52 protein-coding genes (1 of these 52 running past the window's edge) are annotated in these 57671 nt (G+C 70.5%); 39 read left to right on the top strand and 13 right to left on the bottom strand.

Annotated features, from left to right (window positions below):
• Positions 1-488: the 5' portion of an SAM-dependent methyltransferase gene (locus tag ACZ69M_RS49340; RefSeq protein ID WP_355486384.1), read on the bottom strand. 13 nt of this gene lie to the left of the window's left edge; 488 of the gene's 501 nt are visible here — the first part of the coding sequence; its start codon is at positions 486-488; its stop codon lies beyond the left edge, outside the window.
• Between the two features lie 72 nt (positions 489-560).
• Positions 561-1949, bottom strand: coding sequence for a tetratricopeptide repeat protein (locus ACZ69M_RS49335; RefSeq protein ID WP_470060253.1), 1389 nt, complete (start codon positions 1947-1949; stop codon positions 561-563).
• 189 nt (positions 1950-2138) lie between these two features.
• On the opposite strand from ACZ69M_RS49335, the gene ACZ69M_RS49330 reads away from it, so the two are divergent.
• From ACZ69M_RS49330 to ACZ69M_RS49175, 32 genes are all read left to right on the top strand, one after another.
• Complete coding sequence (locus ACZ69M_RS49330) at positions 2139-2633, top strand: DUF6415 family natural product biosynthesis protein (RefSeq protein WP_327137744.1); 495 nt, start codon at positions 2139-2141, stop codon at positions 2631-2633.
• A gap of 235 nt (positions 2634-2868) precedes the next feature.
• Positions 2869-4767, top strand: coding sequence for a glycoside hydrolase family 15 protein (locus ACZ69M_RS49325; protein ID WP_470060252.1), 1899 nt, complete (start codon positions 2869-2871; stop codon positions 4765-4767).
• A 26-nt stretch (positions 4768-4793) separates the two neighbouring features.
• Positions 4794-6311 (top strand): sensor histidine kinase, encoded by a 1518-nt coding sequence (locus ACZ69M_RS49320; protein ID WP_470060251.1) that lies wholly within the window; start codon positions 4794-4796, stop codon positions 6309-6311.
• 73 nt (positions 6312-6384) lie between these two features.
• Positions 6385-6900, top strand: a complete 516-nt coding sequence (locus ACZ69M_RS49315; protein WP_376223327.1) for a roadblock/LC7 domain-containing protein — start codon at positions 6385-6387, stop codon at positions 6898-6900.
• On the top strand, positions 6897-7310 hold the full coding sequence (locus ACZ69M_RS49310; RefSeq protein WP_470060250.1) for a DUF742 domain-containing protein: 414 nt from the start codon (positions 6897-6899) through the stop codon (positions 7308-7310). Before ACZ69M_RS49315 ends, ACZ69M_RS49310 begins: the two co-directional genes overlap by 4 nt.
• A 52-nt stretch (positions 7311-7362) precedes the next feature.
• Positions 7363-7950, top strand: coding sequence for a GTP-binding protein (locus ACZ69M_RS49305; RefSeq protein ID WP_470060249.1), 588 nt, complete (start codon positions 7363-7365; stop codon positions 7948-7950).
• The gene (locus ACZ69M_RS49300; RefSeq protein ID WP_470060248.1) at positions 7950-8585 is read left to right on the top strand and encodes a GAF domain-containing protein; all 636 of its coding nucleotides are present in this window, start codon (positions 7950-7952) and stop codon (positions 8583-8585) included. Before ACZ69M_RS49305 ends, ACZ69M_RS49300 begins: the two co-directional genes overlap by 1 nt.
• A gap of 83 nt (positions 8586-8668) precedes the next feature.
• Entirely contained in the window at positions 8669-9922 is a 1254-nt protein-coding gene (locus tag ACZ69M_RS49295) for an acyl-CoA dehydrogenase family protein (RefSeq protein WP_143609763.1), read from the top strand.
• Between the two features lie 128 nt (positions 9923-10050).
• The gene (locus tag ACZ69M_RS49290) at positions 10051-10545 is read left to right on the top strand and encodes a LuxR C-terminal-related transcriptional regulator (RefSeq protein ID WP_470060247.1); all 495 of its coding nucleotides are present in this window, start codon (positions 10051-10053) and stop codon (positions 10543-10545) included.
• Between the two features lie 74 nt (positions 10546-10619).
• Positions 10620-11192, top strand: a complete 573-nt coding sequence (locus ACZ69M_RS49285) for a hypothetical protein (RefSeq protein ID WP_470060258.1) — start codon at positions 10620-10622, stop codon at positions 11190-11192.
• Positions 11189-11764, top strand: a complete 576-nt coding sequence (locus ACZ69M_RS49280) for a DUF6624 domain-containing protein (protein WP_470060246.1) — start codon at positions 11189-11191, stop codon at positions 11762-11764. Before ACZ69M_RS49285 ends, ACZ69M_RS49280 begins: the two co-directional genes overlap by 4 nt.
• Positions 11765-11838: 74 nt before the next feature.
• The gene (locus tag ACZ69M_RS49275) at positions 11839-12306 is read left to right on the top strand and encodes a DUF6082 family protein (RefSeq protein WP_470060245.1); all 468 of its coding nucleotides are present in this window, start codon (positions 11839-11841) and stop codon (positions 12304-12306) included.
• A gap of 132 nt (positions 12307-12438) precedes the next feature.
• Positions 12439-12627, top strand: coding sequence for an FxLD family lanthipeptide (locus ACZ69M_RS49270; protein ID WP_057608338.1), 189 nt, complete (start codon positions 12439-12441; stop codon positions 12625-12627).
• Between the two features lie 87 nt (positions 12628-12714).
• On the top strand, positions 12715-14754 hold the full coding sequence (locus ACZ69M_RS49265; protein WP_470060244.1) for a lantibiotic dehydratase family protein: 2040 nt from the start codon (positions 12715-12717) through the stop codon (positions 14752-14754).
• Entirely contained in the window at positions 14751-15821 is a 1071-nt protein-coding gene (locus ACZ69M_RS49260) for a lanthionine synthetase LanC family protein (RefSeq protein ID WP_470060243.1), read from the top strand. Before ACZ69M_RS49265 ends, ACZ69M_RS49260 begins: the two co-directional genes overlap by 4 nt.
• 39 nt (positions 15822-15860) lie before the next feature.
• Complete coding sequence (gene fxlM / locus ACZ69M_RS49255) at positions 15861-17906, top strand: methyltransferase, FxLD system (protein WP_470060242.1); 2046 nt, start codon at positions 15861-15863, stop codon at positions 17904-17906.
• A gap of 4 nt (positions 17907-17910) precedes the next feature.
• The gene (locus ACZ69M_RS49250) at positions 17911-19023 is read left to right on the top strand and encodes a hypothetical protein (RefSeq protein WP_470060241.1); all 1113 of its coding nucleotides are present in this window, start codon (positions 17911-17913) and stop codon (positions 19021-19023) included.
• Between the two features lie 234 nt (positions 19024-19257).
• Positions 19258-21198: an ATP-binding cassette domain-containing protein gene (locus tag ACZ69M_RS49245; RefSeq protein ID WP_470060240.1), complete on the top strand. Its 1941-nt coding sequence runs from the start codon at positions 19258-19260 to the stop codon at positions 21196-21198.
• Between the two features lie 61 nt (positions 21199-21259).
• Positions 21260-22396: an NUDIX hydrolase gene (locus tag ACZ69M_RS49240; protein ID WP_470060239.1), complete on the top strand. Its 1137-nt coding sequence runs from the start codon at positions 21260-21262 to the stop codon at positions 22394-22396.
• A gap of 57 nt (positions 22397-22453) precedes the next feature.
• Positions 22454-23938, top strand: a complete 1485-nt coding sequence (locus ACZ69M_RS49235; RefSeq protein WP_470060238.1) for an NUDIX domain-containing protein — start codon at positions 22454-22456, stop codon at positions 23936-23938.
• Positions 23935-25203 carry a M15 family metallopeptidase gene (locus ACZ69M_RS49230; RefSeq protein ID WP_470060237.1) on the top strand — a complete coding sequence of 423 codons (1269 nt, stop codon included), beginning with the start codon at positions 23935-23937 and terminating at the stop codon, positions 25201-25203. The genes ACZ69M_RS49235 and ACZ69M_RS49230 overlap by 4 nt, the downstream gene beginning before the upstream one ends.
• A gap of 130 nt (positions 25204-25333) precedes the next feature.
• A complete protein-coding gene (locus ACZ69M_RS49225) occupies positions 25334-26236 on the top strand; it encodes an NUDIX domain-containing protein (RefSeq protein WP_470060236.1) in 903 nt (300 codons plus the stop codon).
• A gap of 29 nt (positions 26237-26265) precedes the next feature.
• Entirely contained in the window at positions 26266-27438 is a 1173-nt protein-coding gene (locus ACZ69M_RS49220) for a bifunctional class I SAM-dependent methyltransferase/NUDIX hydrolase (protein ID WP_470060235.1), read from the top strand.
• 421 nt (positions 27439-27859) lie between these two features.
• Complete coding sequence (locus tag ACZ69M_RS49215; RefSeq protein ID WP_470060234.1) at positions 27860-28666, top strand: hypothetical protein; 807 nt, start codon at positions 27860-27862, stop codon at positions 28664-28666.
• Complete coding sequence (locus ACZ69M_RS49210) at positions 28653-29702, top strand: enolase C-terminal domain-like protein (protein WP_470060233.1); 1050 nt, start codon at positions 28653-28655, stop codon at positions 29700-29702. The genes ACZ69M_RS49215 and ACZ69M_RS49210 overlap by 14 nt, the downstream gene beginning before the upstream one ends.
• Positions 29702-30151 (top strand): hypothetical protein, encoded by a 450-nt coding sequence (locus tag ACZ69M_RS49205; protein WP_470060232.1) that lies wholly within the window; start codon positions 29702-29704, stop codon positions 30149-30151. Before ACZ69M_RS49210 ends, ACZ69M_RS49205 begins: the two co-directional genes overlap by 1 nt.
• Positions 30148-30846, top strand: coding sequence for an HAD family hydrolase (locus tag ACZ69M_RS49200; protein ID WP_470060231.1), 699 nt, complete (start codon positions 30148-30150; stop codon positions 30844-30846). The genes ACZ69M_RS49205 and ACZ69M_RS49200 overlap by 4 nt, the downstream gene beginning before the upstream one ends.
• Positions 30843-31622, top strand: coding sequence for a class I SAM-dependent methyltransferase (locus ACZ69M_RS49195; RefSeq protein WP_470060230.1), 780 nt, complete (start codon positions 30843-30845; stop codon positions 31620-31622). Before ACZ69M_RS49200 ends, ACZ69M_RS49195 begins: the two co-directional genes overlap by 4 nt.
• An 80-nt stretch (positions 31623-31702) precedes the next feature.
• Positions 31703-32473, top strand: coding sequence for a phytanoyl-CoA dioxygenase family protein (locus tag ACZ69M_RS49190; protein WP_470060229.1), 771 nt, complete (start codon positions 31703-31705; stop codon positions 32471-32473).
• Positions 32474-32487: 14 nt separating this feature from the next.
• A complete protein-coding gene (locus tag ACZ69M_RS49185) occupies positions 32488-33141 on the top strand; it encodes an L-threonylcarbamoyladenylate synthase (RefSeq protein WP_470060228.1) in 654 nt (217 codons plus the stop codon).
• Entirely contained in the window at positions 33131-35248 is a 2118-nt protein-coding gene (locus ACZ69M_RS49180) for a phosphoketolase family protein (protein WP_470060227.1), read from the top strand. The genes ACZ69M_RS49185 and ACZ69M_RS49180 overlap by 11 nt, the downstream gene beginning before the upstream one ends.
• On the top strand, positions 35245-36105 hold the full coding sequence (locus tag ACZ69M_RS49175) for a phytanoyl-CoA dioxygenase family protein (RefSeq protein WP_470060226.1): 861 nt from the start codon (positions 35245-35247) through the stop codon (positions 36103-36105). The genes ACZ69M_RS49180 and ACZ69M_RS49175 overlap by 4 nt, the downstream gene beginning before the upstream one ends.
• On the opposite strand, the gene ACZ69M_RS49170 is transcribed toward ACZ69M_RS49175, so the two are convergent.
• On the bottom strand, positions 36102-36254 hold the full coding sequence (locus ACZ69M_RS49170; RefSeq protein ID WP_470060225.1) for a hypothetical protein: 153 nt from the start codon (positions 36252-36254) through the stop codon (positions 36102-36104). The two genes, ACZ69M_RS49175 and ACZ69M_RS49170, sit on opposite strands and share 4 nt — an antisense overlap.
• A 100-nt stretch (positions 36255-36354) precedes the next feature.
• Here ACZ69M_RS49170 and ACZ69M_RS49165 point away from each other — a divergent pair, with 100 nt between their 5' ends.
• The 3 genes from ACZ69M_RS49165 to ACZ69M_RS49155 all read left to right on the top strand — a co-directional run bounded on the left by ACZ69M_RS49165 (position 36355) and on the right by ACZ69M_RS49155 (position 38848).
• Entirely contained in the window at positions 36355-36792 is a 438-nt protein-coding gene (locus ACZ69M_RS49165) for a P-loop nucleotide/nucleoside kinase family protein (protein ID WP_470060224.1), read from the top strand.
• A gap of 80 nt (positions 36793-36872) precedes the next feature.
• A complete protein-coding gene (locus tag ACZ69M_RS49160; RefSeq protein ID WP_470060223.1) occupies positions 36873-38468 on the top strand; it encodes an ISL3 family transposase in 1596 nt (531 codons plus the stop codon).
• Positions 38465-38848, top strand: a complete 384-nt coding sequence (locus tag ACZ69M_RS49155) for a hypothetical protein (RefSeq protein WP_470060222.1) — start codon at positions 38465-38467, stop codon at positions 38846-38848. The genes ACZ69M_RS49160 and ACZ69M_RS49155 overlap by 4 nt, the downstream gene beginning before the upstream one ends.
• Positions 38849-39072: 224 nt before the next feature.
• On the opposite strand, the gene ACZ69M_RS49150 is transcribed toward ACZ69M_RS49155, so the two are convergent.
• Positions 39073-39915: a MerR family transcriptional regulator gene (locus ACZ69M_RS49150; RefSeq protein ID WP_470060221.1), complete on the bottom strand. Its 843-nt coding sequence runs from the start codon at positions 39913-39915 to the stop codon at positions 39073-39075.
• Positions 39916-40343: 428 nt separating this feature from the next.
• Between ACZ69M_RS49150 and ACZ69M_RS49145 the strand changes: the two genes are divergently transcribed.
• On the top strand, positions 40344-40601 hold the full coding sequence (locus ACZ69M_RS49145) for a hypothetical protein (RefSeq protein WP_388222738.1): 258 nt from the start codon (positions 40344-40346) through the stop codon (positions 40599-40601).
• A gap of 8 nt (positions 40602-40609) precedes the next feature.
• Here the strand turns inward: ACZ69M_RS49145 and ACZ69M_RS49140 are convergent, their stop codons facing one another.
• Both ACZ69M_RS49140 and ACZ69M_RS49135 read right to left on the bottom strand, forming a co-directional pair.
• The gene (locus tag ACZ69M_RS49140) at positions 40610-42223 is read right to left on the bottom strand and encodes an ISL3 family transposase (RefSeq protein ID WP_470060257.1); all 1614 of its coding nucleotides are present in this window, start codon (positions 42221-42223) and stop codon (positions 40610-40612) included.
• A 155-nt stretch (positions 42224-42378) separates the two neighbouring features.
• Positions 42379-43902, bottom strand: a complete 1524-nt coding sequence (locus tag ACZ69M_RS49135) for an ISL3 family transposase (RefSeq protein ID WP_470060220.1) — start codon at positions 43900-43902, stop codon at positions 42379-42381.
• A gap of 316 nt (positions 43903-44218) precedes the next feature.
• On the opposite strand from ACZ69M_RS49135, the gene ACZ69M_RS49130 reads away from it, so the two are divergent.
• Positions 44219-44650, top strand: coding sequence for an alpha/beta hydrolase (locus ACZ69M_RS49130; protein WP_470060219.1), 432 nt, complete (start codon positions 44219-44221; stop codon positions 44648-44650).
• Here ACZ69M_RS49130 and trxB read toward each other — a convergent pair.
• From trxB to ACZ69M_RS49095, 7 genes are read right to left on the bottom strand one after another with little or no spacing between them, the layout of a single operon-like run.
• Positions 44630-45592 (bottom strand): thioredoxin-disulfide reductase, encoded by a 963-nt coding sequence (trxB, locus tag ACZ69M_RS49125; RefSeq protein ID WP_470060218.1) that lies wholly within the window; start codon positions 45590-45592, stop codon positions 44630-44632. The genes ACZ69M_RS49130 and trxB overlap by 21 nt on opposite strands.
• Positions 45593-45596: 4 nt before the next feature.
• A complete protein-coding gene (locus tag ACZ69M_RS49120; protein WP_470060217.1) occupies positions 45597-45944 on the bottom strand; it encodes a hypothetical protein in 348 nt (115 codons plus the stop codon).
• Entirely contained in the window at positions 45941-47293 is a 1353-nt protein-coding gene (locus ACZ69M_RS49115) for a M16 family metallopeptidase (protein WP_470060216.1), read from the bottom strand. The genes ACZ69M_RS49120 and ACZ69M_RS49115 overlap by 4 nt, the downstream gene beginning before the upstream one ends.
• Positions 47290-48585 carry a M16 family metallopeptidase gene (locus ACZ69M_RS49110; RefSeq protein ID WP_470060215.1) on the bottom strand — a complete coding sequence of 432 codons (1296 nt, stop codon included), beginning with the start codon at positions 48583-48585 and terminating at the stop codon, positions 47290-47292. The genes ACZ69M_RS49115 and ACZ69M_RS49110 overlap by 4 nt, the downstream gene beginning before the upstream one ends.
• A gap of 14 nt (positions 48586-48599) precedes the next feature.
• Entirely contained in the window at positions 48600-51599 is a 3000-nt protein-coding gene (locus ACZ69M_RS49105) for an ABC transporter permease subunit (protein WP_470060214.1), read from the bottom strand.
• Positions 51596-53803, bottom strand: a complete 2208-nt coding sequence (locus ACZ69M_RS49100; protein WP_470060213.1) for an MFS transporter — start codon at positions 53801-53803, stop codon at positions 51596-51598. Before ACZ69M_RS49100 ends, ACZ69M_RS49105 begins: the two co-directional genes overlap by 4 nt.
• 20 nt (positions 53804-53823) lie before the next feature.
• A complete protein-coding gene (locus ACZ69M_RS49095; protein ID WP_470060212.1) occupies positions 53824-54333 on the bottom strand; it encodes a hypothetical protein in 510 nt (169 codons plus the stop codon).
• Positions 54334-54503: 170 nt separating this feature from the next.
• On the opposite strand from ACZ69M_RS49095, the gene ACZ69M_RS49090 reads away from it, so the two are divergent.
• A complete protein-coding gene (locus tag ACZ69M_RS49090) occupies positions 54504-55889 on the top strand; it encodes an ABC transporter substrate-binding protein (RefSeq protein WP_470060211.1) in 1386 nt (461 codons plus the stop codon).
• Positions 55890-55928: 39 nt separating this feature from the next.
• The gene (locus tag ACZ69M_RS49085) at positions 55929-57548 is read left to right on the top strand and encodes a thioredoxin family protein (RefSeq protein WP_470060210.1); all 1620 of its coding nucleotides are present in this window, start codon (positions 55929-55931) and stop codon (positions 57546-57548) included.
• Positions 57549-57671 lie beyond the last annotated feature (123 nt).

The raw sequence follows: 57671 nt of genomic DNA, 5'->3' as shown, positions 1-57671 counted from the left end.
TCCGAGGGCCGTTCGCTTGCCTTCGCCCAGTAGTTCGGTTCAAGCATCTCGCCAGGCCATGCGGGCTGACGAATCGGGCCCCGAGGCCCCATCTGTTCGAAGTACGGCGCCAGGTCGATAACGGGCGTCCCGTTGACGGCGTCGAGATCGGTGACCAAGAGATCCCGGCCTTCGACCTTGAGCAACCGCGGGTAGCTGACCGCCAGTTGGTTGGGCCGCCGGTGGTTGCGGTGGACAAACGTACCTGTCGCCGGCCAGTTCGGGTTTCCCCGAGGACTGCGTGCATGGAGCTGGACGTCTTCGGGTCCCGCCAGGTGGAAGCGCCAGGTCACGGCCAGGTGGGAGAACTCCTCAATTCCTTGCAGCGTTTCGAGCGGGTACGCGTCGTCGAGCCTGATGATCGATTCGACCCCGCCTTGGTAGTCATCCTGAACGCGGGTGTGGCCCCCGACGACCGTTGCGATCGATTCGACCTCGTACGTCACCATCGGCGCTCGTTCCTCTCCCTGGGCGTAGCGCGTGCGGCGGCCTCCGGTCGGCGCCGCGGATCTGCTCGTCGGTCAGCCTATGGCGCGCAGCATGTCTCGCGCGCGCCGGTCCAGTTCGGCGACGTGGCGACTGCCGCGTTGCCGGACGGGCGAGAGGTCGCTCTGCATCCGGACGATGACGTCGCGGGCGCGGCCGGACTGGACGCCGGCCATGGCGTCGAGTGCTTGGTTCCAGGTGGCGCATGCCTCGTCGAGGCGGCCTTGCTGGACCTGGACGGCGCCGAGGTAGCCGAGTGTGACGCTGTGGGTGCGGGCGTATTGCTGCCGACGTCGGGTGGCGACGCTGCGCTGGAAGTGGATCTCCGCGTCGAGCGGCTTGCCCATGTCGCGCAGGGCGCAGGCGGTCTCGTGGGCGAGGGAGGCTTCCTGGAAGAAGCCCACGCGACCCGGCGCATCGTTGTTGTCGGCGCGGGCGAGATCCCGCTCTGCGCGGTTAATGGCCGCGAGAGTTCCGGCGCAGTCTCCATCTGCGGCGAGGGCTCGAGCGTGGACGATCGCAAGCAGGGCTTTCTCGCGGTGGCTGGCCTGGCCATAGCGGTCGCGGGACATGGAGGCGTCGGCCAGGGCGAGCGCCCTGCGAGGGTGCCCGAGGTCCACTGCCTGGTGTGCGAGGGCGCGCAGGATGTGGCCGCCGAGCGGTCCGTCGCCGGCTTCGGCCGCGATGCGGGCGGCAAGGGTGAGGTAGCGCTGGGCGGTGCGGTGCTCGGAGGCGTCGAAGGCCATCCAGCCTGCGAGGTAGGTCATCTCTGCCACGGCCGAGTACGTGTCGCGGCGGAACTGTTCCGTGCGGAATCTACTGCCGAGCAGGGGCACTGCTTCGTCGCGAAGGTGACCGGCCAGGGCCGAGCGCCCAGAGGCTCCGCCGCGCTGCTGGTCGCGCGCGGAGTAGAAGGTCGTCAGGTCGCGGACGTCGTCGATGTCGGCCTGGGCCACCAGCCGGGGGGAGACCGCTGGGCGCTTCGCCGCTGCGGCAGGGGCAACTGTCCACCACGAGGCGGTGGGCAAGGCGAGGCCGGCGGCCGAGTACGCGGCGGTCGCCAGCAGCTTGCGTCGGTGCATATCGAGGTCGTCGCTTCCCAGCTCGGCCAGCACGGTCAGAGGGTCGACGCTCCAGTCGGAACCGCTGTCGGTCGTGCCTGTCGGCTCTTCCTCCAGCCCGAGGTCGGCCAGGGTGAGGCGGCGGCCGAGTCTGCGGGACAGCGTCTCGCGCAGGATATGGGGCGCTCTTCCGCTCGGCCGCGTGCCCTGGACCCACATGGCGATGTGGGAGCGGGAGATGGCCTCCAGCTCGCGCGCGCCGCTCTCTGCGGCTACTCGGGCAACTGCGGCGGCTGCTTGAGGCTGGGACCAGCTTGCTTCGCGCAGGAGTGCGGCGAGGGCGACGTTTCGCGCGCGGGCCATGGGCTGCCCCTCGGTTCCGAAATGATCTTTGACGCCTTTGACGGTCTTGGTGGCCGCGCAGGCATACCCCTCGGCGGGGATTCACGGTTCGCTCAACGTAGCGGCCAGATCACTCACTTTGCACGTCAACCGTCGGCGCTGCACGGCGTTTTTCCCTCAACTTGGCTTGATTCAAACAGGAGTTGTGTCATGCGTCTCTCGCTGGTCCCTCGCCGGGAAGCCTGTCAGCGCGTCGGCCGGGGCGGGCGGGACCGCGTCGCCGTGGAGTCGGGCTTGCGGCGGAATCAAGCGGTGGCCGCAGCAGAGACGGTGGCGCTCGTGCTGGACGAGGACTCGCCGCTGCCGGAGAGTGCCGCCTGTGTGGAGGACCTCGTGCGGCGTCTGCGCGGCCACGTGAGCCAGCTCGGGGTCCTGGCATCGGCGGGAGAGCCGGCCTTGCGGCGCGCGCAGCAACTCGGCTCGGACAGCGTCCCCGAGGGCTACATGCCCAGCAGGGTGTACTTGGTCAGGCTCGCCGAAGCGACCCAGGAACTCGTTGCGACCGTGCGGTCGCACGGTGTTGGACCGGCGCAGCCGACGCGGAGACGGCGTTGGTGGCAGCCGCGGATCAACGTGCTGCGCGGCGCGGTCTTCGTGGTTGCCTTCGCCTGCTTGATTCTGGCCGCTTCGGTGCCCCGGACATGACCGTCACCGGGGCAGTTGTGATCGTGCTGATTCTCGGCTCCATGCCGTGGCTGGTTCTCCGCGGCGGTCGCGCGACCGGTCCTGATGCTCCAGCAGACAAGGACTCCACGCCAACCCAGATCGAGCCTCCCTCACTCCGGTGACCCCCGGAGTCTCTTCTCACCGACAGTTCCCGGCCGTTTCGGCGGCCCTGACGCCACCCCCGGATCCGCGGGACCTAACGGAGACCCACACGATGAAACGCCTTCCGCGTATCGAGCAGTACGGCCTGATCGGCGATATGCAGACCAGTGCCCACGTTTGCGACGACGGCTCGATCGACTGGCTGTGCCTGCCCCGCTTCGACTCGTCGGCCCCCTTCGCTGCGCTGCTCGGCACGGAGAAGCACGGAGCGTGGCGCATAGCCCCGGCCACCTCATACGAGGGGAGCGCCGGTGCGACTGCCGAGCGGCGCTACGTTGGCGAGTCCCTCGTGCTGGAGACGGTGTGGACGACGTCCTCCGGCAGTGCGAAGGTCACCGATTTCATGCCGCCGCGCGACGGGGCACCGCAGGTGATCCGGATCGTCGAGGGCCTGACCGGTGAGGTCTCCATGGTCTCGGCCATGCGTCCGCGGCCGGGGTACGGCGGCGTCAGCCCGTGGATTCACGAGGTCGGTGGGCGCATGGTCGCGGAGGCCGGCGCGGACGCTCTGTGGCTCGACACCTGCGTCCAGCAGGTGGAGAAGGACGGCGTCATCGTCAGTGCCTTCTCCGTCGCCGCCGGGCAGAGCGTGGCATTCATCCTCAGTTGGTGCCCGTCCCACGCGACGGCGCCCGACGTTCCCGACCCGGAGGCCGCGCTCAGCGAGACGCTCACCTTCTGGCGGGACTGGACACGGGAGTGCACCTACGAGGGGCCCTATCGCGAACCCGTGGTCCGTTCATCGATCGCGCTGAAGGCGATGACGTACGGGCCGAGCGGTGGGATCGTCGCGGCGCCGACCACGTCGCTGCCCGAGGAGATCGGCGGAAACCGGAACTGGGACTATCGCTTCACCTGGTTACGGGACGCCTCCACGACGCTGGCCGCGCTGCTGGGAACCGGATACCGGCAGGAGGCGCAGGCATGGCGGCGATGGCTCCTGCGAGCCGTGGCCGGCGACCCGGAGAACCTGCAGATCATGTACGGGATCACCGGGGAGCGTGACCTGCGGGAGCGGGTGTTGCCCTGGCTGCCCGGGTACGAGGGATCAGCGCCGGTGCGGGTCGGCAATGGGGCAGCGGACCAGCTGCAGCTCGACGTGTACGGCGAGGTGATCGAGACCCTGTACCTCGCGCACGAGAGCGGTGTGGCCCACTGCGCCGACACCGCCGTGCTGCACCAGCGACTCGTCGAGCACCTGGCACAGCGCTGGCAGGATCCCGACGAGGGGATCTGGGAGATTCGCGGGGCACGCCGGCACTTCGTGCACTCGAAGGTGATGGCCTGGGTGGCGATCGACCGCACCATCCGCTTGGTGGAGGCCAGCTCCCTCCACATGGACCTCGACTACTTGGTCGAACTGCGGGCGAAGATCCACCACGAGGTCTGCACCAAGGGCTTTGACCCGGTGCGCAACACCTTCACCCAGTCCTACGGCTCGCAGGAGCTGGATGCCGCCACGCTGCTGATCCCCCGCGTCGGCTTCCTGCCGCCGGACGATCCGCGCGTCGTCGGCACCGTGGACGCGGTACGTCGTGAACTCTCCACCCCGGACGGGCTCGTACGCCGGTACCCGACCATCGGCGACCACGCCGGGGTGGACGGCCTGACCGGAGACGAGGGCACATTCGTCCTCTGCTCCTTCTGGCTCGTCGACGCCTTGGCCCTGACCGGCCGACTGGACGAGGCCCACGCCCTGTTCGAACACCTCCTCGCGCTGCGCAACGACCTCGGGCTCCTGGCCGAGGAGTACGACCCCGTCCAGCAGCGCCAGCTCGGCAACTTCCCGCAGGCGTTCAGCCACATGGGCCTGATTCAGAGCGCCCGGCTCCTTCAGCTCCTGGCGACGCAGCCCTCCCACCACCGCGGCGCGGTCGCGGTTCCGACGCCCCGCTCGACCTCACGCAGCACACGCCAGACCTGCGCAGACCTGACGCCGCAGCACGCTTAGCCACCCCCACACTGACGAGGATTCCCATGCCTGACAGCGCCTTCCCGGCACGGCCGGCCGCTACCGGCCACCGCAGACGGCGGCCTCCGATCGACGCGTTCACGCTGCACCGTGTCCGCCGCGCCGTGGCACTGCCCCTGGTGCTCCTTGCCGCGCTGCTCGGTGCCGCCTTCCCCCTCTGGTCGGTGTCCGCGGTAGGCCCCGGCTGGCTCCTGGCCGGTCTGGTCTGCGGACTGGCTGGGGTCGCCACGGTGGCGGCTCGCGGAGCGCGAACGGCCGCAGGGGCCGTGCAGACAGCCGCGGAGGAGGCCCGGGCAGCGGCACTGACCGCGATCACGGGGGCAGCGGCAGCCGTCGAGAAGTCGGTGCAGTGGTCGGCGGACGAGCTGTGCCGCGGGGGACGCCCGCCGCTGCCGGACCTTCAGGCGCCACCATCGGCCAGTCCGAACGCCGAAATCAACAAGGCGTTGAGTGCAGTCCAGGCGCAGGCCATCGCGTCGCTGATACGTGTGCACGACGAGTCGCAGTCCGTCGTCCTCCTGGAAGTGCTGCGCCGTCTGGCCATGCGCGAGCACGCCCTGGTCGGCAAGGCGCTTCAGGCACTGAGCCAGCTGGAGATGCTGACCGACGACCCGGAGCTGCTGGCCAAGATCTTCGAGATCGATCACCTCGTGACGCGGATGCGTCGCCAGGTCGAGAGCACGGCGGTGCTGGGTGGGCAGTCCCTGCGCAGCGTGCGCCGGCCTGTTCCCGTCGCGACGGCGCTGCGCGGCGCGGTCTCCGAGGTCGTGCAGTATCCGCGTGTGGCCGTCGCGGCCGGGTCTGTGGGCGCCGAGCTGGGTCTTCCTGGACATGTGGGTCCGGACCTGACGCACCTGCTGGCCGAGCTGATCGAGAACGCCTGCGAGTGCTCCGATCCGGCGACGAAGGTGATGGTGCGTGCGCAGCGGGTGGCGAACGGGCTGGCGGTCGAGGTCGAGGACCGGGCCATCCCCATGCATCCGCGGACGCGCGAGCAGATGAACCGTCTGCTCAAGGCGCCTGACGAGGTCGACGTCAGCGGTCAGGTGCGAGCTGGCCAGCTCGGCTTGCTGGTCGCCGCGAAGATCGCCCAGTCGCACGGGTTGTCCGTTCTCTTGCAGGAGAACGTGACAGGAGGCACCACCGCGCTGGTCGTTATTCCGGCACGGCTCCTCGTAGCGATTCCCTCCGTCGACGATGCGAGCGCGCTGCCAGAGGAAGCCCGCCCCTCCGCGCCGCATCCGCGGCAGGTTGCCACGGCTCCAGCCATCCCGACGGCAGGCCAGGTCACACGCCCCAGCACCGCAGGGGCACCGGGAGCCGCAGAGGCAGGTCAGTCTGCTGATGCGCCCGCTCTTCCCACGCGTAGACGTCAGGTCGGCTCGTTCCATCCACCACGCGAGCGGGAGCAATCCCCCGTGACCGCGGCGACGCCAGGGCTCGCAGCCGCCTTCCGCAACGGCATCCAGGCTGGCGGGGCCGCCGGTTCTCCCACCGCTTCGACAGAGCAGCCCAGGCCCTGAGCCTCGCCCTTCCTTCCACGTTCCCGGCGGCCCGTTACATCCGCTGGCCCTTCCCCCTTCTGGAGCGATCCCTATGAGCACCCACCCCGCGATGAACAACGTGACCGGCGACGCGCCCGCATCCGAGACAACGGCAAGCGGACAGCGGGACAACATGGCCTGGCTGCTGCGGCAGTTCGCCGCCGAGGTTCCGGGCGTCACCCACGCCGTGCTGCTGTCGCGAGACGGGCTGCGGCTGCTGGACAGCGACGTCGACAAGGACTGGGCGGACGAACTGTCGGCCGCGCTCAGCGGAGTGGCCTCACTCGCGGCGAACATCACCGGCCCCAGCCACAAGAAGCGGCCGGCCAGGCAGGTCGTCATCGAGCGAGACGACTGCCTGTTCTTCGTCCAGAGCGCCGGTCGCAGCGCGGCCTTCGAAAACCACCCCGGCAACGAACGCGGTGTGGTGGACACGGTCCTCGCCGTCATCGCCACCACGGACGCCGACGCGGGCACCGTCGGGTACGAGACGGGGCGCCTCGTGCAGAGGTTCGCCCCCTACATGCAGATCCCCGTCCGCGTCGGCACGGGTGCTGAGGTCCGGTGACCACACACGGCCGCGCGGCCGAGGAATCGACGTTCGTGCGGACCTACACCCTGACGCGCGGGCGTACCATGCCGCGGCACCTGCTCGGCCTGGAAACCGTGCTGGACGCCGGGCCGGGGCGCCCCGGCCCGGGCCAGGCCGAGGAATGCGACGACATCCTCACCCTGTGCCGAGAGCGCCGACGTTCAGTGACCGAGCTGGCGGGCCGACTCGGCCGCCCTGTCACTGCCGTCAAGATCCTCGTCTCGGACCTCCTAGACGCCGACGCCCTGGTCGTCCCCGTCACCTCCCCCTATGCCGCAGCCGACGCGGACGCGGATGCAGGTCCCTCCCCACAACTGCTGGCGGCCCTCTCAGCGGGCCTGAAAAGGAAGTGGCCCGATGCCATCACCTACCCCCAGGCCGGATGACCCGGCCGTGGTGCTGCGGACTCCGGCGCGCCTGGATGCCGGTGCACCTACCGTGCTGAAGATCGTGATCGCCGGGGGCTTCGGCGCGGGCAAGACCACCGCCGTGGGCGCGGTCAGCGAGATCACGCCGCTGAGCACGGAGGAGTACCTGACCGAAGCGAGCGCGGACGTGGACAGCCTGGAAGGCGTCGAGGCCAAGCAGACCACCACGGTCGCCTTCGACTTCGGTCGCCTCAGCCTGCCCGACGCGCCCGTACCCCTGGAACTGTTCCTGTTCGGCACGCCCGGCCAGGACCGGTTCGTCGACCTCTGGTACGACCTCTCCCGCGGAGCCGTCGGCGCGGTCGTCCTGGTCGATACCCGCCGCCTGGAAAGCAGCTTCACCCCCGTCAGCTTCTTCGAAGACATCGGCCTGCCCTTCGTCGTCGCCGTGAACCAGTTCGACGGAGCACACCGCTACCACCCCGAACAGGTCCGTACCGCCCTCGAACTACCCGCCTCTGTACCGGTAGTCACCTGCGACGCCCGCGACCCGAACCACGTCGCCGGCGTCTTGCTGACCCTCGTCGGCCACGCCGTGAGAAACGCAGCGGCAGGCCCCGTCCGCCCCACACCCACTACCACCCTCCAGGACGCCTGATGACATACCAGCCCACCAACCCCTACCTCGGACCGCAGACCCCGCCCACGCAGGCACTACCGCGCCGCAACATGCGGGACCTCGCCCCTGGGCCGTCCGTCCCTGCCGCCGCCGTCACCGGTCCGCAGGCCCAGCGGACGACCGAACTCGCGCGGCGGTACGAGCTGATCGAGCGCCTGGGCATGCCTACCGCTGCCAGCAACGACTTCGACGAGATGGCCCGCGACATGGCCACGCAGGCCGGGTTCCTGTACGGGTTCGTCAATCTGTTCCTGGAGGAGCAGACCTTCGTCGGACTGCACCAGCCGCCCGCGGACAGCGGGTACGTCATCGTCGGCCGAACCATGAGCCGCGACCACGGCTGGTGCCCGGAGGTCATGGCCCGCAAGAAGGCCCTCCCGCTGCACGACGTGCACGCCAGCCCGCGCTTCAGCGGCAACCACGTGGTCGACGCGGTCGGGATCCATTCCTACTTCGGCGCCCCGCTCATCCACGACAGCGGCACCGTGCTGGGCACGGTGTGCGTCATCGACCCCGAGAAGAGGCCCCTGAGCGAGGCGCGACGCCTCAGAGACATCGTCATCAACGCCGGCACCCAGGTGATGGACCACATCGCCCGCGCCCCCGTCCGCTAGGCCGTTCCACACCCCCCACCCGGGAGCCGTAGGCGATCCCCGGCCGCTCCACGTCGCGACCTTCACCCAGGGAGAGGGAGACCATGTCCGCCACACCCACCACACCGCCACCGGCGCTGCGCCCCTACCTCACCGCCCGCCACGAACTGCTGTGGGACGAGGCCGACGCCTTCGCGGCCGAGCACGTCGCGCCGCGCGCCGCGCGTATGGAGGCCGCTCCGGGCAGGGTAGAGCGCAAGGTCGCCGACCTGATGGCCGCACGGGGCTGGTTCGCCGTCACCGTCCCGTCCGCCTTCGGCGGGCTGAGTGCCGGACACGTGGCCAAGACCATCCTGGTCCACCGCATCGCCTGCGTCTCGGCAGCTGCCGCGGCCATCCTGCAGGCCACCTTGATCCCCGTCGGCGCCCTGTTGCACTTCGCCACCTACGAACAGAAGGGACGCTGGCTGCCCCGCGTCGCGGACGGTTCCCTGCTGTTGTCGATCGCCGTGACCGAACCGCAGGCCGGCGGACACATCGGCGGCATCGAAACCACCGCCGAACGCGCCGGCAGCGAGTGGGTGATCACCGGCAGCAAGATCCATATCGGCAACAGCCACCTCGCGGGAGCCCACCTCGTCGTAGCCCGAACCGCCGAGGCAGGCGTGAGCGCCTCCCAGGCACTGACCGCGTTCATGGTCGAAGCCAACCGCCCCGGGCTCGCCGTCTCCGACCACCGCCCGGGCCTCGGTCTGCACGGCTTCTCCGCCGGCCGCCTCGATCTCGACCACGTCCGCGTCCCCGAAGACCACGTGGTCGGAGAGATCGGCCGAGGGCTGAGCGTGGCCCAGAGCAGCAGCATCCTGTACGGCCGTCCCAATCTGGCCGCCGTCAGCCTCGGCATTCACGAAGCGATCGTGGCCACCACCGCTGCTCGTCTCAAGACCCGTCCCCGCTACCGGGGCACCCTGTCCGACCTGCCCGTACTGCGGGACCGCATCGGCGGCATGGAGGCCCGCCTGCGCGCCGGCCGGATACTCGCCTACCAGTCCGTGCATCTCCTCGACCAGGGCCTGCCCTGCGACGCCGACCTGATCAACGCCAAGTACCTCGGCCACCAGTGGGCCGTGCAGTCCGCCCAGGACGCCATGGAACTGCACGGCGCCCACGCCCTCGACCGCGACTACGTCCTCCAACGCCTGTGGCGCGACATCCAGCACACCTACCCGCCCGCCGGAACCGGCGAGGTCCAGCGCATACGCCTGGCCGACGCCGCCTTCGATGAGGACCACATCCAGTGGTCCGAGCGCCTCGCCGCCGAAGCTGCCTGGGCACGCCCCGGCCCGACCGCCGCATGAGCCCCCGTGCGCGGCACCCCGTGAAACCAGACCGCCGCGCACGGGCCCGTGCCGCCGGGCCCCGTCCCCCGCGGGGACCGGTGGCACCCATCCCGGTGACCGTCCATTCCAGCCGAGAAAGAGACATCGTGACCCCGCCCGTGACGACCAGCGCACCGATCACCCCCCTGACACCGACCCTGCAGCGCGTCGCCCAACACCTCGCGAACGGCCTTACACCCCAAGAGATCGCCACGGAGACAGGACTGTCGGCGGTCACCGTCCGCCAGTACATCCGCGACATCCGCGAGAGCCTCCACTGCCCGCCCCGCTGCAAGCCCCCGGTGATCGTGCACCGACTGTTCACCGCCCAGCGGGTGGCCCCTCCCACGACCGACAGGCCGACGCCGGAGCTCAGCTCGAAGCAGCTGCTGCTGCTTCGAGCCGTCGCTGAGCACAGCGATACCCGCGACATCGCCGTCGCCGCCAAGATCGCCCCGGCCGACCTGCGCGCCGCGCTCGACCAGCTCCTCGCCGACACGGGCGCACAGGACACCACCGAACTGGTGGTCCTGGCGCACAGCTGGCAGCTACTGCCGGCCGAGCAAGCCGCCCACGCGACGCGAAGCGGGGCAACCCAGTGACCCGCCCCACGACCCCCACGGCCAGCGAGGACCGCTCCGCCCCCGTCCCGTTCACGCAGGCGCCGCCGGCCGCCATCTACGAGATGCGCATGCTGAGCACCGCGGCCGAGCGCGAGGAAGCCGCCGCCCTCGTCCAGGACCGCCAGCGCTGGCTCACCCTGCACGGCCTGCCCGTACCAGCCCGAGCCGACATCCCCGCGCAGTTCCGCGAGGCGCAGACCATGCCCGCCGAGCTGTTCGAGTACGGGAGGCTGCTGGCCTGCGTGATCCCCGAGCACGACCCCGACCTCGGATGGGGCCAGGGTCCGTGCCTCTTCCTCCAAAGCGTCCACACCCTGCCCGGCCAGTCCGACGACATCACCCGCCTGATCACCCTGTGGGCGTCCGACTTCGCCGCCCGAGTCGACCTCCATGTCGTACGGGCCGAGACCCTGGCCCGCCACGCCCTCGAAGCCGAACCCCTCGCTGCCCTTCTGCGTCGGCTCACGGACACTGGCTGGGACGTGTGCGGATCCGGCCCCGGACGCGACGGCGATCGAGTCGCCCGCCTCGAACTCCCCGCCGAGCACCGCCCCGGGCTCCGCGCGCTGATCAGCTGCCAGGTCCACACGCCTCAGCCGGCCCCGGATGATCGGAGCAACGCGTGACAACCGACGAACCGCAGCGGCCCGACCTCGCCCGCGAGCTGATCGCCCGCGCCACGGAATCGGCCGCGCATTGGGCCAAGCGCGTGCGCGACCAGCTCGACGCCGTCCAACTCGGACAGGGCCGGCACACCGACCACGCCAACACCAAGGTGCTGCGCCGCATCCTGGCCGACCACGACTGGCCCGGGCACCGCCTCGTCGGCCCCGACGCGGCCCGTGCCGCGTGGAGCATCGCCCTGCACAGCGACGACGAACCCGACTTCCAGCGCGCCGCCACCACCCTGCTGGGACGTGCGGTCCAGGCCGGCGACGCGCTGGTCCAGCACTGGGCGCACCTTCACGACCGCGCGCTCATCACCAGCGGGCGCGACCAGGAGTACGGCACCCAGCTCCTGCTGCGCGCCGACGGCATCGAACTGTGCCCGCTGCGCGCGCCGGAGTCAGTCGACGCACGCAGGGCCACCGTGGGTCTGCCGCCGATCGCTGTCGCTCTGAAGGCGGTGCGCCGCCGGTACACCACGCATGGCTCTGCCGATGAAGCCCCGACCGTCGTCCTCGCGGGGGCCGCGTGAAGCAGCGGAACCCCAGGTTCTCCACCAGTCGGCCTCTCGGCCGCAACTCCGCTCCGCGAAAGGGTCGTTGACAGATGAAGCTCACCACCGCCGTCCTCGCTGCCGGTACTGCCGTCTCCCTCACCACCGCCGTGGTCGGAGCCGTCCGGCTCAGGCAGGACGCGCGGCACCAGGCCGAGCGCAACGAGGCGGTCGTCGCCCGCAACCAGCTCGACTGGCTGGCGCAGATGTCCACCAACGCCGACCTCGCCAAGCTCTGGGCGCCCGAGGACATGGACGTCGAGGAGTACATGCAGCTGCTCCATGCCAACCAGCAGATCTGCACCCTCAGCCTGCGCGACCGCCTGGGCTTCGTCCGCGACGGACAACTGCCCTTCTACGCCTCGATGCTCATGAACAGCGACGTCTGCCGACGCTACTGGGCCCGTTTCGGAGACCTCCGCGCCCAGGAGGCCGAGGGCGACGAACGCGCCGAGCACTTCACCAAGGTCCTGAACCAGGCCGCGAAGGCCCACCAGGAAGCGCAGCCCGTAGCAGCCTGACGGCACGGGTCCCATCGACTCCCAGACGTCCTGGACCAGGCGACGCCTTCGCCCGCCAGCGTCTGGCACCAAGCTCCGGGCCCCGACCGGGTCCCGGGATCCCGCACCACCCATCGCCACAAGGAGGCAAGCATGACCGCCGTGCAGACGGAGAGGCCGACCGCCCCCGTGCAGTCGGACCTGGCAACCACCGACGAGACCGACCCGTTCGGGCTCGACATCACCTTCATCGAGGGCACGCCGGCGACCGAGACGGTCCTGATGTGCAGCACGGGCGACACCTGCGGCAGCTCCTGCCCCAGTGCCTGCACCACCTCGTAAGCCGGGCCACCCCGGCAACGCGGGCCGGACGGGGCTCTCCCCGTCCGGCCCGCCCCGCCCGCCACGCAGAAGATGAGGAGAGCCCTGATGACACGGCACCGGCCCAGCCTGTACGAGGCCGCGGGGCAGGCCATGCTGCGCGCCGCGGTGTACACGACCGAGCCCGCCATGCCGCCCTGGCCGGTGGCCATAGTGCCCGTGGACGAGTGGCGCGCGTGGCTGAGCACGGTGTGGTCCGACACCGGCTTCCGCCGGACCGTGTCGCAGGCGAGCCCTCACCTGGCGGACCAGGTGCAGGCCATCATCGACGGCCGCACACCGAAGGTGCGCCGGATGCGCCGGGCGGCGCTGGCCACCGCCCGCTACGCGATCCGCTACGCCCGCCGCTCCACCCCCTACGGCCTGTTCGCCGGCGTCGCCCCGCTCGGCTTCGCCCAGGTCACGTCCGTCCGCATCGGCGACGAGCACCAGGCCGTGGCCCGCCCCGAGCCGGTCGGACTCGAGGAGATGCTCAGCACCTGGGAGAGCGACCCTGCGCGCATGGCCGACGCCGAGGTCTGCGTCAACACCCTGATCTGTCAGCGCGGCCAGCACATCCACGTGCCCTCCGAGGGCGACGCCGAGTTCCGCCTCGCCCTCAGCCCCGCGCTGCGTCTCGTACTCGACGTGGCCCGATCGCCGATCGGGTACCGCCAGTTGTCCGACAAGCTGGCCGCGGAGTTCCCCGCCGTGAGCGGCACCGCGCGCGACCGGCTGCTCGGTGATCTGCTGCGGGTGCGGCTGCTGCGCTCCTCGCTGCGCGCGCCCGCCACCGTCGCCGACCCCACCGACGTCTTACCGCCCGCGGCGCGCGCTCAGGCAGCCGGCCTGCGGACCGCGTGCGACCTGCGGTTGGACTCCGACGTGCGGCTGCCCGAGCAGGTGCTGACCGAAGTGGAGACCGCCGCGACCGTCCTGGCCCGCCTGGTCACCCATCCGACCGGGACACCGACCTGGCGGCGGTGGATCGAGCAGTTCTCCGAGCGCTACGGCGAGAACACCGCGGTGCCGGTGGAAGCGGTGACGGACCCTGACCGGGGCGTGGGCTTCCCTGCAGGCTTCGTCACGGCGAGCGAACCGCCCCGGCAGATGTCCCGGCGTGACCGCCTGCTGCTGGAGCTGGCCGGCACCGCCGCCGCCGAAGGCAGCCGCACCGTCGCGGTGACCGGGGCGATGATCGAGCACCTGGAAGCAGCGACCGGCGACAAGCCCCACGGCCTGGCGCCTCACTTCGAACTGGCCGCGCAGGTCCACGCCACCTCTGTTCCGGCCCTGGACCGGGGCGACTTCCGGCTGCGCGTGCTCACTGTCTCCCGCTCGGCCGGCTCGATGACCGGTCGGTTCTGGCACCTGTTCCCCGGCGCCGAGGAGGCGTACGCGAACCTGCCCACCGTCGATCCGGAGGCGGAACTCGCGCAGCTCTCCTTCCACGCCGGACGCGTGCCGGCCGACCTGCTCACCCGCGCGCCCCAGGCCCTGCCCCGGATCGTCAGCGTCGGCGAATTCCGCCGCCCCGAACCGCACGTCCTCTTCCCCCGCGACCTGTCGGTCACCGTCGCCGATGGCCGCCCCCAGCTGGTGGAGTCCGCGACGGGCAAGCAGCTGGAGCTGCTGGCCCCCACCGCCATCAACTTCCTGTGGAACAACTACACCCCGCCGATGGCCCGCTTCCTCGGCGAGATCAGCCGGGCCACCACACCGCAGGTGACCTGGTTCGACTGGGGCGCCGCCTGGACCCTGCCCTTCACCCCGGCCCTCACCTACCGGCGCACCATCCTCACCGCCGCCCGGTGGAAGATCCGCGGCCGCACGCTGCCCGCGCGCACCGCCCCACTCCAGCAGTGGGCGGACCAACTCCACGCCTGGCGTGCCCGGTTCCGGGTGCCGGAGCGGGTCCTGCTCGCCGAGGACGACCAGCAGCTGCCCCTCGACCTCACCCGCGACGTCGACCTGGACCTCCTGCGCGCGCACCTGGACGCCAGCCCCTTCAGCATCGCCACCCTGCACGACGCGCCCCCGCCGGACGCCGACGGGTGGATCGGCGGCCGGGCCCACAGCATCGTCGTCCCCCTGGCCAGGCGCTCATGACCACGACGACCGTGCCCCGTACGCAGGACCTGTCCGAGGGCGCCCTGGGGATGGCCCTGCTCGACATCGAGCGCCGGGACCTGTCCACCGCCCGCCGCCACCTCGCCCAGGCCACCATCCGAGGGGTGAGCACCGGAAGCAACGCCAGCCTCTTCCACGGCGCACCCGCCCTGGAGCTCGTCCTGGCCCGCGCCCACGGGGCCGGCGACGACGTCCGCGCGGCCGTCGACCGCGTCGTGGACGCCCGGCTCGCCGCCGCCCGCCGCCGTCAGGCGGCCGGCGCGCTGCCCCACCTCGCCGAATGGGACCTCATCCGCGGCCTGACCGGACTCGCCGCCCTGCTGCTGTCCCGCCGCCCGATCGCGCCCCGGCTGCCCTACGTGCTCGCCTGCCTCGTCGCGCTCGCCCACCCCGCCCGTGGTGAAGGCCGGATGCTGCCCGGGTGGTGGTCGGCGGTCGGCCCGGACGGGAAGGAGATGGCCGGCGGGCACAGCAACAACGGCATGGCCCACGGCATCGCGGGGCCCCTGGCCGTGCTCTCCCTCGCCCTGCGCGCCGGAGTCAGCGTCCCCGGCCAGGAGGAAGCCGTCGGCACGTTCGCGACCTGGCTCGACCGGCACGGCGCCCACTACTGGTCCACTGCAGCACACCTGGACGCCGACCAGCCACCCGAGGCGGAACCGGCCCGCCAGTCCTGGTGCTACGGCCAGCCCGGCATCGCCCGCGCCCAGCAGCTCGCCGCGCTCGCCCTCGGCGACCCCGCACAGCGCCGAGCGGCCGAGGACACCGTCGAGACCATCCTGACCGACCCGCTGCGGCTCGCCCGCATCACCGACTCGACTCTCTGCCACGGCTGGGCCGGGCTGCTGACCCTCACCCGCGCGGTCGCCGCCGACAGCCCCGCACCCGCACGCTTCACCCCGATCATCCAGGACCTGCACCGACGGCTGGCCGCCGACTGGGAGCACCTGCCCAAACCCGGGTTCATGGAAGGCCGCGCCGGAGCCCAACTCGCCCTGAACGCCACCGACACCACCGGCTGGACCCGCGTCCTCCTGCTCGCCTGACCTTCTTCTCCCCGCCACCTCGCAAGGAGTTTTCTGCCCATGACCTTCGACGACGAGAACCTGCCGATCCCTCCGGACATGTCCTGGTGGCACGCCTCCGTGGCCTTCCCCGACCCGCACACGGACGCCGCCCGGGCCCTGGCGACCGCGCTGGCCGGGCGCCGCTTCCACTTCCTGCGCAAGGACGCCGGCGTGCGCCTGCGCACCGAACAGCCCGCCACCGGCCTGCTGGACCAGCTCGTCGCCGACCGCGTGATCACCGGCTGGACGGGCGGGATCTACCAGCCGGAGACCCATGCCTTCGGCGGCCCCGAGGGCATGGAGGTCGCGCACGACGTGTTCTGCGCCGACAGCCCGGCCGCGCTCGCCGAGACTGGCACCCCCGGCGCCCGCGAGCGCAGCGTGATGCTGCTGTCCGCCATGATCCGCGAGGCCGGGCTGGACCCGTTCGAAGCCGGAGACGTGTACGCCCGGTGGGCCGCCCTGCGGCCCACCGTCACCCCGCCCCGGGGGACCGCGCTGGAGCAAGCCGTCTCCGCGATGCGGCGGCTGATGAACGCGGACGCCGCCCGGCGCCCCGACGCGGAGGCGGGCTGGGGCGAGCGCGTCGCCGCGTTCGAGGACGCCGGCCGCCGCCTGCGCCGGCTCGTCGCCGACGGCCGACTGATACGCGGAATCCGGAGCGTCATCGCCCATCACGCGATCTTCGCGTTCAACCGCGCGGGCGTGCCTGCCGACGCGCAGGCCGCCACCGCGTGGCTCGGCCGTCACGTCGCCTTCTCCACCGGAGAAGGAGCTGACGTGTCTACCCGCAAGTCCGCATCCGCGGACCCTAGCCTCCCTCGGATGGAGACCACCGTGACACCCGTAACCGACCCCAACCAGCTGCGCGAAGCCCTCGCCCAGCGGCTCGTCGACAGCGGCCACCTGCGCAGCCAGGCGGCCATCGACGCCTTCCGCACCACCGACCGGCACGCCTTCCTGCCCGGCGTCGACCTGGAGAGCGCGTACAAGGAGGACGCGGTCCCGATCAAGCACGACGAGCACGGGGAGATGATCTCCTGCATCTCCGCGCCGTCCATCGTTGCCACCCAGCTCGAACAGCTCGGCGCCCAGCCCGGCCACAAGGTCCTGGAAGCCGGCGCCGCAACCGGCTACAACGCCGCCCTCCTCGGCAAGATCGTCTCCCCCGGCGGGCAGGTGTGGACTCTCGACGTCGACCAGGACCTCGTCGCCGGCGCGAGCCAGCACCTCGCCGGGGCGGGCGTCGACAACGCCACCGCGGTGATGGCCGACGGCGCGGCCGGGCTGCCCGAGCACGCCCCCTACGACCGGATCATTTTCACCGTCGGCGCCGGCGACGTCCCCGGGAAGATCCTCGACCAGCTCGCCCCCGGCGGACGCATGGTCCTGCCGATGCGCATCCGCGGCAGCATCTCCCGGAGCTTCGCCTTCGAACGCGACGGCGACACGTGGAAGACCGTCTCCTGCGAGATGGCCACCTTCATCCCGCTGCGCAAGGGCGTCTGCGACGACCTGTACACCCTCGTGCCGATGGCCGGCGAGGGCAACGTGCGCCTGGAGACGTTCAGCGAGCAGGACGTCGACCGCGACGCGCTGCGTACCGTCCTCGACCAGCAGCAGACCAAGCTCTACACCGGGGTGAAGTTCCGGCAGGGCTCGGCGTGGGAGTGGCTGTACCTGTACCTGGCCTGCGTGCTGCCCAACGGCCTGTCCCGGCTGCCGGGCCAGCGCCCCGAGTTCACTCCGCACTTCGGCTGGGGGTCCATGGCCGCCCTCGACGACGGGTCGCTCGCGTACCTGACCATCCGCGAGGGCGAGGACGAGAAGGGCCGGTACTGGGAGGTCGGCGTGATCGGCCACGGCGAGGGCGGCGCCGACCTCGCCGAGCGCGTCGTGAGCGAGATCCGCGCATGGGACTCGACCGGCGGCAACGACGCCCCCGAACCGGGCTTCCGGATGGCCGTCGCGGACTCGCGTGACCGGCTGACGGCGGACGACCCGCGCTTCGTCGTCGACAAGCCCTACAGCCGTCTCGTCGTCGACTGGGCGCGCAAGGGCTGAGCCGATGATTCCCGCGATAGCCAGCCGCATCCCCCTGGTCCGCCGCACCAAGTCGCCCGCGCTCCCCTTGGAGGAGCGCATCAACCATCTCACCGGGCTGACCGTCGCGCCCGCAGGTGCGGGCCACCATGACCTGGTGGCCCGCACCTGCGGGGTCCTCAACTACGCCGCGCTCATCGCCTCCGACGTCGGCCTGCCCGACCTGGCCGAGGATCTGTGCTGGCGACAGCACCAGGTCTTCGCCAACGCCGGACGCCTCAGCGGACGGGTCGCCGTCATGTCGCTGATGCCGCTCGTCAACCTCTCTCGGTTGCAGACTCGCGCCGGCCACGGCGAACTCGCCTACGGCTTGTTGTACTGCCTCAACGACGCTGCCCGGCACCGGAACAAGACTGACATCGACGGCCGCACCGTCGACCTGTCTGCTCTGACCGGCACGGACGAGGACCACCGCACGGTGTGCCAGGAGCTGTACGTCACCCTGCTCGTGGACGGCGCCCGCGCCCTCGCCCAGATCGGGCGGTGGACCGAGGCCGCCGACGCCATGGCCCAGCACCGCGGCATCGGCAACCGGCTCCTCGACGGCCGCCAGATCAAGATCATGGCCCTGATGGAGCAGGGCCTGGACCAGCAGGCCCGCGACCTGATCGACACCACCCGGCCCGCCGAGCCTTGGGAGAAAGCCATCGCCCTCCTCCTGCACGCCCACTGCCGACCCGCAGACGCCCCCGTCCCTGAACCCGACCTCGACCCCACCCTTGATGCAGCCGTCCAACTCCTTGCCCACCCCGATCCGCCGACCGCCGCCTTCCAGACCCGGACGGGCCTGTCAGCCCTGGAACTGGACCGCACCGGACGCCATGCCGCCCGCGTACTCGACTCCCTCGTCAGCGTCGCCCGACTCGACGCCTACGCCGCACGAGACGCGCTGCACCACCCCGTCGCCGCGTCCGCCCTGGACTACCGGGCGACAGAGGCGCTCAACGCGGTGATCGCCACGGCCGGACTGGGATCCGGCGTCCTGTCCGCCCACCACCAGGAGGCTCTGACGGGCGCGGTCGGTCACGCCGAGACAGAACTGGAAAGGCTGCTGCAGGCCGAACCAGATCCCAGCTAAGAGGGGACGACTCGGGATGCCCCGCCGTACTGCCCACGCTGTTTGGCGGTGTCGGCGTTTCGGCCATTTCCTGCCCGCAGCCGCTCCAAGCCAGACCAGGGATCCCGCGCCCGCGGGGTTCCCTGACGCAGGAAATAGCGGGCTCCCCAGCACGACCGAATGACGTGTGTTCGATATCGCAGCCGTGTCGTTAGACCTCACGACTCTGCCGCAGCGACCGTCCTAGGGGGAACGATGACCTCGGCCATTACACAGGACCAGCCGCCACAACCGCCCAAGGGGACCGCGCCGGACAACGAACCGCAGGAGGCCGGTGTTCGAGAAGAGGAATACCTCTACCGCGACGAGTCACGGCTCCAGGCCGGCTCCCTGCTGACCTCCCGCACCATGGCGCGGCGCCTTCCCTCACTCGTGCGGCGCTCGGTGCAGATGGCCTGGCGCGTGGACCGCGGCGCGACCATCGGCCTGCTGGTGTGCCAGATCGGGACCGGCGTCCTCGCGGCCCTCGGCCTCCTGGCCGTCACGGGCACGATCACCGCGCTGATCTCCTCGGGCGATATCACCGAGCGGCTGTGGGACGCCGCCCCGCAGCTGGCCGTGGTCGCCGCCGCCGCCGGCCTGCGCGCCCTGCTGGGCATCATCGTCGTCTGGCTGACCGGCCGTCTGCGCCCGGTGCTCGGCCGGGCAGCGGAGCTGACGATGATCGAGGCCGCGCTCGGCGCGGAATTGGCCGCCAACAACAAGCCCGGCTACAACGACGCCTACGACATCGCCGACCGCGGCGCCCAGGTCACCCCCGACCTCGTGGAAGAGGCACAGGATGTGCTCGCGGCGACCGCGACGCTCACGGCCGGCGCAGCCGTTCTGACCGTCCTGCACCCGCTGCTCCTTCCCCTTCTCTTCCTCGCGTGCCTGCCGCAGGCCGCCGCCTACGTCCGTTCCGCCCGCGTGCTCTACCTCGCCGGGTTGGAGACCTCCGGGCGGCGCCGGATGCTGGGCAAGTTGCGCTGGCACATGGCCTATCAGGAGTCCAGTGAGGAGATGCGCGCCTGCCTGGCCGGCCCCTTCCTGATCGGCCGGTACCGGCGGCTGGCCGCCTCGGTCAACGCGGCCGAACGAAAAGCCGTGAACACCGGTGCCTGGATGGGACTGGCCGGAGCCGTGGCCGGCGGGATCGCCTCGACCGCGGTGTGGGCGGCGCTGCTGTGGCTCCTGGCCTCCGGGCGGATGAGCCTGGCGGCCGGCGGCGGCGCCGTCTTCGCTCTCCAGACCGCCACCGGCTCGGTGCGCGGCATCATCAACGGCGGGGCCCGCCTGGTGCGCACCGGCTGGTACGTGCAGGACTGGCAGAACTTCCTCGACAACGCCCACGGCCAGGCCATGACCGACTCCCGCGGCACCGCGCCCGTGGCCGTGCCCCCGGAGCGTTTCGAGGTCCGCGACGTCACCTACCGCTACGACGGCGCCCCGAAGGACAGCTTGAGCAACGTCTCCCTGCACGTGCGGCGCGGGGAGATCGTGGCGCTGGTCGGGGAGAACGGCTCCGGCAAGACAACCCTCTCGCGCCTGCTGTGCGGGCTGCTGCTGCCCACCGAGGGCGACGTGGCCTGGGACCACGCCTCCACCGCGGACCTGGACCCGTGGGGGTCGTGGGAGCACGTCGCGCTGGTGCCGCAGAAGTTCACGTACCTGCCGCTGACGATGCGTGACAACATCACGTTCGGGCAGGGCGACACCAGTGACGCGGCTCTGCTCGCCGCATGCGAGGCGTCCGGCACCGCGGAGATGCTGCCGGGCCTCCGCTCCGGCCTGAATACCCTCCTGACCAGTGAGTGGTTCGGCGGACAGCAGCTCTCCGGCGGGCAGTGGCAGCGCCTGGTCCTCACTCGCGCGTTCCACCGGCAGGCGGCGCTGCTGGTGATGGATGAACCCACGGCCGCCCTCGACGCCCGCGCAGAGCACCGGATCTTCGCCGGCCTGCGCGAACTGGCCAAGGACCGCGCCATCCTGCTGATCACGCACCGTCTGACCAATGTGGCTGTCGCCGACCGGATCGTGGTCCTGGATGAAGGGCGGATCGTCCAGGAGGGCACCTACGCCCAACTCACCCAGGAGCCCGGTCTGTTCCGGACCCTGTGGGAGCTGCAGCGCCGGATGAGCGGCGTTGCCTCCTGATCACCGCTCGCCGGTCCGCGCTGCGCACTCGCCCGTCCACCGTCGCGAAAGGCAGAGATACGTGACCTCTCCCGTCTCCCCTTCGGATCACGTCACACCGCGTACGGCTCTGCCCGCAGCGCAGTACGCCGCATCCCGGCATGCGGCGTGGCTCGGCGCCGCCGCGATCATCACCGACGAGGTCGGCCGGGTCCTGCTGGTGCACCCCACCTACCGCATGGACGACTCGTGGCTGCTGCCCGGAGGCGTCGTCGAACCCGGCGAACACCCGCACATCACCTGCCGGCGCGAGATCACCGAGGAACTGGGCCTGGATCTGCCCCTGTCGGCCGTGCTCGCCGTCCACTCCTTCTCCCCGCACCACCCCGACCTCCAACCAGGCACGCCCTGCCCCGGCGAGGTCCGGTTCGTCTTCGACGGGGGGATCCTCACCCCCGACCAGGTGGAGGCGATCCGCCTGCCGCACGAGGAGCTGTCCGAGTACGCCTTCCTGGAGAGCCGGGACGCGGTGCAGCGGCTGCGCCCCGTGGACGGGCAGATCATGCTCGCCGCCTACCGTGCCCGGCTCGGGAGCACCGCCACCGCTCACCTCGCCGACGGCCGGCACATCCTCGACGTCCCGGCGCTGGACCGCCACGACGTGCACGTCCGCTACCGGCCCTTGTGGGACAGCCCTCTCCACCGCGGCCCCGTCCCCGGGCAGCTGCCCGTGCAGCAAGCCTGGGCGTGGTGCTTCGTCCCCGACGGCCGGGTCGTCCTCGTGGCCGACCCCGGCCCGCGGGGCGCGCTGCCCATGCTGCCCGGCGGCACCGTGGAGAGCACCGACGCGACGCCCGAGGACACCCTGCACCGCGAAGCCGCCGAGGAAGCTCAGCTCACCCTGGCCGATCCGGTACGACTGGGCTGGGTGCTGGACGAGACCGGCGAGGTCTACGGCGGCGTGGGGCCCAACGCCCGGCTGCGCCTGGCCGCCCGGGTCACCGCCATCGGGCCGGCGGCCGTCGACCCCGCCACCGGCCACCCCTTCGCCCGCCTGCTCACCACCCCCACCCAGGCAGCCGCCCTGCTGGGCTGGGGCCCGCCCGGCACGCGGCAAGCCCAGCTCGCAGGGGAAACAGCACGGGATCGGTGGGGCCTGCCCACGGCCCGCGCCGCCTCCATCGAGGAGATCCCGGCGGAGGGGATGCGGCTGAGCTGACCCGAACAACCGCCCCGCCTCGACTCGTCCCGCTCCACGTCCCTCTGAGGTAGCCCCATGCCGTTGTCGCACGACCACATCCGCACCACCGTCGAGACCTACCTCGCTCGCCACCCTCACGAGCGCGAGCAGCTCGGCGGCCTCCTGGACGCCCTCGAGCGTCCCACCGACATCGCCAGCCGCTCCACCTTCACCGGACACGTCACCTGCGGCGCGATCGTCGTCGACCCGCTCAGCCGCGTCCTGCACGTGCTGCACCTGGCGAGCGGGAAGGTCCTCGCCCCCGGCGGACACACCGAGCCCGCCGACGAGTCCCTGGCAGCAGCGGCGCTGCGGGAGCTGCACGAGGAGACCGGGATCCCGCCCCAGGCCGTCACGCCGTGGCCCGGCTACGAGGCCGTGCCGTTCGACATCGACATCCACGACATCGACGCCCACCCGGGCAAAGGCGAACCCGGCCACCAGCACTTCGACCTCCGGTTCCTCTTCCGCCTGCACACTGCGACAGATGTGCCGGTGGTGCTGCAGGAAGAAGAGGTCGGCGGCATCGAGTGGCGGCCCGTGGACAGGGTGACCTCCCCATCCCTGCGCGAGAAGCTGCTCAAGCTCCCGCCGAAGACCGAACCGGATACGGCCAACGCCTCCGCCCTGATCTACAACGACCGCGGCGAGTACCTGCTCCACCTGCGCGACTACTTCCCCGGCCGGATCTGGGAGCCGGGCATGTGGTCCCTGCTGGGCGGCGGCCGAGAGCCCCAGGACGCCACCCTGGAACACACCGTGCGGCGCGAACTGGCCGAGGAAGCCGGCCTCGACATCGCTGATCTCACCCCGTTCGGCACCGAGTACGCCACCGACGACGCCGGCGCGACCGTGCCCATCGCCATCTACGCGGGCCGCTGGAACGGCGATCCCCGCGAACTCCACCTGACGGAAGGGGTGATGCTGGCCTGGTTCACCCCCGACGACCTCCACCGCCTCCGTATCGCAGACACCACCAGCGACCTCGTACGGCGCCACGCCGCCAGCCGCCCCGCCGGCACCGCGCCACAGAGCGGGCTCTCATCCCACGAGGAGTGCCGGTCTACCTCCCCGCACGGCACGGTCCTCAACGTCATCGGCGTCCACCTCTACCTGGAACGGCCCGACGGAACGGTACTGCTCGGGCTGCGCCACCCCGACTCCCCATTCGCGCCGTCCACCTGGCACGTCCTGGCCGGCCACTGCGAGCAGGAGAACGCCATCGCCTGCCTGATCAGGGAGGCCCGGGAGGAAGCGGGCCTGCACATCGAGCGCCAGGACGTCGAACTCGTGCACGTCGTCCACCACATCGATAAGGCCGGGGACCGGCCCCGCATGGGCCTGTTCTTCCGCACCCGAACCTGGAGCGGCGAGCCGGAGTTGCGTGAGCCGGACAAGTGCACCCAGTGGAGATTCTGGGACCCGGTCGCGCTCCCCGACAACCTCGTCTCCTACACCCGGGTGGCCATCGGAAAGATCCAGAACGGGGAGCTGTACAGCGAGACGGGCTGGCCCGCATGACCGGCACACCGAGCGGCGCACCCTGTCACGTGTCTGTAGCAACTGCGGCCGGACGTCCGGGCACTCGCCTCGTGGTGATCCGCGGCAACTCGGCGTCAGGCAAGTCAAGCGTGGCCCAGGGCCTGCGAGACCACTACGGCCGCGGTATCGCGATCGTGGGCCAGGACGTGATCCGCCGGAACGTGCTCAGGGAACACGACACCGCGCGCGGCGCCAACATCGCTCTGCTGGGCAGGATCGCGCGTGACGCCCTGGACGCCGGCTTTCACGTCGTACTCGAAGGGATCCTGTACGCCGACCGTTACGGCCACATGATCACGTCCCTGGTACGGGACCACCGCGGCGTCTCCAGCTGCTACTACCTGAACGTGCCGCTGGAAACGACATTTGTCCGACACGCGTCGAAGGCGGATGCCGCGTACCTGGAGCAAGTCACCGACACCCACCTCGCCTCCTGGTACCGCGAGCTGGATCTATTGCCCGGCGGTCTGGAGACCGTGATCCCGGCCGCCAGCACGCTACAGGACACCGTCGCGCGCATCCTGCGCGAAACCGACCTGGCCTCTGCCTCTCACGTCCCGCCATCGCAGTGCCAGCCGTCACAGGGAGACTCGATGAAGCCTCTGGTGTTGATGTCCGATCCGCAGGTCGCCGCGATCCCAGTGCGCGAGTGCGGGGAGCCGCTCGTCGACGTGCGCGATTACAACTTCCGCGTCGATCCCCGCAAGCAGGATCCGCTGGGCGCGTTCACCCACGTCCGCGAGGGCGTCCTGGCCCGGCTGAAGCACGCCCGCTCGCTCCTGCCCGCTGGCACCGACCTGCTGTTCATCGAGGGCTACCGGCCGCTCTCCCTCCAGCATCGTTACTTCACCGAGTACCGGGACGAGCTGGCCGCCGCTCAGCCCGGCTGGACAGCTGAGCAGCTGCACCACGCCGCCAGCCGCTACGTGTCACCGCCAGAGATCGCGCCCCACTCCGCGGGCGCGGCCGTGGACGTCACCCTCGTCGACCAGGACGGCCACGAACTCGACCTCGGTACCCGTGTCAATGCCTCCCCCGAGGAGAGCGACGGGGCCTGCTTCACGCACGCCCCGAACCTCAGCGATCAGGCACGTCACCACCGCAGGCTGCTGCTCAACGCCATGGAGAACGCGGGCTTTACGAACTATGGAACCGAGTTCTGGCACTTCTCAGTGGCGGACCGGTACGACGCGCTGATGCGGCAGAAGTCGCACGCTCGCTACGGACCGATCGAACTGCCTTAGAGGGCAGCCGGACTCGTCCACTTCCTCGCCATCCCTTCTGATTCCGGAGACACGGGAGCGCGGCCATCGCTCCTTGGCCTGACGCAATCCCAAGACCGCGACGAACCGAGCACATCGAACGGAGGCACTTATGCCTGACGACACCCAGCAGGCGATCCCAGCCGTCCCGAGCCCGGCGGACGGAGACGTACCGCCCGAGCACCACATGCACCTGCTCGGGCGGTACTACCGCCAAGTGGAAGCAGGGCGCAAGACGATCGAAGTGAGGGTGGCCACGCCGAACAAGCGCGACATCGGCGTCGGCGACACGGTCGTCTTCCACGACCGGGACACCGGCCAGGAACTCGACGTCATCGTGCAGCGGATCACCACGTACCCCTCCTTCGAGGACCTGCTCAGCTCGGAGGACGCCGCACGCATCGACCCCGACGGGCCGCCCGGAGACCTGCTCGCCAACCTCCGCAGCATCTACCCGCCGGCCAAGGAAGCCCTCGGCGCTCTCGCCCTCGCGTTCGACCACCGCCCTGCACGGCCGGGCCGCCCCGTGCCGATGACGCCCACGCAGTACGCGCAGACCGTCCCCCACCACACGGTGTACGGCTGCCTCTACATCCGCGACGCGAACGACCGGCCGGTCCAGCTCCGCTCGGTCTACGGCTCGAGACTCTGGCAGTTCCCGGGCGGCAACTTGGACACCGCAGGCGAGGACCCGCTGCAGACCGCACGGCGAGAGACAGTCGAGGAAACGAGCCTCGAACTCGGTCTGGAAACGCCGAAGCTGCTCCTGACGCACTTCCTGCACGCCGGGCCGCACCAGCCGCTGAACAAGGTGGGGCTCATCTTCGACGGAGGCCGGCTGACCGCCGGCCAGCTCGGCCGGATCCGCCTCGATCCCGCCGAGCACGACATGTGGGCCGTCCACGACCTCGCGACCTGGCAGGAGCTGATGGCACCGCGCGCCTTCGCCCGCCTCGACGCCATCGAACGAGCCCGGCGCGGCGAGGGCCTCGCCTACCTGATCACGCACACCTGATCCCCAGCACCCCCACCCAGGAGGCAACCGTGCCCGCCGAGGACACCAACACCAGGGCCTGGCAGATCTACGGCCAGCGCCAACTGGCCCGCGCCTACACCCCGCCCATCCCCGACCGGCTCGGCTGGGCGCCCTGGGAAGGGATCGGACCGGGAGCAGAAGTCCTCGGTGACGTGGCCGGCCGCCGGGTTCTGGACATCGGATCCGGAGCCGGCCACCACGCCGTCCACCTCGCCCAGATGTACGGAGCCCGCGTCACCGGCATCGAGCTGTCCCCTACCCAGCACGAACGCGCCGTCTCCGCCCACGCGGACGTTGACGGCGTGGAGTTCGTCCAAGCAGACGTGGCCGAGTACCTGACCGGAGCCGAGCCGTTCGACGCCGCGTACGCGATCGGGACTCTCGCCTTCATCGACCCGCACCGCTCGCTGCCGGCACTGCGCGACGGCCTGCGTCGCGGCGCCCCTCTGATCCTCTCGCTCCTGCACACCGACCTGCACGGCCGCGGCCCATCCACGGAGGTGGCGCCGCGCGAGCAGATGATCCTGCTGCGCGACGACCCGCCCCTGCCGACACAGATGTGGGTCTTGGCACCGCAGCTGTGGGAAGACCTGCTCACCGAGTACGGCTTCCGCATCGAGGCCATCGACCTGCTACCACACCCCGACAAGAGCGCCACGGTCATCCAGCAGCTCATCCGCGCCCGGCGACTGCCCGACCGTCCGGCGCGCGTCTCCAGCCGCCCCCGCAGCACTAGAGCACCAGCCGCACACGCGGCCGTCGGCGTCGGAGCGATCCTGCTGAGCGAGCAGGGCATCCTGTTGGGCCGGCACCGCCGCGGCACCCTCGAACTACCAGGCGGCAGCGTGGAGGCCGGGGAATCCTTCGAGGACGCGGTGATCCGCGAACTCGCCGAGGAGACTGGTCTGGTCGCTCGCGCCGATGACGTGAGGCTCCTGGGCACGCTCATCGACCACGTCGCTGGTGTCCTGCAGATCACCGTCGGCGCGCTCGTCCACGGCTGGCAGGGGCAGCCCGCCACGCAGCCGGACGAGAGCGTCGGCGACTGGGCGTGGTACCCGCTCGATCAGCTCCCCGACGGCCTGTTCGTATGCAGCGCCCAGACCCTCACCGCCTGGCGGCCCGACCTGGCCATCGACCACCCGTCGGCGCACTTCACTGCCTTCGCCCCAGCCAAGTAGGCGGCGCATTGGCACAACAGCCGACACCGATGCCCTCCCGCGACACGGCGTAGGTGCCGCGCCCCCGGTTGCAACACCCCACCGCTCAAACTCAAGTTGGAGTCCTCCATGTCGCATCTCTCCATGCGCCGGTCCATATCCTCGGACGGCGCCGTCGGCACCGAACGCCTGCATGATCTGGAGCGGGCTGCCGTGCGCCACGGAGTACCCGTCGAGGACGTGGTGCTGATCGCCGTCAACCTGTACGGGATCACCTCCGACCAGGACCGTCACCGGGCCCGGGTCAACCTCCGCCTCGCACGCCGTCCCGACGTTCCCTGGCAGATCATCGTCCCGCTGAACCAGCCGGCCAGCCCGTTCCAGCTCCGGGGCGACGAGCTGTCGCTGAACGGCGAGGTAGTCGCGCACGTCGAGCGCATCGATGCCGACGAGGCGGTCGGGGGGGTACTTCCGCAACGACGGCCGCGCCGCGACCCTCAACCCCAACGCCCGCAGCCGGTGCGTCGGGTGCGGCTGGTGCCCGAACACCCTGGAGGCCGCCGCCGATCCGAGGATGCAGGAAGACCAGGGACTCGACACCTTGCTGCGCGCCCTCGGGGAGCAGCACCCCCGCCGCAGCCTGGCCGAGCTGACCGAGGTCACCGTCTCCACCGGCTGTTTCGAGCGCGAGGAGGCGGCCGTCGCGCACCTGACCGCCCTGCGGCCCGCTCTGGAGCGGGCCGGCGTCAAGGCTCGGATCGGCTTCCTCACCTCCGTGCTGCGCAGCGACGAGGCTTTCGAGACCATCGCGTCGCAGGTGTCACCGTTCGTGCTCAGGCTGACGGCCGAGCACTTCACCCGGCGGGAGGCACTGATGAAGGCGACCAAGGCCGACCTTCGGCCAGAGCAGATGCCGGACCTGCTGACGCGGGCGCGGGAGGCGGGGCTGGACACCTCGTACACGTACATCGTCGGGCTGGACCCGATGGAGGACCTCGTGCGCGGGGTGAACGCGGTGGCGGGCGAGGTCACCGCGTTCCCGAACTTCCAGGTCTTCCAGGCACACACGGTGACGATGCAGGGGATGCGGACGCCGGGCGCGGAGAGCCTGGAGTACTACCTGCGGGCGCGTACGGCGATCGAGCGGGCCATGGCGCCGACCGCGCTGCGGCCGGTGGGCTGGGAGTGCTACCGGCCGCTGTGGTACTTCACCTACGCGGGAGAGGACCTCGTCGATGGACCCCGCTGATGCGGTCATCGACCGGGTGCAGGTCGAGCGCCTCGACGAGAGCGTGGCGGGTCCGTGGAAGGCTGGCGACAGTCGGTTCGCGGTAGTGGTCGAGGCCGGCGAGGTGAACGGGGCATTCGCCCCGGTCGACGAGCTGCCCGCCGCGCTCGTCGCCACCCGGCTTGGGCAGAGCGCTCTGCGGCACCCCGTGGCCGACCACACGGGTCTGCTGCGCAGGCTCCTGGCCGAACTCGGTCCGCACGCGGCGGGGCTCGGGCGCTGGGCGGTCGGGGCGTTGGACTGCGCGGTGTGGGACCTGCACGGCCGCCTCGCCGACCTCCCGGTCGCGGCACTGCTCAGCGACCGGCCCGCGCCGCGGGTGCCGGTCTACGCCTCCTGGCTTTCCCTGGACCTGGCCGCCGAGTCGGCCGCCGAGTCCGTCAAGGCCACCGCCGGTGAGGGGTTCGCCTTCACCAAGTGGGCCCTGCGCGGCGCTGAAGCCGCCGAGATGGTGCTGCTGGCCGAACGGGCGGCGAAGTGGGCGGGGGACAGTGTGGCGGTGGACGCCCTGGGCGCATGGGGGCACCTGCGGACCATGGAGGTTGCACCGCTCCTCACTCCGGAGACGGTGCGCTGGGTGGAGGACCCGCTCGCGCGGACCGACCGGACCGCGTACACGCATCTGCACGAGCAGGCGAAGGGGCTGCGGATCGCGTTCGGCGAGCGGCTGTCCCATGTGGAGGATGCCAGGGCCCTGCTGGAGCACTGCCGGCCGGAGGCGTTCACGTTCGACGCGGTGTGGTGCGGCGGCATCACCGAGGCTCGGGGCTGGCTGGGCGCCGCCCACGACGTTGGGGTCCCCGTCCACCTGCACGGGCGGGCGTTCCTGCCCGCCGTGCACCTGGCCGCAGCCTTCCCCGACGCGGCGGGCGCGGTGGAGTACCAGGTGGTGTGGGAGCCACGCCGCCAGCAGGCACTGTGCGGCACGCTTCAGCCGGACGGCGGGCACGTCGCTCTCCCCGACCGGCCCGGTCTCGGGATGGAGGTGCGCCGGTAATGCCCAGGCACACAGATGAGTTGGCGGTCCACGGCCGCCTGGAGCGACGCGAAGGGACAGAGCTGTTCGTCGTGGACGAGCGGCTGAGCGGCTACGACACCTTCCTGTCCACGAACCTTCGCCTCGACCGGCCGGTGCACCTGCCCGAACTCCCGGTCCGGATCCTTACGTTCGACGACGTCACTGTCCTTGCGCCCCTCGTATCCGTCCTGCCCCAGGCGCAGACCGGCGAGGGGTGGAGCGGCACGCTGCTGATTCCGCACGGCACCCGCCCGCCGACGATCCCCGACGACCTCGCCCAGGCCGCTGCCGAGGCCGGGGTCGACACCAGCGGCTGGTCGCCAGCCGAAGCAAGGCAACTGCTGACCTTCCTCCGCGAAGCCGGCTGCGGGCCCGTGCGCACCGAGCGGATCGGCATGATCATCGCGGCTCTGGCGGGTCGTTCGTGAACGCGGCCCCGGTGCGGCTGGTGAGCCTCGATGTCGGATACACCCTGGGCGAGCCGTCCGGAACGACGTTGACGCAGCGCCTCGTGGAGCTGTCCCCGCTCCCGGCCCGGCAGGCGAAGCAGATCGCCCAGCAGATCCTGCACGCCCTGGACTCGCGCGCCGACGCGACAGCACCGCAGACGGTGTGTGCCGCTCTGGGGATCGCGCTGTCCGCCTTCCCCCACGACCACCGTCCGCCCGGCTTCGCCCTGTGGCCTGGCGCGGTGGAGGCGGTGGCACGGATCTCGCGGGTCGTGCCGGTGGTCACTCTGTCGAACGTGAGCCACTGGGACGAGCAGGAGACCGACGTCGCAGCCCTCCTCGCCCCCCACATCCGGGCTCATCACCCGTCGTGGCAGCTCGGGTTCACCAAACCCGACGCGCGCGCCGTGGAGACTGTCGCCCGGCTGCACGGCCGCGCCCCCGCAGAGGTGCTGCACGTCGGGGACAGCCTCGACTATGACGTACGCGGGGCCCTCGCCGCCGGAGCCTACGCACTGTGGATCACCTCGCGCCCGCCGTCGTCCGAGGCACTCCGGCTGCTGGCCGAGTACCCCGGCCGGGTCACGGCCGTACCGGACCTCACCCGTGCGGTCGAGCACATCGAGCAGACCGTCCTTCCGTCAACCCAGATGATCAGGAGTTCTACCCCGTGAGCCAGTTCGACACCACTGCCCCGTACTACGCCGCCTACCGGCCCGGCATCCCGAAGGAAGCCGTCGAGCTGCTCGCTCAGCGGGTGGCCGGCAAGGAGCACCGGGCCCTGCTCGACCTCGGGTCCGGCACCGGGCAGGTCCCACTGGCCCTGGCCGGGGCGATGACGGAGATCGACGTCGTCGAGCAGGACGCGGGCATGCTCGCCGAGGCCGACAAGGCGCTCGCCGGGCTGCCGGTCACCGTCCGCCTGCACAACGCTCACGCCGAGGAGTTCACCCCGCCCGCCTCGTACCGGGCCGACATCGTCACGGTCTGCCGCGCCTTTCACTGGATGAAGCAAGACGTGGTGCTGTCGCGTCTGGAGGGCATGACCACGCCTGACGCGACCGTCGCGGTCATGGGCGACGGAAGCCTGTGGACCGCGCGCACCGCGTGGACCGACGCCCTGCGCGTCCTGATCCAGGAGTACCTGGGAGAGGAGCGGCGGGCCGGGGTGGGCAAGAAGTACGCGGCGCACAACCGGCCGTACCGCGAGATCCTCGCCGAGTCCGCGTTCGGCCAGGTCGAGGAGCACACCGTCGCCGTCGAGCGGGAGTGGAGCACCGAGACGGTGATCGGCTACCTGTACTCGACCTCCTTCGCCGCCCGGCCGCTGTTCGGCGAGCGGGTCGACGACTTCGAGCGCCGCGCCCGGGCTCTGCTCGACGAGCACGTGGCCGCCGGCGGCCTGCTCGAGCACACCTCCTTCCAGGTCGTCCTCGGCCGGCGCGGCTGACCCGCTCCCCCCATTCGCGCCGGGGCGGCCCCCCTTCCCTCCCCGGCCCCTTATCCCGTCCTTTTGGAAGGAGATCCACCATGCCCAGTCCTGTGACGTGGAGCGACGGCGAGCGGCGCCGGTTCGTCGCTGACGGCGTCCTCATACGCCGTGGCCTGGTCCACGGCGCCGTCCTGTCCCGGGCCCGTGACCTCGTCGGCGGCTGGCTGGCCGAGGCGTACGACCCCGCGCGGCTCACCCCCTACACCGAACGCAGCTTCGCCCCCGAGCTGGAGGAGCACCCCGACCTCCTGGCCCTCTACCAGCGAAGCGGCCTGGCGGAGTTGGCCGGAGACCTGCTGCGGCCCGCGAGGCCCGCCCCGGTCACCCGGGCGCAGATCCAGATCCGGCTTCCGCACGGCGCGCAGCAGCCGGTGAAGCGGATGCATGTCGATGGCGTCTCCTGCCCCCACTTGGAACCGCGCGACCTGCGCACGTTCACCTTCATCGTCGGCGTCGTCCTGGACGGCAGCGCCACCGCGGACGCCGGCGCTCTGCACTACGTGCCCGGAGGGCACCACCGCATGGCCGACTACTTCGCCACGGACTGGGTCCTGGGGCAGCCGGCCCAGACCCCCGACGACATCGACGCCCAGGACGGCACCCCCCTCACCGCCGAGCCCGGCGACGTGGTCGTGATGCACCACCTCGTCCCGCACCGGGTCGGCCTCAACACCAGCAGCACCCCGAGGGTGATGGCGTACTTCCGGGTCCAGCACGCCCAGCACCCCGACCTCGCCCTGCGCGCCTTGTCGGAACCGTGGTTGGAGTACCCGGCGCTCGGCGCCCTCGCCCGCCCCGGAACCGCGTGAGAAAGGGGAGCACCGTGGACGTCCTCACCCCCGCCCAGCTCCCCGACGCGGCCCGGCTCCTGGCCGCCGGGCAGATGGTCGCCGTACCCACCCCCCGCTGGTACATGCTGTGTGCCCGCGCCGACGACCCCGCCGCCACGAACGCGGTCTTCCGCGCCAAGCAGCGCTCCACCGCCAAGCCGCTGCTGCTCCTGCTCGACTCCCCGGCCACGGCCGAGACCCTATTCGACCTGAGCAGCGACGCTCGCCTGCTGAACGGCGGCCTATGGCCGGGGGACCTCGCACTGCGTCTTCCGTGGAAGCCCGCCGTGGAGCCCGTCGCGGCGGTCGGCTCCCCTGCGCTCGTCGGCTGCCCCGACGGAATCCTGGGCCAACTGGTCGCCCTGGCCGGCGAACCGCTGGCCGCCACCGTGTGCAGCATCTCCACCCCCGCCGCCGGCGAGAAGGACCACCCGGCGCTCACCACCGGCCAGGTCGCCGCCTTTGAGCGGACCACGGGGGCCGGGATCGGCGCGGTCGTCGACGGCGGTATCTGCCCGTACGGCCGGCACATGACCATCGTCGACTGCCCCGCGGGCGCCGCCGCCCGCCTGGAGCGGGAGGGCACCGTCCACGCCCGCGCCGTCGAAGCCGCTCTCACCCCGTCAGGAGGACCGCATGTGGGCTGACCTCGCCCGCCGCACGAATCGCCTGGTGCCCGACGCGTCGGTGGCCGCCGTCGCCGACGCGCTCGACTACCTCTGTCTCGCCCAGCTCTACCTGCGCGACAACCCCCTCCTGGCCCGGCCCCTGTCCCCGGCCGACGTCAAGACGCGACCGGCCGGCCACTGGGGAGTGTGCCCGCCCATCAACCGGATGCTCGCTGCCCTGGGCCCGCTCCAGGCGGCCGTCCTCGACGGCTACGAGCTGCACGTCCTGCACGGCGCCGGGCACGCCGGCCCCTCCGCCCTCGCCCATGCCTACCTCACTGGCCGACTCGGTCACGCCCACCCATGTCTGCGCCAGGACGCGGCCGGACTGCGCGAACTCGTCGCGGGCTTCCCCCGGGCCGACATCGGCGGGGAGATCACCCCGATGATCCCCGGCCACCTTCACACCGGAGGCCAGCTCGGCCCCGCCCTCGCGATCGGGCAGGGCACCGTCCTCGACGCGCCCCACCGGCTGACCGTGGTCCTGATCGGCGACGGCGAGTGCGAGACCGGGACGACCGCCGCCTCCTGGCTCGCCACCCGCGCCCTGCACGGCACGGGCGACCACGGCACCGTTCTCCCCGTCGTCCTGCTCAACGGAATGCGCATGGGCGGCAAGAGCCTGCTGTCCACCCTGAGCCGCGCCGAGCTCACCGCCTATTTCACCGGCCTTGGGAACCGGCCCGTCTACAGCAACGGTCTCGACACCGGCCAGCTCCGCCAGGCGGTGGCCGAAGCGCTCGGCGCCGCCCAGCCCCTGGGCATTCCGGGACCGTCGAGCGTCCTGGTCCTCACCCTCGACAAGGGCCACGGCGCCCCCGCCCACCTCGCCGGCACCCCGGCGGTCCACAAGACGCCGCTGCGCGACCCGGCCGGTGTGCCCACCGAGTTCGACGCGCTCGCCGACTGGCTGGCCTCCTACCAGCCCACCCAGCTCCTCACCTCCAGCGGCCGGCCCCGGCCGCACCTGCTGCCCGCGCTCCCGCTGCCCCGCCCCGAGCCCGACGGCCTCCCGGCACCGCGCGGCTGCGTCGCCGCCTCCGCCCAGGTCGCCAGCCGCGCCGCCGGGCGCCCGTTCTCGCAGGTGGTTCCCGAGGTCCTGCGGGCCCGCGCCGAGCAGGGACCGTTCCGCGTGTTCAGCCCCGACGAGCTGGCCTCCAACCGCCTCGACCTCACCGACGAGAACGGACGCCCGGTGCCGTGGACGGTGGAAGTGCTCAGCGAGGAGTTGTGCCACGCCTGGGCCCAGGGCTACACGGAGACCGGCCGGCACGCACTCGTCGCCACCTACGAGGCGTTCGCGCCGATCACCCTCAGCCTCGTCCAGCAGCAGCTCAAGCACCGGTCCGTGCGTCGGCACGCCGGGCTCGCCCCGCTGCCCAGCCTGGTCTACCTCCTGACCAGCCTGAGCTGGCACAACACCCTCACCCACCAAAACCCCAGCCTCACCTCGGCGCTCCTGGCCGGCGGCGACCCCACGCTCCACGTCCTCACCCCCGCTGATCCCGCGCGCACCGCCGCCGCCCTCACCTTCGCCCTACGCAAACTCGGCCGGTGCACGCTCGTCGTCGCCGGCAAGCACACGAGCGTCCACCACCCGCTGGACACCCTCGACGAGGAACTGCGGCACGGCATCGCGATCTGGCCCCACCTGACCCACCCCGGCCCCGGCGAACCCGACCAGATCCTCGTCTCCGTCGGCGACCTGCCCGCCGAGGCCCTGAGCACCCTCGCCCAGCGGCTCCGCGCCGAACGCCCCGGCCTGCGCCTGCGGTACGTCCACGTCCACGACCTCACGGCCCTCGCCGAGGACGGCACCCGCCCCCTCGCCCTCGCCCCGGACGCGTTCGCCCGCCATTTCGGCACCCGGGCGCCGATCGTCCTGGCCACCAGCGGGCACCCTGCCGACATCCACGCCCTCCTCGGCCGCCGTCACCCCGGGCCCCGGCTCACCGTCCTCGGCTACCGCGACCCCGGCCGCCCCGTCTCGCAAGCCCGCCTCCGCCAGCTCTGCGGCCTCGACGACGCCAGCCTGTGGCAGCTCGCCACCCCCCTCACCGACACCCCGAAGGAGATACCGGCATGAGCACCCCGCTCCCACCCGTCGCCCCCGACGCCGTCACCCTCGACGCCTTCGAACGCGACGGGTACGCGGTCATCCGCGACGCGATCACCCCGGCCCTGCGCGACCGGCTCCTGACCGCCGCCGAGAAGCTGCTGGCCAGCGACATCACCCAGGGCCGCGACCGAGGAGGCGACGGCAAGGACGGCTTCCGCGGATGCCTCAACCTCGACCCCGCGTTCCTCCCGCTCCTCGCCAACCCGTCCGTCCTGCCCACCGTCGTCCAGCTCCTCAGCCCGAACATCCACCTGCTGTCCGCCCACCTCATCGCCTTGCCCAGCGGCCCGCCCCGCACCATCCGCATCCCCGGACGCCACGGCTGGCACCGCGACATGTACGGCGTCACCGCCGACCTCGGCTTCTCCCACACCCCCCGCATGGCCATCAAGGCTGCCCACTACCTCACCCCCGTCACCCCCGACTGCGGGCTGACCATGTTCCTCCCCGGCAGCCACCGCCTCACCGAAGAACCAGTCGTCCCCGCCGGCGCCATCGACCCACCCGGCGCCATCACCCCCAACATCACCGGAACCGACGCAGTCCTCTTCGAGAACCGCACCTGGCACACCGGAGGCATCAACCTCTCCGGCCGACTCCGCATCGCCCTGATGCTCCAGTACGGATACCGCTGGCTACACCCCGTCGACGACCCTGCCACCAACCTCCGGAAAGACTCCGCTCTCACCCCCATCGAGCAGCAGCTCCTCGGCCTGCCCGACCGCCACCCGGACGGATCCCTCGCCAAGGGCAGCGGAGCCGCCCCCATCCGCTCGTGGTGGGAGACCGGCCCATGGACCCCCGTGTCGGCCAAGAAGCGCTAGCCGAGATGATCGCCGTCGCCGAAGAAGCCGGAGAATCCGCCCTCGGCGGGCTCACGCTCCACCGGATCGCCGCCGACGGCACCACTGCCCCGTGGCCACCGAACACCGGCCTCGACGCCACGCATCCTCTCGGCGTCCGCCTCACCCACCGACTCCTTCACGGCGCCCCCGCCATTCAAACCCCCGCTAGAACCACGGGTACGCCACGATGACCCCACCGGTACGAGTACTACGAGGGAGCACAACATCGTGAGCGAGCCGACCGCCATCCTGCTCATCGGGATCACCGGCTCCGGCAAAACCCACCTCGCGCAGGCCCTCGCGGACCACGGCCTCGTCCGACTCAGCGTGGACGAGGAGGTCCATCGTCTCCACGGGCGGTACAGCGTCGATTACCCCGAACACGGGTACTTCGAGCGCGAGGCCCCCGCGGTCGAAACTGTACGCGCGCAGCTCACGGAGCACCTGCTCGTCGGCCACTCCGTCGTCCTCGACCACGGCCTGTGGCGTCGCTCCGATCGCGACGAGTGGAAGAAGACAGTCCGCGCCGCGGGCGGACGCCCGCTGATCGTCTACCTGCCGGTGTCCAAGGAGGAACTTCTGCGGCGCCTCGCCGCACGCAACCAGCGCCAGGACGCCAACGCGCTCGCCGTCACCCCCGAAGCCCTGGATGATGGGGATTCTTGAAAACGGCTCTGGCCGCAGTTCCGTGAATCTCCAGGTCAGCGAGGTGAGCGAGGGATCGTTTCGGCAGAGTATGTCTCGGCATGGCGAGCACGACGGTCGAGGCTGTGCTGTTTCCTGGGATCGATGTGCGAGTGGAGTGCGTCAGCGACTCCTCCGACGTCCTTGTGGTGGAGGCGGTGTCCACCGCTCGCCCCGGCCAGTGCCCCGACTGTCGGAAACAGGCGAGACGCACACACAGCACGTACCAACGTTCCTTGCAGGAAAGGCCGTTGGCGTCTCGCCGGGTCCTTGTCCGGCTGCGGGTCCGCCGGTACTTCTGCGACCGGAAGAGCTGTTCCCGCAAGACGTTCGTCGAGCAGGTGCCGGGACTGTCCGAGCGGTACCGCCGTTCCAGCACCGGGCTGACGGGCTGGCTGCGGTCGATCGCAATCGAGCTCGGCGGACGTCCGGCCGCGCGGTTGTGCCGCCGCCTGCGGCTGGTCGCGGACCGGACCCGGCTGCTCAGGCTGTTGACGGCGCCGACGGTGCCGGACCGTGCGCCGCGGGTGCTGGGGGTGGACGAGTTCGCCTTCCGTAAGGGCTGCACCTACGGCACCGTGCTGGTCGACGTCGAGGCCGGCCGGGTCGTGGACGTACTGCCCGACCGCACCTCCGAAACGTTCTCGACCTGGCTCACCGCGCATCCCGGCGCCGAGATCATCTGCCGGGACCGAGCGAGCGCCTACACCAAGGCGGTCAAGGAAGCCGCCCCTCACGCCCTGGAAGTCGCTGATCGCTGGCACCTGTTGCAGAACCTGTCCTCGGCGGTGGAGAAGACCTGTCACCAGCACCGCGACTGCCTGCGCAAACGCGCCGAGGAGGAGATGGTGACCGAGGTGCCGGAGCCGCCCCCGATGCTGTTACCACCCGCAGAACTGCCCCGCACCCAGATCATCGAACGCACCCGCCACCGTTACGAGGACATCCACCGTCTGCTGGAGAAGCGCTGGACGATCAGCGCCATCGCCCGCCGTCTGAACCTCGACCGCAAGACCGTGCGCCGTTTCCGCGACACCGACCTGGACGAGCTGCTGGCCTCCGCCCGCGAGCGCCGCCCCAACGGCGTCCTGGAACCGTTCAAGACATACCTCAACGCCCGCTTCGCCGAGATGCAGGGCCAGGTCAGCGGCACCCGCCTCTTCCACGAGATCCACGAACGCGGCTACCGCGGCAGCCGCCAGGTCGTCCGCAAACACCTCGCCGCCCTGCGGGCGGGCACCGCCGAGCCGGTCCGGGCGGAAATCCCCAGCCCTCGCAAGATCACCTCCTGGATCATGCGGCCCCGCGAGACCCTGACCGAGAGCCAGGACCGGCGGCTGCTTCAGGTCCGGCTCGCCTGCCCAGACATCACCCGGGCCTGCGACCTGGCCCGCGTCTTCGCCGACCTGGTGCGTCACCGGCGCGGCTACCTGCTGCTGGAGTGGATCCGCCAGGCCGAGCAGGACGCGCCGAAGCCGATGCAGGGCTTCGCCGGCTTCCTCCGCCAGGACCTCGAAGCCGTCACCGCCGGCCTCACCCTGCCGTGGAGTTCCGGCGTCGTCGAAGGGCATGTGAACCGGGTGAAAACGCTCAAGCGAGCGATGTATGGCCGGGCCTCGTTCGAACTCCTCCGGACCCGCATCCTCACCCAGTCATGAACGTGGAATACCCGATACTTACGCAGGTGGGCATACCTACCAGCGATCACCGCGACGAGCCGCTCGATGCTGCTCTGGCAGACATGGCAAACAACATCTGCGGCATCATCAGAGGGAGCACCGATCCCGCCCAAGTGGCATCTCGCCTGGGCGCACTTGGCTGGAGGACACGGTCAGCCTCCTGGCACTCCTTTGAAGCCGAGACCGCTTGGTGCCGCGTCGAAATCGACAAGACCGACGACGGGACAACCTTGATCAACGGCGTCATCGACCCGCAGCGGATCGATGACCTGACGAGGCTCCTCGCCAGGCTCGGCTGGCAGCACAGCCTCGAACTCTCCGATGAGGACAACAACATCCTTGAAGAGCGCCACCACTGACCGGCCGCATCACGAAACCGCGGCCAGAGCCTTGAAAACGGCCAGGGATACTCCTCGCATCACTCGCTCTGGTGTTCAACGAAGTGGGGAGTTTCAAGGAGCGTGGCCCGGATCGTCGGCTTGGGTTTCCCGCTCGTGGAGTGTGCGGGCCATGTCGAGACGTCGAGACGCCGGCTTCCTGTCGGTGGCCGATCCGGGACCCTCACCCACGGCCGCACCAGCGATCAGCTGTCTGTGGAGAGGTCCGCGGCAAGGAGCTGTCCTGTGAGTTCCACGCACCGTGTCCGGGCCGCGGAGAAGCCGTAGGGCATCTTGGTTATCGCTTCGAAGGCGCTCATCTGGACCTCCTCCTCGCCGCTCGCCTCGGCGTCGTAGATATCGAAGAGCTTCTCTTCGGCCTCGTCCAGTCCGGCCGCTTCAATGGCCTGGTGCAGGGCCTTGTGGTGGGCGTGGTGCTGCGCGGCGAGTTCCTCGACCTGCGGGTCGTGGGGGTCGACGGTGTCATCGAGGGCGGCGTCGGCCGCGTCGAGGCGGTCTGTCTCGGCCCGTAGGTCGGGATGGGTCGCCAGGGTGATGAACACGCTGGCCTGGATTGCGGCTCCCAGCGGCCCGAAGATCCGTTCCGTGACCAGCAGGGCGTCCAGGTCGGAGGGGCGCAGTGCGCCAGAAGGCAGGTGGCTGAGCCGGTCCGTGACCAACGGGGAGAGCAGGCCCAGTGGGCTGCCCACGGCCCGCAGGCGCTGGACTGCCGCGCGCTGACGCTTGATGTCGGCCTCCTTGGCGGCCAGGGTCTCCTCCAGCCGGCCCAGGACGTCCTCAACGTCCCGGGCTTCGTCGAAGGCGGTCCGCATGTCGTCCAGGCTGATGCCGGCCTCGGACATCTTGCGGATCCACAGCAGGCGGATCATGTCGTCGTAGCCGTAGCGGCGGCGTCCGTCTCCGCCTCGCTCGGGCTCCGGCAGCAGACCGATCTGGTGGTAGTGACGAATGGCGCGCGGGGTGGTTCCGGCGAAGGCGGCGGCATCGCCGATCTTGACCTCGCGGGGAGGTGCGGCGGAGGGGTACATCGCAGACAGGGCCTTTCGTGCTGTGGTGCCCTCGACGACACCACATGCCGCTACGGCATGTGCAACTACACACCACCCGGACCCTGACGGGCTATCGGGCGCTTGGCTTCACGGGCCCGTACCGGCCCACTTTCGCGCGGGTTTTGGCCCCACCTGGCTGCTCGGACGAGGTTGATCGGGAATGAGCATTGGCCCCATCCCGGAGGGGGCTGGCCTGGTCGGCGGGTGGGGCCGGAACTCGCTGGAATCGCCTCCCGCGAAACGGCGGTGGGGCCGGCGCCCGTCGGTAGGTGGGGCCAAGACTCGGGTCTGGCACAAGTTCCGTGACCCGGTTGCTGACGGTGGCGTCAGTGGCATGTGTTGAGATGACGGGACTCTGTTCGCCGACTTGCTGGGAGATCGTCTCAATGCCTGGTGCGTACCCCTCCTTGACGCGGGCTCTGGCCGAGGCTCTGGTCGATGTCCTTTGGTTCGTCGAAGGCTGTGAAGACGAGCAAATGGATCCAGACGACGCCGTCAAGGTCCTGGAGGGTGTCGCTCACGTCGTGAGCAAGCTGTCGCGTGAGCAACAGGACGAGTTCCTCGGCCTGCTCGCCACGATGGCTCGCGAGGAATCTGATCCGTCGCGGCGAGCGTTTTTGGAGGAGTTTCCGGACGGCTTCGGGCTGGTGGAGGACGCGGTCTGACCGCACCCTCAGGAGAGAAGGACCCGCTTACGCAGAAGGCCGAAGCCGGCGCGGCCGAACATCTGCCGCTTGAGCATCTTGATCCGGTTGACTGCCCCTTCGACTGGGCCGGAGTTCCAGTCGGTGGTCAGTCCGGCGGTCACCGCGGCGAAGTCGCTCATCAGACCGGTGGCGAAGCTGCTGATGCCGGGCAGACCGGCGTCGGTGGCCTCGGTGATCCAGTCGGGCAGGCGGTCGCCGCTGAGGGTGGTGAGCATCTCCGCGAACGAGCTCGTCAGCTCCGCGGCGGAGGCCAGTTCCGGGCAGCGGTCGAGCACGGCCTTGCGGTGCAGCTTCTCTTCCTCGGTCAGGGTGGCGGGGTGCCGGGTGAGCCAGCCGGTCACCTGCCGTGTCGACAGCGGTGGTGGAGCGGGGGTGAAGCCTTCTCGCTGGGGCAGCTCGCGCCGGATCCAGTCGCGGACGAGGGAGTAGTGGCCGCGGAAGCCGCGTGCGGTGATCTCCCGGTGGAGAGCGAGGATGGTCACGTTCCCGTCGGTCTCGGCCCAGCGGTCGGCCAGGTAGGGCTTGAACGGGTCAAGTTTGGTGGGGAGTTGGCGTTTGCGGCCCTTGACCATGTCCTGCCAGCGGGTGGCTCGGGCGTACCGCTGGACGGTGTGCCGCCCCCATCCCAGGTGGCGGGCGATGTGGCGCAGACCCATGCCCTGGGCGAGGAGATCATGGACGAGGGCGTGGTGGGCGCGAGCCCGTTCGGCGAACCTGCCGGTCGGATCGTCCGGTTGGGTGTCTTCGCCGGATGCCGCCGCTACGGGCGTCTCCCACGCGGGCTGGGGTTCCGGGGCGGGCGGTGGCAGGTCGCGCAGGCATGAGCGGTGGGCGGCGACGGTCTTCTCGGCCGCCGAGGCGAGGTTCTGCCAGAGATGGAAACGGTCGGCGACCTGGAGGGCCTGGGGCGCGGCGGTGTCGGCCGCCTCCGCATAGGCACCGGCGCGGTCGCGGCAGACGACCTCGATTCCCGGGTGGGCCGCGAGCCACGGGGCGACGGTGGCGGCATCCCGCTCAGGCAGCAGGTCGAGGACCTGATGGGTCTCGGCGTCGATCACGACCGTTCCGTAGACATGGCCGCGCCGCAGCGCGAAATCGTCCACGCCTACGGCGCGAGGCTGCGTCGCGGCCGGGTCAGGCAGGTCCATCACCCGGCGCAGCAGCGTGGTGCGGCTGGTGGTGATGCCTATGACCTGGGAGAGTCGGGCACCGGCCCGGCCCGCCAGGGCCAGCCCGATCGCGCTCATCGTCTGCCGCAGCCGCTCGGTGACCCGGCCGTGGCGGCGGGTCAGCCCCGGCACCTGTTCCACGAACGTCCGCCGACCGCATGCGGTGGCCGGGCAGAAGAACCGCCGGACCCGCAAGGCGAGTTGCGTTCTCCGCCCGGCAGCGGGCAGATCCGCCGGGAACCGCAGGTAGGAGCTGTGGACCCGTGCTGTCCAGTGGGCGCAGTCAGGGCAGGCGGCTCCGGTCGGCGTGCATCGCGCCTCGACGCGTATCGCCTCGCCGTCTGTACTCACGGCCACGACCGCGATGCCGGGGACCGACGGGAACAGCAGCTCGCACAGCTTGGACAACATCTCGTTCACGACAACCGAATGTCAGCCGCACCACCCGCACGAGGAGCGATTTCGAGGCGAGTTCTGAACCTTGCGAAGAGAGATCAACAACTACATGGAGTGACCAACTCACGGAACTTGGCTCTGTCGCTGATTTGGTGGTGTCAGTCGGTTGATCAAGGTGACAGGAGGATGCGGCGTCGTAGAAGGTCGAAGTTGGCCCGGCCGTACATCTGTCTCCTCAGCAGCTTGATCCTGGTGACGTTGCCCTCGACCGCTCCCGAGGTGAAGGTGGTGGTCAGGGCAGCAAGTACTGCTGCGTGGTCGCGGCGTATGCCGGCAGCCAGGGTGCGGAGTTCTCGTTGTCCGTCGAGGCGCACGTCGGCGAGCCAGACGTCGAGGGCCAGGTGTTCGCTGCGGCGTTCGCGCACCATCGAGGCCAGTCGCCGGGCGTATTCGGTGGTTGTGGCCAGTGCGGGGCTGCGTTCGCACAGTTCGTCGAGGCACTTGCGCTCGGTGTCGGTGAGGTGTTCGGGTCGGCGCATGATCCAGTCGGTGACCCGGCGGACGGTCAGATGGGGCAGCGGAGCATCGGGCGGGATTGCCCCGGTGCGGTAGGGCCGCAGGTGGCGGCGGACGGTGTTGATGTCGCCGCGGTAACCCAGCTGCTGGATCTCCCGGGTGAGTGCTGCGGCATTGGTGCAGCCCTCCATCCAGCGGTGATGCAGATAAAGCCGATAGTCGTCGATCATGCTTGGGCGATGGATTGCCGCGACGAGTAACTGCTCGGCATCGGCGGCCCGTGCGAAGCGCAGGACGGTGCCGCGGCTGAGGCGTAGTTCACGGGCGATGGCGCGCAGGCTGTCGCCGCGTTCGATGCGTTCGTGGATCTGCTGGTGGCGTTCGCGGGTGCGGGCGACCAGCGGGCGCTGACGTCCGTGCACGTCCAGTTCGCCCTGAGTTGTGGGGTGAACGTCTGCGGGCGGATGGACGTCGTCCTGGCAAGCCCGCACAGTGAGGGGTTCTCGCAGGTCGGCGCGGTGTCGTCCGACAATGCGCTCGACGGCCTCGGCGAGGTTGTGCAGCAGGTGCCAGGCATCGGCCACCTGCCGGGCCTGCGGCGCACCGGTGTGGGCTCCATCGCGGAAGGAGCCGGCGCGGTCGCGGCAGACGACCCTCACCTCAGGGTGTTCGCGCAGCCAGGCGGCGAAGGTGTGCGCGGTTCGGTCCGTGAGGACGTCGACGGGGCGGTGGGTGTCCATGTCGACGAGGATCGTCGCGTAGGTACGACCGCGGCGCACGGCGAACTCGTCGACACCCAGGCATGGGACAGACTCCGGCTGCGGGAGGGGCAGTGCGCGAAGGAGGCGGAGCAGGGTGTCCTTGCCGGTGGTGACGGCCAGACGTCCGCACAGACTGGCGCCGGCACGTCCGCCCAGAAACAGGGCGATGTCGGTGAGCTGGGCGGTGAGGGCATTCGTGCGGCGTGCGTGTCGACGCGTCAGCTCCGGGATCTGCTCGGCGAAGGTTCGACGCTCACAACTTTCGTTGCCGCACACGAGACGACGCGCCCGCAGGTCCAGTCGCACCTGCCGACCAGCAACGGGACGGTCCGCCAGACACCGCTGGTAGTAGCAGTGCACACGCGAGGATCTCCATCCACACCCCGGACAGTCGGCCGACCCCACCGTGGACCGCACGGCAAGACGGACCTCAGCGTCCCCAAGAACGACCTCTTCTACCTCGACTCCGGCCCCCTGAAGAAGGAGGTCAGCGAGGCGAACCACATCCCCCACGCACAGGTGATGCCCGGCTGCTCTTGATCGCCAACCACCCCCAAATCAGCGACAGAGCCCGGAACTTGTGCCAGACCCCAACTCAGACCGTTAACGCCAGTCGAGCGACTGATCAACAAGCTGAAGGCCTGGCGGGCATCGCGACTCGATACAAAACACCCGAGAGCTACCTCGCCGGCCTTCACCTCCGCGCCTCCATGATCGGGCCCAGCGGGCAGGGGTGACCTTGGTGCGAGCCCCCGCGATGGGTGGGCTGGAGGACTGCTACGCAGGCCTGTTGCGGGCGGCCTATGAGCACGACGGGGCTGTCCACACCGCTCGGCAGATCATCGTGGGCGGCGCAGGCATCGGAGGCGGGACGGCCGCGGCACTGACGTCACTCGTCCATGCGCGCGGCGGCCCCACCCTGGCGGGCCAGTTGCTCCTGAATCGCCAATACAGCGACGGGGGCAGCCCGCAAGGACTGCCCCCGACCTTCATCGACGTGGATGCGGGTGACCCGTTTCGGGAGCGGAGCGTCGACTACGCGTACCGCCTCTGGAAGGCGGGCGGGCAGGCCGAGCTTCACCTGTGGTCCGGCTCCCCGAAAGCGGCCGTCGACCGTGAGGCCACGGCCGCGCGCTTGAACTGGCTACGCCGCCGGTTGGCGTAGGGCCTGATCCGAGCTGTTCTGTTCAGTAAGGCCCGCGAGATACCGCTCGGCGTCGAGCGCGGCCTGGCAGCCGGTGCCCGCCGCCGTGATGGCCTGCCGGTAGGTGTGGTCGACGACGTCGCCCGCGGCGAAGACGCCCGCGACGTCGGTGCGGGTGCCGGACGTGGTGAGGATGTATCCCGCCTGGTCCAGGGCGATCTGGCCCTTGACGAGTTCGCTGCGCGGCTCATGTCCGATCGCGAGGAACAGGCCGTCGAGCGCGAGGTCGCGCTGTGAGCCGTCGACAGTGTCGCGCAGTCGTACGCCGGTGACGGCGGCGTCGCCGTGGATGTCGACGACCTCGCTGTTCCAGGCCCACTTGATCTTCGGGTCGGCTGCGGCGCGGTCAGCCATGATGCGACTGGCGCGCACCTGGTCGCGGCGGTGGATGACAGTGACGCTCCTGGCGAAGCGGGTGAGGAACGTGGCTTCCTCCATCGCCGTGTCACCGCCACCGACCACGGCGATGTCCTTGTCCCGGAAGAAGAAGCCGTCGCAGGTCGCGCACCAGGAGACTCCGCGCCCCGAGAGCCGGTCCTCGACGGCCAACCCCAGGCGGCGGTAAGCCGATCCGGTCGCCAGGATCACCGTGTCGGCAGTGAATTCGCCGTCCAGGGTACGAACGGTCTTGACCGGTCCGGTGAGGTCGAGCGAGAGGACGTCGTCGGCGACCAGTTCGGCGCCGAATCTTTTCGCCTGCTCGCGCATCCCGTCCATCAGGTGCGGACCGAGGACTCCTTCGGGGAAGCCGGGGAAGTTCTCGACCTCGGTGGTGTTCATCAAGGCACCGCCGCGCAGGGCCCCTTCGAACACCAGTGGTTTCATCTGAGCTCGCGCCGTGTAGATCGCGGCCGTGTAGCCGGCAGGCCCTGAGCCCACCACGATCACCTTGCGGTGCGGCATCGGTTCATCTCCTCGGGAGACAGTCGGTGGACAGGGGGAGTTCGAGTTCGGCGGGAGGGTGGCAGACCGTGTCCCCGCACAGCTGGTAACGCAGCCACAGCCGCGCGACGCCGTCGCCGAGCGTCGTGTGCAGCCGGACGGTTCCGGTGAGTTCGCCGGCCGGGAGGTGCACGTCGCCCTGCCGGTCCGGCGGGTCCGTTCGCAGGGCGAGGGGGACGCCGTGGTCGGCGCCGGCCCCGTACAGCTTCCATCCGTCGGCGATCTCGAGATGGATCACCGTCCGGCGGGAGCCGCCGGGCGGCGTCGTGATGACGGCCGCCCGGACGTGCTCCGCGGATACCGGGAGGCTCAAAACGACTCCACCGTGATGGTGGCGCCCTCGAAGACCTCACGGAGTTCGGGCAGGATCTTTTCCGCGTCCCCGACGAATACCGCGGACAGGGTGGCGGGAGAGACCAGGTCGGCGAAGGCGGCGGACGCGGCCTCGTCCGTGACCTCCCCGAGCGCGGCACGGTGCTGGTTGTACCAGTCGGCCGGCAGTCCTTCGGCGATGTTCCTTGCGCGCTGATCGACCACGGCGTACGCGGTCTGGAACTCCAGCGGAGCGCCGAGCATCAGCTCGTCGACGGCTCCGGCGCACTCCGCCTCGCTGATGCCGTCTCGGCGCATCGTCTCGATGATGCGTACGGCGTCGGCCGTGGCAGGGCCGGTCGACGGGGTGTCCACCGGGGTGGCGATCAGGAAAAGGCCCCGACCCGGCAGGGCCTTCAGGCCCGCCCCGACCCCGTAGGTGTAGCCCTTCTCTTCGCGCAGGACAGCGGAGAGACGGGAGTTCATCGAACCGCCGAGTACGTGAGTGGCCACGCTCAGCGCGGGCTGGACGGGGTCGGTGGACCCCGGGCCGACGAGTCCGAAGCGGATCTCGGTCTGCACCGATCCGGGCCGGTCCACGACGACGATGCGCGGGGTGGCCGGGTCCGCGGAGCGCGTCGGCCGTACCTCGCCGCCCGTCCCGCGCCAGCCGGCGAACGTGTCCGCGAGCAGCTTGTCCAGCTCGCCTTCCTCGACGTTTCCACCAACGAGGAGCGTGCTGCCGGCGGGCTGCAGATTGGCCCGGTCGAAGGCCTCGACGTCCTGTCTGGTGAGCCGGGCGAGGGACGCCTCCGTGCCTGCCTCCGGGAGGGCGGCACGGTCCTCGGGACCGAAACACACGGCGCGCAGCACCTGCTGAGCGCGCGCACCCGGGTTGAGCCGCGAGGACCGCACCTGGTCGGTGAGTTGGGAGCGGACCCGCTGGAACTCGTCGTCGGGGTAGGTGGCGTGCATCGCGGTTTCGGCGAGCAGCTCCAGGCCCGGTTCGAGGCATGCCGCCGGCACCTGGACGGTGGTCAGCGTCGCGCCCTCCGCGACGTGCACGGAGTACTGCGCGCCGATGCGGTCCAGCGCCGCCGCGAACTGCTCGCCGGTGTGGCGGGTGGTGCCCTCGTCACGCAGCGAGGCTGCCAGGGTGGCGATGCCCTCCGAACCCGGGGGCTCGGTGAGCGTGCCGCCGGGGGTGACCAGGGTCAGGGTGATGAGCCGGGTGCGGGAAGGGTAGTGCTCGACGGCCAGGCCGTTGCCGAGAACACGCGTGCGGGCGGCGGGGAAGGTGTACGGGGGCGCCGGGCTGACGTCCGGGCGGGCGACGAACTGGGTGGTCATCGAGCGGATTCCTCTCCGACGGAGTTACGGGATGCGCCCTCGGTGGGCGGGCGGTAGGTGACCACGGTCGCTTCGGCGGGATCGAGCCATGCGCCGACGGTCCGGCGTACGTTGTCGGCCGCGCAGGTTCGGATCGCCTCGAGCGTCGACTCGTGGTAGCCGGCGTCGCCGAACAGGGACATCCCGTGCGAGAGCGAGTCGGCCCGGCCCTCCAGATCCTGGGTGGCCTTCAGATGGCCCGATTCGCAGTTGGCGCGGGCCGCCTCCAGCTCCGCCTCCTCGGGCGCCCGACGTCCGAGCTCCCGCACGCTCTCGCTCACCGCGTCGAGGAGCTCCTGCGGGTCCACGCCGTCGGCGCCCATGGCGGTGAGGGTGAAGACGGAGCGCCCGCCGACGAGACGCTCGAGGCCGCCGTGCACGGCGGTGGCGATCTGACGCTTGCGCACCAGGTCACGGTTGAGCCGGCTGTTGTTGGAGTCGGCGAGGATGCCGCCCGCCAGGTCGAGGTGGTCACACGCGTCGGATCCGTCGGACGGCACCGGCCACATCAGGAACAGGGCGGAACTGGGCACTTCCTCGTCGGTGACGTCGATGCGCTGCGCGGTGGCACGGTGGCTTTGCTGCGGGGCCTTGACAGCAGGCATCACTCCGGCGTCGATGCCGCCGAAGTAGCGCTCCACCTTGGCCACCGCTTCCTCGGTGTCGACGTCGCCGACCAGGGAGAGCACCGCGTTGCCGGGCACGTAGTGCTCGGTGAAGAAGGCGCGGACGTCGTCCAGGGTCGCGCCGACGAGGTCCTGCATCGAGCCGATGGGCATGTGGTGGTACTGGTGGCCGGGGTCGAAGGTGGCGGCGAACAGCCGCTCCCAGGACGTACCGAAGGGCTGGTTGTCCATCCGCTGACGTCGTTCGTTGCGGACGACCTCGCGCTCGCTGTCGAACGAGGTCTGGTCGAGCGCGGACAGCAGGCTGCCGAGGCGGTCAGCCTCCAGCCACAGGGCGAGGTCGAGCCCCTGCTTCGGCACCGTTTCGAAGTAGTTGGTGCGGTCGTGGGAGGTCGTCGCGTTCAGCTGGGAGCCGATCGCGTCCAGAGAGGCGAAGTGCTCGCCCGCCGCGACGTTCGCCGACCCCTGGAACATCAGGTGCTCGAAGAGGTGGGCGAGGCCGGTGCGGCCGGCCCGCTCATGGCGCGACCCGACCCCGTACCAGAGGTTCACCGCCACCGCCGGGGTGTCGTGGTCCTCTTCGATCACCACACGCAGGCCGTTGGCCAAAGTGTGCTGGTGCCTCACTGCAGGCATGGTCGTCAATTGCTCAATCCTTCAAGGTTGTTGGATGGGTTGTTCAGGTTGGCTGGGTTGCCCAGGGCGGACTGGTCGCTTCGGTGGAGGACTTCGGGCGAGCCGCCGAGGTAGGCGTCGATGACGCGCGCGTCGTTGCGGATCTCGTCAGGGGTGCCGAGCGCGAGCTGTCGCCCCTCCGCCATGGCGAGAACCCGGTCGGACAGCGAGAGGACCAGCGGCACGTCGTGCTCGATGATGATCAAGCTGAGGTCGAACTCGGTGCGCAGCCGGTGCAGCAGCGGACCGAGTTCCTCGCACTCGCGCTGGGCGATGCCCGAGGACGGTTCGTCGAGCAGGAGGACCCGGGGCTGCATCGAGACCAGGGCGGCGAGTTCGACGAAGCGTCGGCAGCCCGTGGACAACTCGGCGATCCGCGACTCCCGGTAGGGAGTCAGCCCGAAGTAGTCGATCACTTCCTCGGCGACCTGACGCCGCTTGCGGACGGTGAGGTCGACGCCGAGGATGCTCGCCGCCGTGCCGGTCCGCTGCTGCCGTTCGAGCGCGAGGGTGATCACGTCGACGGTGGTCATGGTCGGGAACAGCTGCGCGTCCTGGAAGGACCGGACCAGGCCGAGGTCGGCGCGGCGGTGCGACGGCAGCCCGGTGACATCGCGGCCGTCGAAACGCACGCTGCCGGCATTGGGCCGAGCGAACCCACTGATCAGCTCGAAGGTGGAGGTCTTGCCCGCACCGTTGGGACCGATCAGGCCGAGGATCTCGCCCTGACCGACGCTGAGGTCCAGGCCGTCCACCGCCGTGACCGCCCCGAAAGTCAGCCGCAGATCCTTGCACTCCAGGAGCGGGCCGTCCGGGGCCGGGCGCTCCCGTTCCCGCAGCACGGGCAGGTGCCGCGACGGGGGTGGCTCGGGCGCGGTGCCGGACAGGTCCTTCCGCGCGCCGGGACCAGCCGGGTCGCCGGCCTGCTCCGGCACCTCGAGGCGCTTCTCGCCGCGCAGGTCGGCAAGCGTGTAGTGGAGGCCGGCCAGCCGTCCGATGCCGACGGCGATGGCGTCGCGCAGCGGCTGCAGCAGTTGGGCGGCGCCGCCGGGGACGATCAGGATCAGCACCAGGACGCTGGCGTAGATCGCCAGCGAGGACGCCTGGTTGGCGCCTCCGTTGCCCGACATACTGCTCTGGGCGACGCCGGACGCGAACAGCCAGAGCACGCCGATCGGACCGCCGTACAGGATGCCGACACCGCCCATCACCACGGCAAGCACGACCCGGATGTTGATGTCGACGGGGAACGCGGCCACGCTGACGCTGGTGTACGAGTGCACGAGCAGTGAGCCCGCGATCCCGGCGATCATCCCGCTGATGAACATCAGCTTGAGCCGGGCTCCAGTGACCCCGATGCCGAAGGACTCGGCGGCGGCCTCATTGTCGCGTGCGGCCCGTACCTGCCGTCCGAAGCCGCCCCGCCACACGTTCCAGGCGAGGAGCGCACAGACCGCGGCGACCAGCCCGGCCATCAGGAAGTACGGGACGCCCGCGCTGATCTCCAGACCGCCCAGAACGGGCTGCTGCGGTGTGACCGTTCCGGAACCCATCACACGCGGGTCGGCCAGGAAGGCGGTCGGTACGGACACGGCGAAGGCGAGGCTCAGAATCGTGAGCGTCAGGCCGCGGGCGCGCAGACTCGGGTAGGCGAGGATGACTGAGGCGAGGCCCGCGGCGAGCCCAGCGGCGAGGATCCCGGCCAGGAAGTTGTCGGTCTCCCGGACCACGACGAAGGAGACACCCCCGCCGACCAGGGCGAACCCGAACTGGCCGAGGGAGAGTTCACCGCCGAGTCCGGTGATCAGTACGACCGACAGCGAGACCACCGCGATGCACAGGGTCGTCGTCCATATCTGTGCGCTGGTGTCGTCGCGCGTCGCCAGGAACGCCACGTAGCCGGCAACGGCGAGCAGCAGCAGTCGCCCGTAGTTGCGCACTAGCCACAACTCCGCCAGCGGCGCCGGGAGTGGGCGCCAGGTGGAGACGGCGACCCAGCTGCCCACCGCGTCACCGCGCATACGGACCTGGCGGCTGAGCATCAACGCGGCGAACAGCACGACCAGGATGGCCAGATCGGCGTAGCGCGCCAGGGTCGGCGACCACAGCATGATCTGCTGGACGACGCCGATCACGATGCCGCCGCCCAGCGCGCGGGGCATGCTGTGGAAGCCCGCGATCGCGGCCGCGCCGAGCGTGGGCAGCAGCGTGGCGGTGCTCAGGACCGACGACGTGGGGTCGGATGGGACGTTGCCCAGGAAGAAGACGCTGCTCACGGTGGCGAACAGTCCGGCGAGGCCCCACGCGAGCCCGGAGACCAGTGCGGGCGAGATACCCGAAAGGCGCGCGTTGTCCGCGCTGGTCGCGCTCGCGCGGACAGCGAGGCCGAAGCGGGATCGGGTCAGGAACACGGTGAGCGCCACGGTGAGCAGCGGGGCACTGATGATCAGCCCGGTGTAGCCGGGGCTGACCACCAGGGGGCCGACGTGGAACTCCGGCAGACCGGGCGGATCGGACAGCGGCTGCACGTTGTCGCCGCCGAGCCGCAGCACGTAACCCGCGCCGCTGGCGAGCATCCCCGCCGCGCCCAAGGAGGCGACGACGCCCACCACCCTCGGGGCATGGCGGAGCCCGCGGATCACGACGGACTCGGTTAGCGCGCCCGCGGCGAACCCGACCGGAGTGACCAGAACGAAGGCCACCCACCATGGCAGCCTCAGGGTCTGTACGAGTAGCGGCATGCACGCCATCGCCATCAGACCCACGGCCGGCAGGGCCAGATTGATCACTCGGGAGACCCGGAAGATCAGGGTCAGGCAGACGCCGAGCAATCCGTAGCTGATGCCGATGAGGACTCCGAGCGCGACTACGTACGGCGGTGAGCTGAGCCCGAGCAGGTTGCCGAGGACGATGACCGCCGCGAGGGCGGCGAGGGTGCCGGCCGGTACTTTCCAGAGCCGCTTCACCGGGTCACCCCCGATGCCCCGGAGAGGAACACCGAGCGCAGCAGTTCGGGGTTGTCGCGCAGTTCTTCGGTCGGTCCGTCGAAACGGATCTGCCCGCGTTCCATGAAGCAGGCCCGCCGTGCCACGGTCAGGGCGACGTTGACGGACTGCTCGACCAGGATCACGGCGGTTCCACGGGAGTTGATCTCCCGGACGACGTCCAGCAGGTTGTCCACCACCTTGGGCGCGAGACCGAGACTGAGCTCGTCGATGAGGAGCAGCCGGGGCTGCAGGACGAAGGCCTTGGCCAGGCCGAGCATCTGCTGTTCGCCGCCGGAGAGTGCGGCCGCGGGCAGGTGGCGGCGGCGCGCCAGGTTCGGGAAGGCGGCCAGAGCGTCGTCGATGCGGGACGCGGCGGCCCTGCGCTCCCCCGGTGGCAGGCCGAACGTGTAGCACTGGAGATTCTCGGCGACGGTGAGGTCGCCGAAGACGGCCCGGCCTCCCGGGACTTGGGTGATCCCCAGCCGGGTGCGGCGCTCGGCGTCGAGGTAGGTGATGTCGTGGCCGTTCAGCCGGATGCTGCCGGCTGTGCTAATTCCCAGTCCGGAGATCGCGCGCAGCAAGGTGGACTTGCCGGCGCCGTTGACGCCGAGCAGGGCGACGATCTCGCCCTCGGCCACCGCCAGGTCGACGCCGAAGAGGACCTGGGTCTGGCCGTAGGAGAAGTCCAGGTTCCGGACCGAGAGCATCGGCAGGCCGCGCCCGCAGGATGCCGAGTAGGACACGTACTCCTCCTCGACGACCTCCTCGATCACCGCGTCCAGGTCCCGGCGCACAAAGGCGCCGGCGACCATGCTCATGAGCTGCGCGAGCACGCCGATGCCCGTGGTGACGGCGACGGCAATCGGGATGCCCATGCTCCTGGTGAGACCGCCGAGCAGCGCGGTCCCGGCCACCGAGCCCAGCAGGGAGAAGAGGCCTGCGAGTGCGCCGACGTGTGGGCGCAGCGGTCCGGGGACGACGGACATCGTGCCCACCATCAGCGCCGGGCCGGTCAGTCCGATGAAGGCGGTACCCGCGATGTTCAGCACCACGAGGGCAGGCAGCGAGTAGACGAACATCTGGCCGATGCTGAGCAGTGAACCGAGTACCCCGAGCGCGCCCGAGATGTAGAACATGAGCTTGGGGTCGCGTTGGAAAAGCCGGTCCCCGAGCGGGGCGAGGATGATGTAGGAGAGCAGCCCGGCGCCGCCTGACACCAGGGCGAGCATCGAGCGCTCGGAGGCGTCCAGGCTGAAGCGGTTGGCCAGCTGGAACTGCAGATAGGTGGCGACCGGGATCTGGAGTCCGCCGACCATTCCGGCGAGCAGCATGATGCGCATCGAATGGATCGTCCAGATCCGTCGCAGCGCCTCGCCCATCGACAACCGGGTCGCCTTGACCATGGCGTGGTCGACCTCGGGAACGTCCGCGGCACCGGCGTCCGTGTCGGCGAGCGAGCGGCGCGCCAACCGCCGGACCTTCTCAGTGTCGTGGACGCCGTATCCCGGGTCGCGCAGGCCGAGCCCGAACACGACGGCGGCCAACGAGACCGCGCCGAGCACGAGGAAGACCCCGCGCCAGCTCAGGTTCATCGGGCCGGTCAGGACAGCCGTGAAGCCCGTGGCGATCAGTCCGGTGACCAGGGCGCCAGCCGAGAGGAAGCTGACCACTCGTACCCGTACGCCGGGCGGATAGAGGTCGATCATGAGAGGCCCGGAGACCGTGCCGTGCGCGGAGGTCGTGACGGTGTCCAGGACGCTGATGAACATCAGCGCCGCCACCGTGGTCACCAGGCCGTGCACACCAGTCAGCAGGCACCACACGCCCTGGGTGGCGAGCAGCACCAGAGCACGGCGCGGCTTGTCCTGGACCAGGCGGGCGACCATGAGCGGCACTACGAAGCTCACGACCTGACCGACCAGGGCCAGGCTGGTGAAGAACTCCGGCGTAAGGCCGAAGGTCCGGGCGATGTCCGGTGCGGTGATCGAGGAGGCGCTGGCCGCGAGAGCATCGCTGACACCTAGCCCCAGGAGGGCGAAGAGCGGGTAGGGGCTGACGCCTTCGTCCTTGAGCAGCCGGAACAGCTTGCGTCGGTCGACCTCACCGCCTGTGCCGCTCTCTTCGCGGCCAGCCTGGAGCTGAGACCCGACGAACGCACTGACCGAGTCGCGGTCACTGGTCATATCAGTTGGCCTCGTCTCGTTCACGACGAGACCCGGAAGCCTACGTACCACACGGACTCGCCGATCCGGTTGCCCTTGGCGTCGAGGAGGACGACGGTGGCGTAGTGGCCTTCATCGGAGGCCGCAGGGGCGGCACTGGGGAAACTCTTGATGGTCACGCTGGTCTCCCTGGTCACGTAAATGCCGAAGACGACGCCGAGATAGTCGGGTTGCAGGCACTCGTCGGTGCCGCGGCATTCGCGCTGCGCGTCGACGATGTCGCGCAGCGACTCACCGGGTGCCATCGGATAGCGGTCAAAGAAGACGCCGTAGCGGACGCCGGCCGGCATGTCGGTCGCCTGCCAGCCCAACTGGAACGGGAACTTCACCGTCGACAGGTTCGCCGGAGTCCTGATGTGCAGCCGGTCGTCCTGGCGGAACTGCAGCCCGTTCAGCCCGGAACAGCCGGAGAGCAACAAGGCAACTCCCAGGAGCAGTACGCACCGCAGGCCGCGCAACTGAGACCGGCGTCTGCCGGGGTGTGCAGTCATGGCCGGGAGGTTAGCCGCTCCTGTCTGATAGATGTCAAGACTGATCTGTTCAGTTCTTCATTCTCAATTCGAGTTGATATGGGCTCGTGGCGCCTCTGCTATTGACAACCAGGCGCTCGGACGGTTCACACTGTTCGCCACCCCGACCGTCGCTACCCCGAGGACTATCCATGTCGAGATCGTCCACAGGTGCCCGCAGAGTCGGCCTGCGCATCGGCGCCTTCACCACCGCGGCCGTACTCATCACCGCGGGCTGCTCGGCCACCACCGGCCCGGAAGCGGACAAAGGCGGCTCCGCTCCCAAGCGTTCCGCCGCGATCCCCGCCAAGGACGGTCCCGGCGTCACCAAGGACGCCATTACCATCTCGTGGGGCAAGGCCCTGGCCCCCACCAGCGACATGTCGGCGGCAGACGTGAAGAAGCTCAAGGAGGGCGTGAAGCTCGTCGTCGACACCTTCAACGAACAGGGCGGCATCGCCGGCCGCAAGATCCGGATCCTCGAGGACGACCCCGGAACCTCGCTGGTGCATCAGCGGTACGCGGCGCACACGAAGTCCAACTTCCTGCCGGTCTCCGATCCCACCAACGGCAAGGCCGCCTGCGACGCCTACGCCGACGCGAAGGTGTTCGCGCTCTTCTTCGCCGACCTGGCCAGCGCCCCGTACGGGACACCGGCCGCGGGTGCGTGCCTGAACGACGGCGGCCACCCGCTCATCGGCACGACCGACTGGACCACGTCCGACTTCCAAAAGGCTCCCGCCACCGCTGGCGTCTCGATCGCGGCCGACCGTCTCGCCGATGCCCTGGTCGCCGCGGGCAAGGACTCCGGGGTCCTGTCGAAGCCGGCCAAGACCGCGGTGATCACCGATAGTTCACAGTCCTCCGACGCCCTGAACAAGACGTATCTACCGGCTCTAGCCAAGGCGGGCGTCACCGACCCGCAGGTCTTCCCCGTCGCCATGACGATGGGCGCGCCCGACGCGCTCAACCTCACCGTCAAGTTGAAGAGCGCCGGCATCAAGCGGGTCGTCATCGTGGCCAACGCCGCGACCAGCTTCGCGCTGCCGTTCCAACTGCTGCCCGCCTTCCAGAAGCAGCAGCTCGAACCACAGATCCTGAGCATCGACAGTCCCCCGCACCAGGTTCTGGCCGCGGCACGGGTCCGGATCACGCCGAAGCTCGCCGACAACCTGGTCACCTACTTGTCGCGGCCCACCCAGGACACCCTGCGACTCAACGACGCCCAGTCGGCCACGCCCGGGGGCGAGCTGTACAACGCGGTGCAGAAGACGGACCCCACCGCCTTCATCTCCCTTGACCTGTGCGACGGCCTGGAGCTCCTCAAGGCCTCTCTCGCCGCAAGCGGCAGCACTCACATCAACGCCGAGGCGTTCGCCGTCGGACTCGACAAGCTCAAGAACACCTACCAGTCGCCCCGGCTCTACGCGACCACATTCGGACCGGGACGCCACGACGGCGGGACCGGTCTGGTCCGGCAGACGTACTCGGAAAAGTGCAAGTGCGCCGTCGCGGGCACGAAGCCCGTGGACTTCTGAGCCCGCGTCACGACGCCGGTACGGTGCGAAGGGAGCCCGATGATCGACACGACGACCGATGCCGAACTGGAGCGACTGGTCCTGGAGGCTGGTGACGAGCCTGTACTGCTGTATTTCACCACGTCCTGGTGTGGCCCCTGCCGGGCCTTCGGTCCGCAGCTCGGCGCGTGGTCCGCGGCCAATCCCGATGTGCTGCGTGTGGTGCGCGTCGACGCGGACCGGTTCCCGGATGCCGCGGAGCGATTCCGGGTTCAGGCCTTCCCCACGCTGACGCTGGTGCGTGCAGGAGAGCAGCTCTGGCTCCGGGCCGGAGCCCTCGACGAGCACGAGCTGGCTGCGACGCTGCCCGCGCTGAGTGCCGGATCGCGGTCTCTCTCCGATCGGGACGCCGCGGGTGGTAGGGACGACGGCGACGCACCGTACGACGCCGAAGAGGAGACCTCGGACACCGGGACGGTGAGCGGGCCCCGGTCTGTCACCGTCCCGTTCTTCGACGACCCCCGGATCACCGTCTGGAACGGTCATGAGGAAGTCCGGCCAGGCTCTGTGGCGCAACTCGGCGAGGGCGAGGCGCTGCGTATCTCCTTCACCTCCGACCTGCGCCTCACGCCCAGCTGCGACCTGTCTGTCCTCCGACGGCTCGCGCCTGGTGCGGTCGACGCCGTGATGCTCCAGTGCTCCGACATCACCCGCGAACTCATGCAGGAACTGCACGAGTTGACGGCTCTGGCATCGCTCACCGTCATCTCCGTCACGCCACTGCGTGCGGATGTGGTCGAGTCCCTGGCCCTGCTGCGCCAGTTGCAGTTGCTGCACGTCGACGCACCCGGTGCCGACCTGCAGGCGATCCGGCGCCTGCTGCCGAACGCGATGGTCAACTTCGAGTGGACCGCACCCGAGTTGGCGGACCGCCTGCCGCCGCCGGCGCCGGCGCCGGGTGCGTCCTCACCCGAGCTGCCGCTCGTCCGCCTCGCCGACCCCGGACCGGACACGCTCATCGCCTTGGCCGAGCATCCCGCCGACCCCACGTCCGACGCCGTGCTCACCGCACTGGCGAGGGTCCGGGACTGTGCGGTCGGCAAGGCTGCCGACGTCGACGACCCGACCGTACAAAACGAGCTCCGGCCGGCCGGCCTCTCCGAACTGCTGCTGCTCCACGCGGGCCGGGTAGTGGCCCGGCGCGACGCCTGCGGCCCGCACCACGTCGAGGAGCTGGCCGCGCTGGCGAGCAGGGCCCGCACGACAGGCGCAACCCGGCCACGACCACAACGCGGCCGCGAGGAACGGCTCGTGTCCTTCGGCCTGCGGGAAGCGGACGGATGGCTGGTCCCGCCCAATGCGGCACGCAGCGACTGGATCGCCCTGCGACCGCAGCAGACGGAGCTGCCGATCCCGACAGGATGGTCGTTGTGCGTCCGGGCGTCGGGCAGCGACCTCGCCGCTCTGCCGTCCACCGAGATCGATGCCCTCGAACTACGTATTGACGAGGACACCGCCTCCGCGGTGATCGCTCAGCTGGGCCACTGGCCACGGCTCGAACGCCTTACCGTGTTCACGGCACAGAACGAAGCGGAACTGGTGACGCGGATCCGCAGGGCCCTTCCCGAGACCGTCGTCAACAACGAATGGACCCACACCGAAATGACCCCGAGCCGATGACCGCAGCCGAACCCGAACCCCTCGCCACGTCGTCCAAGTCCGCCGGCACGGGCGGGTCGCTGCGCAACACCGCGATCGCGGAGATCCGCCGCCGGATCACCACCGGCGAGCTGCCAGCGGAGG

This window comes from Streptomyces sp. NPDC107454 (assembly GCF_055582885.1).
Note: the sequence above shows the minus strand (reverse complement) of the source record. Positions and strands in the feature narration are given on the sequence as shown.

Excerpts from the sequence above, each read along its gene's own strand:
- ACZ69M_RS49335 (WP_470060253.1), bottom strand. The coding sequence starts at position 1,949 with ATGGCCCGCGCGCGAAACGTCGCCCTCGCCGCACTCCTGCGCGAAGCA.
- ACZ69M_RS49330 (WP_327137744.1), top strand. The coding sequence starts at position 2,139 with ATGCGTCTCTCGCTGGTCCCTCGCCGGGAAGCCTGTCAGCGCGTCGGC.
- ACZ69M_RS49325 (WP_470060252.1), top strand. The coding sequence starts at position 2,869 with ATGAAACGCCTTCCGCGTATCGAGCAGTACGGCCTGATCGGCGATATG.
- ACZ69M_RS49320 (WP_470060251.1), top strand. The coding sequence starts at position 4,794 with ATGCCTGACAGCGCCTTCCCGGCACGGCCGGCCGCTACCGGCCACCGC.
- ACZ69M_RS49315 (WP_376223327.1), top strand. The coding sequence starts at position 6,385 with ATGAGCACCCACCCCGCGATGAACAACGTGACCGGCGACGCGCCCGCA.
- ACZ69M_RS49300 (WP_470060248.1), top strand. The coding sequence starts at position 7,950 with ATGACATACCAGCCCACCAACCCCTACCTCGGACCGCAGACCCCGCCC.
- ACZ69M_RS49295 (WP_143609763.1), top strand. The coding sequence starts at position 8,669 with ATGTCCGCCACACCCACCACACCGCCACCGGCGCTGCGCCCCTACCTC.
- ACZ69M_RS49275 (WP_470060245.1), top strand. The coding sequence starts at position 11,839 with ATGAAGCTCACCACCGCCGTCCTCGCTGCCGGTACTGCCGTCTCCCTC.
- ACZ69M_RS49270 (WP_057608338.1), top strand. The coding sequence starts at position 12,439 with ATGACCGCCGTGCAGACGGAGAGGCCGACCGCCCCCGTGCAGTCGGAC.
- ACZ69M_RS49265 (WP_470060244.1), top strand. The coding sequence starts at position 12,715 with ATGACACGGCACCGGCCCAGCCTGTACGAGGCCGCGGGGCAGGCCATG.
- ACZ69M_RS49260 (WP_470060243.1), top strand. The coding sequence starts at position 14,751 with ATGACCACGACGACCGTGCCCCGTACGCAGGACCTGTCCGAGGGCGCC.
- fxlM (WP_470060242.1), top strand. The coding sequence starts at position 15,861 with ATGACCTTCGACGACGAGAACCTGCCGATCCCTCCGGACATGTCCTGG.
- ACZ69M_RS49250 (WP_470060241.1), top strand. The coding sequence starts at position 17,911 with ATGATTCCCGCGATAGCCAGCCGCATCCCCCTGGTCCGCCGCACCAAG.
- ACZ69M_RS49245 (WP_470060240.1), top strand. The coding sequence starts at position 19,258 with ATGACCTCGGCCATTACACAGGACCAGCCGCCACAACCGCCCAAGGGG.
- ACZ69M_RS49235 (WP_470060238.1), top strand. The coding sequence starts at position 22,454 with ATGCCGTTGTCGCACGACCACATCCGCACCACCGTCGAGACCTACCTC.
- ACZ69M_RS49230 (WP_470060237.1), top strand. The coding sequence starts at position 23,935 with ATGACCGGCACACCGAGCGGCGCACCCTGTCACGTGTCTGTAGCAACT.
- ACZ69M_RS49225 (WP_470060236.1), top strand. The coding sequence starts at position 25,334 with ATGCCTGACGACACCCAGCAGGCGATCCCAGCCGTCCCGAGCCCGGCG.
- ACZ69M_RS49215 (WP_470060234.1), top strand. The coding sequence starts at position 27,860 with ATGCCGACGAGGCGGTCGGGGGGGTACTTCCGCAACGACGGCCGCGCC.
- ACZ69M_RS49210 (WP_470060233.1), top strand. The coding sequence starts at position 28,653 with ATGGACCCCGCTGATGCGGTCATCGACCGGGTGCAGGTCGAGCGCCTC.
- ACZ69M_RS49205 (WP_470060232.1), top strand. The coding sequence starts at position 29,702 with ATGCCCAGGCACACAGATGAGTTGGCGGTCCACGGCCGCCTGGAGCGA.
- ACZ69M_RS49190 (WP_470060229.1), top strand. The coding sequence starts at position 31,703 with ATGCCCAGTCCTGTGACGTGGAGCGACGGCGAGCGGCGCCGGTTCGTC.
- ACZ69M_RS49180 (WP_470060227.1), top strand. The coding sequence starts at position 33,131 with ATGTGGGCTGACCTCGCCCGCCGCACGAATCGCCTGGTGCCCGACGCG.
- ACZ69M_RS49175 (WP_470060226.1), top strand. The coding sequence starts at position 35,245 with ATGAGCACCCCGCTCCCACCCGTCGCCCCCGACGCCGTCACCCTCGAC.
- ACZ69M_RS49160 (WP_470060223.1), top strand. The coding sequence starts at position 36,873 with ATGGCGAGCACGACGGTCGAGGCTGTGCTGTTTCCTGGGATCGATGTG.
- ACZ69M_RS49155 (WP_470060222.1), top strand. The coding sequence starts at position 38,465 with ATGAACGTGGAATACCCGATACTTACGCAGGTGGGCATACCTACCAGC.
- ACZ69M_RS49150 (WP_470060221.1), bottom strand. The coding sequence starts at position 39,915 with ATGTACCCCTCCGCCGCACCTCCCCGCGAGGTCAAGATCGGCGATGCC.
- ACZ69M_RS49140 (WP_470060257.1), bottom strand. The coding sequence starts at position 42,223 with ATGTTGTCCAAGCTGTGCGAGCTGCTGTTCCCGTCGGTCCCCGGCATC.
- trxB (WP_470060218.1), bottom strand. The coding sequence starts at position 45,592 with ATGCCGCACCGCAAGGTGATCGTGGTGGGCTCAGGGCCTGCCGGCTAC.
- ACZ69M_RS49115 (WP_470060216.1), bottom strand. The coding sequence starts at position 47,293 with ATGACCACCCAGTTCGTCGCCCGCCCGGACGTCAGCCCGGCGCCCCCG.
- ACZ69M_RS49100 (WP_470060213.1), bottom strand. The coding sequence starts at position 53,803 with ATGACCAGTGACCGCGACTCGGTCAGTGCGTTCGTCGGGTCTCAGCTC.
- ACZ69M_RS49095 (WP_470060212.1), bottom strand. The coding sequence starts at position 54,333 with ATGACTGCACACCCCGGCAGACGCCGGTCTCAGTTGCGCGGCCTGCGG.
- ACZ69M_RS49090 (WP_470060211.1), top strand. The coding sequence starts at position 54,504 with ATGTCGAGATCGTCCACAGGTGCCCGCAGAGTCGGCCTGCGCATCGGC.
- ACZ69M_RS49085 (WP_470060210.1), top strand. The coding sequence starts at position 55,929 with ATGATCGACACGACGACCGATGCCGAACTGGAGCGACTGGTCCTGGAG.